Source organism: Amycolatopsis sp. M39 (assembly GCF_001651785.1).
GTDB lineage: Bacteria > Actinomycetota > Actinomycetes > Mycobacteriales > Pseudonocardiaceae > Amycolatopsis > Amycolatopsis rubida.
Map to the genome: position 1 here is coordinate 659,129 of NZ_LWSF01000004.1, position 42,612 is coordinate 701,740.

The 42,612-nt window shown below is 70.4% G+C and carries 37 protein-coding genes; 17 read left to right on the forward strand and 20 right to left on the reverse strand.

Annotated features, from left to right (window positions below):
* A partial coding sequence (locus A4R44_RS13660; protein ID WP_095213313.1) for a cyclase family protein occupies positions 1-727 on the forward strand: 727 nt, incomplete at its 5' end.
* 40 nt (positions 728-767) lie between these two features.
* Here the strand turns inward: A4R44_RS13660 and A4R44_RS13665 are convergent.
* Positions 768-1,736 (reverse strand): helix-turn-helix domain-containing protein, encoded by a 969-nt coding sequence (locus A4R44_RS13665; RefSeq protein WP_067579791.1) that lies wholly within the window; start codon positions 1,734-1,736, stop codon positions 768-770.
* 535 nt (positions 1,737-2,271) lie between these two features.
* Here A4R44_RS13665 and A4R44_RS13670 point away from each other — a divergent pair.
* The gene (locus tag A4R44_RS13670; RefSeq protein ID WP_067579793.1) at positions 2,272-2,613 is read left to right on the forward strand and encodes a hypothetical protein; all 342 of its coding nucleotides are present in this window, start codon (positions 2,272-2,274) and stop codon (positions 2,611-2,613) included.
* A 1,191-nt stretch (positions 2,614-3,804) separates the two neighbouring features.
* On the opposite strand, the gene A4R44_RS13680 is transcribed toward A4R44_RS13670, so the two are convergent.
* Positions 3,805-4,164 (reverse strand): hypothetical protein, encoded by a 360-nt coding sequence (locus A4R44_RS13680; protein ID WP_067579797.1) that lies wholly within the window; start codon positions 4,162-4,164, stop codon positions 3,805-3,807.
* Between the two features lie 184 nt (positions 4,165-4,348).
* On the opposite strand from A4R44_RS13680, the gene A4R44_RS13685 reads away from it, so the two are divergent.
* Positions 4,349-5,734 (forward strand): helix-turn-helix transcriptional regulator, encoded by a 1,386-nt coding sequence (locus A4R44_RS13685; RefSeq protein ID WP_067579799.1) that lies wholly within the window; start codon positions 4,349-4,351, stop codon positions 5,732-5,734.
* A gap of 4 nt (positions 5,735-5,738) precedes the next feature.
* Here A4R44_RS13685 and A4R44_RS13690 read toward each other — a convergent pair whose 3' ends face one another.
* The 4 genes from A4R44_RS13690 to A4R44_RS13705 form a co-directional block, all read right to left on the reverse strand.
* A complete protein-coding gene (locus tag A4R44_RS13690) occupies positions 5,739-6,554 on the reverse strand; it encodes an alpha/beta hydrolase (protein WP_067579801.1) in 816 nt (271 codons plus the stop codon).
* A gap of 139 nt (positions 6,555-6,693) precedes the next feature.
* The gene (locus A4R44_RS13695) at positions 6,694-7,260 is read right to left on the reverse strand and encodes an NUDIX domain-containing protein (protein ID WP_067579803.1); all 567 of its coding nucleotides are present in this window, start codon (positions 7,258-7,260) and stop codon (positions 6,694-6,696) included.
* A 20-nt stretch (positions 7,261-7,280) separates the two neighbouring features.
* Complete coding sequence (locus tag A4R44_RS13700) at positions 7,281-8,003, reverse strand: DsbA family protein (protein ID WP_067579805.1); 723 nt, start codon at positions 8,001-8,003, stop codon at positions 7,281-7,283.
* A gap of 52 nt (positions 8,004-8,055) precedes the next feature.
* Positions 8,056-8,415: a helix-turn-helix transcriptional regulator gene (locus A4R44_RS13705; protein WP_067579807.1), complete on the reverse strand. Its 360-nt coding sequence runs from the start codon at positions 8,413-8,415 to the stop codon at positions 8,056-8,058.
* Positions 8,416-8,663: 248 nt separating this feature from the next.
* Here A4R44_RS13705 and mgtA point away from each other — a divergent pair, with 248 nt between their 5' ends.
* From mgtA to A4R44_RS13725, 4 genes are all read left to right on the forward strand, one after another.
* The gene (mgtA, locus tag A4R44_RS13710) at positions 8,664-11,231 is read left to right on the forward strand and encodes a magnesium-translocating P-type ATPase (RefSeq protein ID WP_067579809.1); all 2,568 of its coding nucleotides are present in this window, start codon (positions 8,664-8,666) and stop codon (positions 11,229-11,231) included.
* 64 nt (positions 11,232-11,295) lie between these two features.
* On the forward strand, positions 11,296-12,015 hold the full coding sequence (locus A4R44_RS13715; protein ID WP_067579811.1) for an MgtC/SapB family protein: 720 nt from the start codon (positions 11,296-11,298) through the stop codon (positions 12,013-12,015).
* A 3-nt stretch (positions 12,016-12,018) separates the two neighbouring features.
* Positions 12,019-13,752 (forward strand): ABC transporter permease subunit, encoded by a 1,734-nt coding sequence (locus tag A4R44_RS13720; protein ID WP_067579813.1) that lies wholly within the window; start codon positions 12,019-12,021, stop codon positions 13,750-13,752.
* A gap of 11 nt (positions 13,753-13,763) precedes the next feature.
* Complete coding sequence (locus A4R44_RS13725; RefSeq protein ID WP_067579815.1) at positions 13,764-15,044, forward strand: nitrate/sulfonate/bicarbonate ABC transporter ATP-binding protein; 1,281 nt, start codon at positions 13,764-13,766, stop codon at positions 15,042-15,044.
* A gap of 1 nt (position 15,045) precedes the next feature.
* Here the strand turns inward: A4R44_RS13725 and A4R44_RS13730 are convergent, their stop codons facing one another.
* The 5 genes from A4R44_RS13730 to A4R44_RS13750 all read right to left on the reverse strand — a co-directional run bounded on the left by A4R44_RS13730 (position 15,046) and on the right by A4R44_RS13750 (position 23,564).
* Positions 15,046-16,302, reverse strand: coding sequence for an aromatic acid/H+ symport family MFS transporter (locus A4R44_RS13730; RefSeq protein ID WP_067579817.1), 1,257 nt, complete (start codon positions 16,300-16,302; stop codon positions 15,046-15,048).
* A gap of 42 nt (positions 16,303-16,344) precedes the next feature.
* A complete protein-coding gene (locus A4R44_RS13735) occupies positions 16,345-17,805 on the reverse strand; it encodes an aldehyde dehydrogenase family protein (protein WP_067579819.1) in 1,461 nt (486 codons plus the stop codon).
* The gene (locus A4R44_RS13740) at positions 17,802-19,418 is read right to left on the reverse strand and encodes a thiamine pyrophosphate-dependent enzyme (protein ID WP_067579821.1); all 1,617 of its coding nucleotides are present in this window, start codon (positions 19,416-19,418) and stop codon (positions 17,802-17,804) included. The genes A4R44_RS13735 and A4R44_RS13740 overlap by 4 nt, the downstream gene beginning before the upstream one ends.
* A 95-nt stretch (positions 19,419-19,513) precedes the next feature.
* The gene (locus A4R44_RS13745; protein WP_232791589.1) at positions 19,514-20,215 is read right to left on the reverse strand and encodes an IclR family transcriptional regulator; all 702 of its coding nucleotides are present in this window, start codon (positions 20,213-20,215) and stop codon (positions 19,514-19,516) included.
* A 568-nt stretch (positions 20,216-20,783) separates the two neighbouring features.
* Positions 20,784-23,564: a glycoside hydrolase family 2 TIM barrel-domain containing protein gene (locus A4R44_RS13750; RefSeq protein WP_067580209.1), complete on the reverse strand. Its 2,781-nt coding sequence runs from the start codon at positions 23,562-23,564 to the stop codon at positions 20,784-20,786.
* A gap of 572 nt (positions 23,565-24,136) precedes the next feature.
* Between A4R44_RS13750 and A4R44_RS13755 the strand changes: the two genes are divergently transcribed.
* Complete coding sequence (locus tag A4R44_RS13755; protein ID WP_067579825.1) at positions 24,137-24,556, forward strand: hypothetical protein; 420 nt, start codon at positions 24,137-24,139, stop codon at positions 24,554-24,556.
* A gap of 173 nt (positions 24,557-24,729) precedes the next feature.
* Here A4R44_RS13755 and A4R44_RS13760 read toward each other — a convergent pair whose 3' ends face one another.
* The 3 genes from A4R44_RS13760 to A4R44_RS13770 form a co-directional block, all read right to left on the reverse strand.
* Positions 24,730-26,775: a hypothetical protein gene (locus A4R44_RS13760; protein WP_067579827.1), complete on the reverse strand. Its 2,046-nt coding sequence runs from the start codon at positions 26,773-26,775 to the stop codon at positions 24,730-24,732.
* A gap of 37 nt (positions 26,776-26,812) precedes the next feature.
* A complete protein-coding gene (locus A4R44_RS13765) occupies positions 26,813-28,054 on the reverse strand; it encodes an acetyl-CoA carboxylase biotin carboxylase subunit family protein (protein ID WP_067579830.1) in 1,242 nt (413 codons plus the stop codon).
* Positions 28,055-28,208: 154 nt separating this feature from the next.
* On the reverse strand, positions 28,209-28,967 hold the full coding sequence (locus A4R44_RS13770; RefSeq protein WP_067579832.1) for a nucleotidyltransferase domain-containing protein: 759 nt from the start codon (positions 28,965-28,967) through the stop codon (positions 28,209-28,211).
* A 74-nt stretch (positions 28,968-29,041) separates the two neighbouring features.
* Here A4R44_RS13770 and A4R44_RS13775 point away from each other — a divergent pair, with 74 nt between their 5' ends.
* On the forward strand, positions 29,042-30,412 hold the full coding sequence (locus A4R44_RS13775; protein WP_067579834.1) for a hypothetical protein: 1,371 nt from the start codon (positions 29,042-29,044) through the stop codon (positions 30,410-30,412).
* Between the two features lie 13 nt (positions 30,413-30,425).
* Here A4R44_RS13775 and A4R44_RS13780 read toward each other — a convergent pair whose 3' ends face one another.
* Positions 30,426-30,728: a ribosomal protein L7/L12 gene (locus A4R44_RS13780; protein WP_198545269.1), complete on the reverse strand. Its 303-nt coding sequence runs from the start codon at positions 30,726-30,728 to the stop codon at positions 30,426-30,428.
* 163 nt (positions 30,729-30,891) lie between these two features.
* On the reverse strand, positions 30,892-31,161 hold the full coding sequence (locus tag A4R44_RS13785; RefSeq protein ID WP_232791590.1) for a hypothetical protein: 270 nt from the start codon (positions 31,159-31,161) through the stop codon (positions 30,892-30,894).
* On the opposite strand from A4R44_RS13785, the gene A4R44_RS13790 reads away from it, so the two are divergent.
* The 3 genes from A4R44_RS13790 to A4R44_RS13800 all read left to right on the forward strand — a co-directional run bounded on the left by A4R44_RS13790 (position 31,154) and on the right by A4R44_RS13800 (position 35,545).
* The gene (locus tag A4R44_RS13790; protein ID WP_067579839.1) at positions 31,154-32,056 is read left to right on the forward strand and encodes an NAD-dependent protein deacetylase; all 903 of its coding nucleotides are present in this window, start codon (positions 31,154-31,156) and stop codon (positions 32,054-32,056) included. The genes A4R44_RS13785 and A4R44_RS13790 overlap by 8 nt on opposite strands.
* A gap of 130 nt (positions 32,057-32,186) precedes the next feature.
* Positions 32,187-33,032, forward strand: a complete 846-nt coding sequence (locus A4R44_RS13795) for an LLM class flavin-dependent oxidoreductase (RefSeq protein WP_067579841.1) — start codon at positions 32,187-32,189, stop codon at positions 33,030-33,032.
* 110 nt (positions 33,033-33,142) lie between these two features.
* Positions 33,143-35,545, forward strand: a complete 2,403-nt coding sequence (locus A4R44_RS13800) for a glycoside hydrolase family 2 protein (protein ID WP_067579843.1) — start codon at positions 33,143-33,145, stop codon at positions 35,543-35,545.
* A gap of 42 nt (positions 35,546-35,587) precedes the next feature.
* On the opposite strand, the gene A4R44_RS13805 is transcribed toward A4R44_RS13800, so the two are convergent.
* Both A4R44_RS13805 and A4R44_RS13810 read right to left on the reverse strand, forming a co-directional pair.
* Entirely contained in the window at positions 35,588-36,778 is a 1,191-nt protein-coding gene (locus A4R44_RS13805) for a cytochrome P450 (protein WP_067579845.1), read from the reverse strand.
* A 17-nt stretch (positions 36,779-36,795) separates the two neighbouring features.
* Positions 36,796-37,305 (reverse strand): PadR family transcriptional regulator, encoded by a 510-nt coding sequence (locus tag A4R44_RS13810; protein WP_093575184.1) that lies wholly within the window; start codon positions 37,303-37,305, stop codon positions 36,796-36,798.
* A gap of 124 nt (positions 37,306-37,429) precedes the next feature.
* On the opposite strand from A4R44_RS13810, the gene A4R44_RS13815 reads away from it, so the two are divergent.
* A complete protein-coding gene (locus A4R44_RS13815; RefSeq protein WP_067579847.1) occupies positions 37,430-38,257 on the forward strand; it encodes an LLM class flavin-dependent oxidoreductase in 828 nt (275 codons plus the stop codon).
* 1,214 nt (positions 38,258-39,471) lie between these two features.
* Positions 39,472-39,888 (forward strand): STAS domain-containing protein, encoded by a 417-nt coding sequence (locus A4R44_RS13820; protein WP_232791591.1) that lies wholly within the window; start codon positions 39,472-39,474, stop codon positions 39,886-39,888.
* A gap of 55 nt (positions 39,889-39,943) precedes the next feature.
* On the opposite strand, the gene A4R44_RS13825 is transcribed toward A4R44_RS13820, so the two are convergent.
* Complete coding sequence (locus tag A4R44_RS13825) at positions 39,944-40,477, reverse strand: bifunctional nuclease family protein (RefSeq protein ID WP_067579851.1); 534 nt, start codon at positions 40,475-40,477, stop codon at positions 39,944-39,946.
* A 207-nt stretch (positions 40,478-40,684) separates the two neighbouring features.
* On the opposite strand from A4R44_RS13825, the gene A4R44_RS13830 reads away from it, so the two are divergent.
* From A4R44_RS13830 to A4R44_RS13840, 3 genes are all read left to right on the forward strand, one after another.
* Entirely contained in the window at positions 40,685-41,137 is a 453-nt protein-coding gene (locus tag A4R44_RS13830; RefSeq protein ID WP_198545270.1) for an ATP-binding protein, read from the forward strand.
* Positions 41,134-41,919, forward strand: a complete 786-nt coding sequence (locus A4R44_RS13835) for a SigB/SigF/SigG family RNA polymerase sigma factor (protein WP_067579853.1) — start codon at positions 41,134-41,136, stop codon at positions 41,917-41,919. The genes A4R44_RS13830 and A4R44_RS13835 overlap by 4 nt, the downstream gene beginning before the upstream one ends.
* Before the next feature lie 100 nt (positions 41,920-42,019).
* Positions 42,020-42,433, forward strand: a complete 414-nt coding sequence (locus A4R44_RS13840) for a VOC family protein (protein ID WP_067579855.1) — start codon at positions 42,020-42,022, stop codon at positions 42,431-42,433.
* A 9-nt stretch (positions 42,434-42,442) separates the two neighbouring features.
* On the opposite strand, the gene A4R44_RS45570 is transcribed toward A4R44_RS13840, so the two are convergent.
* A complete protein-coding gene (locus A4R44_RS45570) occupies positions 42,443-42,598 on the reverse strand; it encodes a L,D-transpeptidase (protein ID WP_232791603.1) in 156 nt (51 codons plus the stop codon).
* Positions 42,599-42,612: the final 14 nt, after the last annotated feature.

Sequence of the window (42,612 nt, forward strand, 5' to 3'; positions counted from 1 at the left end):
GCAATTCGACCACGGCATCGTCCTCGACGACGTCCTCGACGACTGCCATCCCCAAGCGGGCAGCCACTGGGACGCCCTCGGGCACGCCGGCATCCTGCCCGACCTTTTCCACGGCGGAGCGACCCGCAGCGACGTCGACGCCGGCCGGTCGGGAACCATCCGGCATTGGGCGCAGCGAGGCATCGCCGGCCGCGGCCTGGTACTCGACCTCGAGCCCGTCTGGGGCGTTGCAGGCGCCGGCTTCGACCCCACGACCTCTCGTGCGATCACCGTCGAGGACCTCGAACGCTGCCGCGCGAACACCGGGCTCGACTACGCCACCGGCGACATCCTTCTGCTGCACACAGGTTTCCTCCGCTGGTACCTCGGACAACCCGCCCGCACACGGCACGCGCTGGCGGAGTCGCCGTTCCCGCGTTGGATCGGACTCGCGCACACCGAAGACATGGCCCGCTATCTGTGGAACACCGGCTGCGCTGCAGTCGCCACCGACACCCCTGCCCTCGAGGTCTGGCCGCCCGACAAAACCCGCGCCGCCTGGCCCTGGGGCTACCTGCACCGAGTCCTGCTCGCCGGCCTCGGCATCGCCATCGGCGAACTCTGGTGGCTGGCCGACCTTGCCCCGCACTGCCGAAGCATCGACCGCCACCAGGCATTCGTCACCAGCGCGCCCTGGCACCACGGCACCACCGTCGGCTCACCCGCGAACGCCCTCGCCATCACCTAGCCACAGCCGCCGGATGCCCCGCCCCGGAACGCATTGCTCGTCATCGCTGCAGCGTGTCCGTGGGGCGTTCCCCGAAGAGCGCCCGGTACCGACCCGATGCGCGCCCGTGATGCTGCAGCCCGCACCGGGCGAAAACACTCGCGACATTCACCGAGCCCGGCGCGGAAACCCGAAGGATGTCCCGCGCTTTGCGCAGCCGCGCGTCACGGAGTTCGCCGGTGAAGGTGCTGCCAGCGTCCTGGAACGCGGACTGGAGGCTGCGCTTGCCGGTCCCGACCTCACGCGCGAGACGTTCGATCGTCCACGGTTCGTCCACACGGTGCCGGATCGCCGCGAGTGCGGCGTTGACATGGCGACGCGACGCGATCTGCGACCGAGCGGGCGACTCGGGCTCACCGAAACCGGACTGCGCCCGGAACAGACTCAGCATGAGGATCTGCTCCCAGGTACGCGCCAACAGCGTGTCGTCGAACAGGCTGGGCTCATCGTCGAGGTCGTGCGCGATGGTCAGCGCGAGGTTGGCCCACCCCGCACCGTAGCCCGAGGCAACGTCCATGTCGGGGCGGAAATCTATCGGCCTGTCGTCAAGAGCGTGGCCGAAATGCTCTCGCACGTTGGCTTCCAAGCACGAGCGCTCGATCCGCACGATCAGCTTCACGCAGTCTGCGCTCCAGCGCATGGTCAGCGGCCGGTCGGGGTGCGGAATCGTGGCGAGACCGGGATGCGATTCGATATCCTCATTGCCGGATCGCACCAGCGCGTGGCCCGTCAGCGGGATCATGATGACGAGAAAATCGTTGAGCAGCCCCGGTCCGACAAGCACCTCGCCGCCATAGCCGACGAGGTTGATGCCGATGGTGCGCAGCCACTTCGTACGCATCCGCGCGTCCAGGCGCGCGCCGTGGCCGGCCAACTCCAGGCGGTGCGGACAGAAGACACGCCCCACTTGGTCGCGCACATAGTCAAGGTCGCCCGAACGGAACAGTTCGTTTCCCCTCAGGAGCGACAACGGTTCGAGTGCAAGTCCTCTTGGTCATCGGTTTCCCTTGGCATCGCTGGCATTGAACCCTCAGCCGACCGTCCCCCGACATCGAAGCTGATCCGTTACGCCTTTGCCACATTGTCTATGTCCCCCGCGAGAGCACGATACCTCCATTCGGGGCCCGAATCCCGTGCTGCGAAATGAACATGTGAACAGCACGGCGCAGGCTGTCTCCCCGCAGGTCGCCGCGGCAGGGCCAGAGTCCGCGCGCATGGACCAGGCAGCGTTGATCGTGGCGCTCGTCTCGCTCGCCAGCGCCGGCCACGCCCGGATGGCGGCGGGCAACTACGCGCTCGGCGGTCGCCGACGAGACCACCGCCGCGCTGGAGCGCGACCGGCGGCACTTCGAACTCACCCCGCAGTTGCGGATTCGGCGCGCCCCGGCCAACGCCGGCTCCCCGGACTCCGAGTTCACGGTGGAACTCCGCGGCCAGCCCGAGCTCGGCGGACTGGACGAGCTCGGTCGTGGCCATTCGGAACGACAACCCGTGGCGAGGTCAGGGTGCTCCTCTCGCCGGCGGCCCGTCCCCCGGAGGCGGCGGCCGCGCACCTGTGGAGCCCGCTGAAGTTCGTGCGGGGCGCCGGTCCCGGAGCCGACCCAGCGTCCGGCGTGCCCTGCGCAGACGCCACCGGCCGCACCACGCCGACCAGCGGAATGCCCGTCGGCGAGATGCTGCCGTTCGTCCTTGAGCCCACAACGCCGCCGACCTGGCCGGAAGGCCAGACCAGGCACGACCGGCGACGCGCGCGCGGCACAGTCCTGCGGTTGAGTTTCCTGTGCCGCAAGGACAATGCGAAGTGGACGCTCGCCGGCGAGATCGACATTCAGACGACAACCCGGTGATCATCCCCGAACGGCGCTGACCACGCAGTCATTCCCGGACAGACTGAAACTCCTGCCGGACTCGCGTTTCCTGCCCGCGAGAACCGACCGGGTTGCCGACTTGGAACAAGCGCGAGGAGACGGCCGATGTCGGCCTCGCCCACGTGCTGCGCCGGCACGGTCCCCGATGCGACCTCGTCGAGGAAAGGCTCTGGATCGCGACGCGGACCCACGCCAGCAGCGCCGCCGCGAAGCCGGAGAACGTCGCCGCCGGAACCGACGAGTATTGGCGGGGGNAACCATTGCTCACCTGCACGCTTTCCGCGCCTGAGAAGCATTATGGATAGCACCGTCGATAATGTTAAAGCAAGAGGTAAATCTGCCCTCCTCGCCTGCTTTGCGTCCCGTCAAGAGGATTACTCCGACCAAGTGATGCTGGTGCCGCAAGTAGGTTTCGCAGTCGTAGACCGAGTCGACTGCCGCAGTGCCGGAGGGCATGGTCTGCGACTGTTTTGTTCACGGCAGCGCGCTCGCGGCCCCAGCCATTCCGACCGCATCAAGTTCAGGAGCAGCGAAGCCGCCAGTCGCCGCCTCTCTGAGTGCATATCGACACGAAACCGGTCGGCAGCTTGCACCGTATCGCCCTGCTCCCGGCCGATCTGGCAACCGAACAAGCGAACGCTCGCGGCGGAGGCGGAAGCCGCCAGGCTGGCCGAGGTCCCCGGTAACAGTGCCGGCCGCTTCGCAAAGACCTGGGATCACGTCGACGTGGCTCAACAAGGTGTCTCGGGCGATCCGGTGGTTGACCAGTGAACCAAGCTCGCAGAGTCCGTCCGCGCGAACCAGCAACCCCTTTCGGCCTGCGCGAAGCCGCGGCTCAGGCACCGTGGCCGCTGTTGTCCATCGGCTCGCGGACCAGTGCGAGAGCCTTGTCAGGCCCCTGCACCCCGACCTGACCCGCGAGGCTTTCTGGCTCCGCACGCTCAGGCATGTCCACAATCTGACAACGGCTGCCGCACCTTCGACGCGGTCTACCGTTGGTCCAGCACATCAGGCAACGGCTGCACGCGTCGTGAGACGTGCTCTTACCGGCAAACTCACGGGCTCGTCCCGATCGGGCAAGTTTGAGGCCTGCCCCAGCCCAGGGGAGGTGGCGTGCCGCGCCAGGCTGGGGCAGGCATAACGGTGCGGTGAGCGAAGGGCGGGACGCTCCTAACCGCACCGAGCCTTATCGGGCTTCTCCCCTTTTCGCGGGCTTTCGGCCTCCGGGAAGACGGTGTCCTCGACTTTCGGGAGGACTTCGGTGTCCTCGCCGGCTCGTTCGGCGGCGGCCTCCTCGGCCGTCCGGCGGAACTCGGCCAGCCGGGCTTGTTCGATCTCGGCCTGGACCTCGTAGTCCAGCCGCGCCTGGAGGTCGCGGACGGTCAGCTTTCCGCGCGGGGGCGGGATCGGCCGGCGTGCGTGCCAGAGCCACATCGAGAGCAGTACCAGCAGCAAGAGCGCGCAACACACGATGACCACTGCCGGATGGCCGGTGCGGGTCGCCTCGCCGAGCGTCGCTGCCGCCTTCATGCGATCCACCTCTCGGCTTCGGAAGTGTCTTCGCGGTGCCCCACCACCATGGGGCCGGCCAGTGGCCTGGACCAGCCAGCAAACCGGGCGAAAAGCGGGCGGCAACCGAGGGAATCGCCTTGCCTCGCACACGGTGACCTGCGGTAACCTAGTGACCCCGCGTTGTTGCGAAGGGGTGTCGCCCATGGGCGAACGGCGAGAGGGACTTGTCCGGGCACGCAAAGCGGCGAACCTGACGCAAGAAAAGCTCGCCGCGCTGCTGCCCGCCGACGAAAAAAGCATCCGCGCCTGGGAATCCGGCCGCTCCGAGCCGCGTCCGCACCGGCGCGACCGGCTCGCCCGGCTGCTGCGCATCAGCCCCGCCCGGCTCGAGGAACTGCTCCGGGAAGGCACCCCGGCGGACCTCCGCAGGCCGCCGGGAGCGCCGAGCGTCCTGCTGCCCGTCGTCGTGGACGGGCGTCCGGTCGCGCTGCCGCTGGACCGGGCGACCGTCGCGGCCAGCGTCCTCGCCCGGCTCGTGCCCGCGCTCGGCGACGCGGCCCAGCCAGCGGTTCCGACCACAGAATGGGACGCCATGAGCCCGCTCAGTCGCCGCTCACTGCTCAAAAACGGCCTGCCGGTCGCGGCTTTGCCCGCGCTGGGGATAGGCAGCGCCGAGCATGTCGCGCGAGCGCTGGAGAATCCCCGGCGGTACATGGACAAAACCGTCACGCACTATCTCCGCCGGCAGCTCGACCAGTACAAACACGAGGACGGCGAACGCGGTCCGGCCAAAACGCTTCCGATGACGCTCGGCGTGCTGGACATCATCGACCGCATCGCCCGCGACGCGGCTCCCGACGATCAGCGGGACCTGCTGCGAATCGGTTCGGAGGGCGCGGAGTTCGCCGGATGGCTTTACCGGGACCGCAGGCAGCGGGAAGACTCGCTGTACTGGCACGACCGCGCGATGGAATGGGCGCAGGCGGCCGGCGACAGCACGATGCAGGGCTACATTCTGCTCAAGAAAGCCCAGGTCGCCTACGACGAACGCGATCCGCGGCGAATGCTCGTCCTCACCCGGGCGGTGCGCAACGGCCCCTGGTCGCTCCCCCAGCGGCTCCAGGCCGAGGCCGCCCAGCAGGAAGCCCGCGCGGAGGCGATGCTCGGCGCGTCGCCCGATCAGGTCAACCGCACACTCGACGTCGCCTGGAAACTGCTGGACGACGCCGGACCGGTCGAATCGCCGCTGGGCGCGCATTTCAACGCGACTCTCCTGACCATGCAGACAGCCATCTGCTACACCGAAGCGGGCGAACCGCGCCGGTCGGTGGAGCTGTACGAGAAAACGTTGAAGGAAACCCACTTCTCCCGTCGCGACTACGGCTTCTTCTTGTCCCTCATGGCGAACTCGCTGGCCCTCTCCGGCGAACCGGACCAGGCAGCCAGAACCGGCCTCATCTCGGCCCGTCGAGCCGCGGAAACGAACTCCCGCCGCACCAACGAAGAACTCCGCCGGGTCGTCGAAGTGCTCAAGCCATGGCACAACCGCCCGGACGTCCGGGAACTGCGCGCGGCGCTGAACGGCTGACCCGTTATCGAAGCCATTCCCGGACTTCGCGGATCACCTGCTGTTGCCATGCTCGCGTCCGCGGATCGGCGTACTCGGGATCGTCGTGAACCGCGAAACCGTGCTGTGCGCCGTCGAGCTGAAGCAGCCGGTGTTCGCAGACGAGCTCCCGATCAGCCGCCTGCGACGACTCGACGGGGACGAACGTGTCCGCGCTGCCGTGCACGACAAGCGTCGGCGCGGCGATGTGCGGCAGGTTTTCGCGGGCCTCGAACCAGAACGCCTCGTTGAGCAGCGCCCGGCCGAGCCGGAAGCCCGGCCCGTGGCCGAGATAGCCCTGGCGCTTGAGGTCGGCGGCGCCCTCGTCGTCGAGGTAGCCCTCCGGCGACCACGCGGACTTCTCTTCGATGAACCGCCCGCGGTAGTCGATGAGGGGGTTGAACAGGACGAGCCGCTCGACGTCCGCCGGTCGCTTGGCCGCGTAGTACGCCGCGACGCCGCCGGAGAAACTGGCCGCCGCGAGCGACGTGCGCACGCCCGGGACAGCGCCGGACAGCTGCTCGATGCCGGCTCGGATCACGTTGAGCAGCGCGAAAAGCGTCAGATCCTCCTGACGGCCTTCGCTTTCGCCGTGACCGGGCAGGTCGGCTCTCAGCGAGGCGATGTCGGCCTCGGCCAGGCCTGCGGCGAGCCGGGTGAAGAAGCCGCCTTCCTCACGGGTGACGCTCGCCCCTTGCACGAGCAGCACCGCCCGGCGGGCTCTGCCGTCCGGCTCGGTCAGGGTGCCGGCCAGATCGAGGCCGTCCGGTGTGCGAACTGTCCGATAGCTGTCGCGCGACATGGACACTCCCGGAGTCGTCGTCAACTCCCAGTGTGTCAGGTTCGCGCGTTCGGGGGACGAAATTCTCCGACGGTGTAACGAAGTCGACAGTCACCGCGACCAGATGCGACGACCACGCGGCCGGAGCAGTTCCTCCGTTTCAGCGCGGGTCCGGTGGAAACGCGATCACATGAAGCAGACCGACCAGCGACGAAGCGCCGAGAATCTCGCCTCTCGCGATCCGCTCGCGCACAGCCGGCAACGGCACCCACGCCACCCGCTCCGCCTCGTTGATGTCGGTCTCGCCGCCGATGTACTCCGCGCCCCTGGACAGGAAAAGCAGGTTTTCGTTGTCCGCGATGCCGACGTTCGGCTGAAGCGAAGCCAACGGCTCGCTGGTGCGGGGCCGCCACCCCGTCTCCTCTTCGACCTCGCGCGCGGCCGTGATCGCCGGGTTCCCGTCCGGGTCGACGGATCCCCCGGGCAGTTCCCACACCCACCGGTCGAAGATCCAGCGATGCCGCCACAGCATCAGCACCGACCTGCCGGAATCGTCGAGGACCACCATCATCGCGGCCTTCGGCATCCGCACGACGTACTGCTCGAAGGTCACGCCATCCGGCAATTCGACCGAGGCGACGCTGAGCCGCAAGCGTCGCGTGTCGTCGACTACGCGTTCGCCGTGGATCGTCCACTTGGTGGCCTCGGGCGGCCGATCGGGATCCATGACGCGGCTCTGCCCGACTCCTACTTCTTCAGCCGCCGGCTCCCGCCGTGCCAATCCTGTTCCCGCCCAGTCTCCCCCGCCCCGACCCCGAACGACGGCAACTGCGGCATCTCCCGCACACTCCGCTTCAGCTCGGCGAATCCCGGGAACGCGGCCAACCCCGCCACGTGATCCCACAGCTCCACCGCCTCCTCGTCCGAGGGCAGCCGGCTGATCACCGGGCCGAAGAACGCGACCCCCTCCGGCGGCTGGAAGTGCAGGATCGGCGTCCCGACGTCCTTGCCGGTCAGCGAAAGGGCTTCATCAGTCTCCCGCTGGATCTCCGCGTCCCACTGAGCATCGTCGACCGCGTCGGCAAGGTCCGCCGGAAGGCCGGCGCGCGAAAGCGCCGTCGCAGCAGCCGAGCGAGTGCCCTGCGCGGCCCGAGCCTCGGCAGTGTCCTCGACCAGAGCGCTCTCGAAGTTCTGCTCCCCCAGCGCCTCGTACAGCGGGCCGACCGCCTCCCGGCCGTGTGAGGCGCGCACCGCGGCCGCCACGCGCAGCAGCCGGAGTCCGGACGTGTGCGAAGCGTCGTACTCCGGCGGGAAGTGCGCCGAGTAGTCCAGATGCGCGTTCAGCAGCCGCAGCGAGATGAACCGCCAGTCCACCTCGTACGAGCGCTGGCGGGCCACCTGGCGGACCCACTTGCTGGTCATCCACGCGAACGGGCACACCGGATCGAAGTAGAAGTTCAGCTCGGCCATGACCGCGAGCCTACGATCCACACCCCCTCCGCGTCGCGCCACGAGGCCGAGATCAAGCGCCCTTGCTGCGCCGCCCGACCTCGCCGGTCAGTTCCTGGTGATGCTGCACCGCCAGCTGGACGATGTGGCGCACGTGCGGATCGTCGAGCACGTACACCTGCCGTTTTCCCTCGCGACGGGCGCGCACCAGCCCGGCGAGTTTCAGTTTGCCCAGGTGGTGGCTGGCGGTCGGCACGGTCTGGCCGGTCTCCTCGGCGAGCGTGCCGACGTCGCGCTCCCCGTGCGACAGCAGCCAGAGCAGGTGCAGCCGCACGGTCGCGGACAGCAGGCCGAACGTCGCGGCCGCGTCCTGCAGCAGGTCGGCGGGGAGCGGTTCCGGCGGGGGCTGGGGTGGGGTGGACACGAGGGACATCCTCTCGGGTGGGCCTCCAGGGTGACTTAGCCCCCATCAGTTGCACAAGTGTTTGACTGTTTCCGTGATCTGCGCTCTACTGGTCCCCGGTCGGCGCGAACCGCCGGTCGATGAGTCTTGCGGAGGAGGTGAGCCGGGTGACCGGCGAAGGAAGTAGGTGCCGCGACCGCGCGGGAAGCCGGGCCGCCAGGTAGGGCCGGGGCCCCCGCGCGGTCCGCTGCCGCCCAGCAGACCTCGAGGGGACGACCATGACCCGCTTTCCCGCCCTGCGCGCCCACGGCGACGCGCCGGTGCTCACTCTCTTCCGGAATCTCGGCAGCTCGCCCAAAGGCCTCACCGAGAACGAGGCGGCCGAACGGTTGCGCCGCTTCGGCGACAACCGCATCGACGGAACGGACCGTGCGCCCGTCCGCGTCTGGGCCGCCGCGCGAAGCCCGTTCGTCGCGTTGCTGACCGCGCTCGGCGTGGTCTTCGCCGGCGTCGGCGACATTCGCGGCGCGGTGACCGTCGGCGTGATGGTCGCGCTCAGCATCGGCCTCCGCTTCTGGCAGCAATCCCGGTCCGAGCGCGCGATCAGCGCGGTCCGCGACCAGATCACCACCACTGTCACCGTGCGTCGGCGCGCGGCGGCGGAGTTTCCCGGCAGCGAGCGTGAAGTGCCCACGGCAGACCTCGTGCCCGGCGACGTCGTGCTGCTCGGACCCGGCGACGTCATCCCGGCTGACGTGCGCATCGTCGCCGCGAAAGACTTCGTGGTCGACCAGTCCGCGCTGTCGGGCGAGGCATTGCCGGTCGCGAAGCGCGCGCCCCAGCCCGGCAAGCACGAGGAGCACGAACTCGTCGAGACGCCCGCGCTCGGCTTCGCGGGCACCTCGGTGGTCGGCGGAACGGCTACCGCGGTAGTAGCCGCGACCGGCAGCGAGACCTACTTCGGCGCGCTGGCCAAGCAATCCGCCGAGCCGCGCGCGGAATCCAGCTTCGACGCCGGGGTACGCCGCGTCGGCTGGACGCTCGTGCGGTTCATGCTGGTGATGGTCCCGATCGTGCTCGTCGTCAACGGCACGGTCACCGGAGACTGGGCGCAAGCCGGGATGTTCGCGGTCGCCGTCGCGGTCGGTCTCACGCCGGAAATGCTGCCGGTCATCGTCACCACGAACCTCGCCCGGGGCGCGGCCGCGCTGTCCCGGCGGCAGGTGATTGTCAAGCGGCTCAACGCCATTCAGGACCTCGCCGCGATGGACGTGCTGTGCGTCGACAAGACCGGCACGCTCACCGAGGACCGGATCGCCTACGCGCACAGCGTCGACTACTCCGGCAGCCCGGACGGCGAAGCAGCCGAATACGCCGGGCTGGCGGTGCGGTTCCAGACCGACCGGCACGACCGGCTGGACGAGGCGATCGAGACCCTGTTCGACGGCGAGGACGACCTGGTCGCCGACGCGCTGTTCACCGGCGTCGCCGAGATCGGTTTCGACCACGCGCGCCGCCGGGCCAGCGTCGTGGTCCGGCGCGGGAGCGAACACCTGCTGATCAGCAAGGGCGACCCGGACGAGATCCTGCCGCGCTGCGGCCACGCGCGCCGCGACGGCGTCGTCACCGAATTCGACGACGCGGCCCGGATCGGCGCGGAAGAACTGGTGCGCGCGTACGCCGAGCACGGCATGCGGGTGCTCGCGGTAGCCGCCCGGGAAGTCAGCGCCGGGCTCGGCGGATTCGACGAAACTGACGAGAACGAGATGATCCTCGTCGGTTTCGTGGGATTCGTCGACCCGGTCCGCGACGGCGTCGTCAACGCGGTGAAAGCCCTTGGCGAGCAAGGCGTCGCGCTGAAAGTGCTGACCGGCGACAACCGGCATGTCGCCGCGCGCGTCGCGGATTCGGCGGGCATCCCGGTCGGCGAGGTCGTGCTCGGCCGCCGGGTCGAAGCGGCGGACGACGCTGAATTGCGCGAGATCGTCAAGGACACCACCGTCTTCGCGAAGCTCACACCGGCGCACAAGGCCCGCGTGGTCACCGCGTTGCGCGAGAACGGCTGTGCGGTCGGCTTTGTCGGCGACGGCGTCAACGACGTCACCGCGCTGCGCACCGCCGACGTCGGGATCGCTCCGGACACCGCCACCGACGCGGCGAAGGAGGCGGCGGACCTGGTGCTGCTGGATCGCGACCTGGGCGTGCTCGCTCGCGGCGTGGCCGAAGGACGGCGGACGCTCGGCAACACGCTGAAGTATGTCAGCATCACCGCCGCGTCGAACTTCGGCAACGTGCTGTCGGTGCTCGCGGCCAGCGCGTTTCTGCCGTTCCTGCCCATCCTGCCGATCCAGCTCGTGGTGTCGAACCTGCTCTACGACCTGGCCCAGCTCGCGCTGGCGTGGGATCGGGTGGACGACGAATACCTCAGCCGTCCGCGCCGCTGGGACGCCCGCGGGCTGACCGGTTTCATGCTCGTCTTCGGCCCGTTGTCGTCGCTGTTCGACCTCGCGACGTTCGCTGTGCTGTGGCACGTCTTCGGTGCGGGCGCGGACCCGTTGCTGTTCCAGACCGGCTGGTTCGTCGAGGGTCTGCTCTCGCAGCTGCTGGTCGTGCTCGTGCTGCGCGGGCGCGGCACTTCCCCGCGCGCCAGCCGCCCGGTCGTGCTGGCCACGGCAGCCGCCGCGCTCGTCGGTTTGCTGGTGCCGCTGTCGCCGCTCGCCGGACCGTTGCGGATGCAGGCGCTGCCCGCCGGCTACCTGCTGTGGCTGGTGCTCGTGCTGGCCGGGTACGCGCTGGCGGCCCACATAGCGAAACGCGGCTACGCACGCCGGCGGGCGTGGTGGTAACCGTCCTTTTTCCGGCTTTTCCCGACTATTTCTGAATTTTTCGCACCAATCAGTGGGAGCGCAGATGACGACTGCGGAGATGTTGCTGCGCCTTGGCGCCGGAGTGGGCCTCGGCACGGTGATCGGATTTGAACGCCAATACCGCGCCCGGATGGCAGGACTGCGCACGAACGCGCTGGTCGCGGCCGGGTCGACGCTGTTCGTGCTGCTGTCCGCGCACGGTTTCAGCGGAGCGAGCGCCGACCCCACCCGGGTCGCCGCGCAAATTGTTTCCGGAATCGGTTTCCTCGGCGCGGGCGTGATTCTGCGCGAAGGACTGACCGTGCGCGGGCTCAACACGGCGGCGACGCTGTGGTGTTCCGCCGCGGTGGGCGCGCTCGCCGGAGCCGGGCTGTACACGGCCGCGGGCGCGGGCACCGCCGTGGTGATGGCGGTGAACATCGCGCTGCGGCCGCTCGGCCGGGCGGTCGACCGCCGTCCGGCGACCGGCCGCGAAACCCCGACCTCGTACACCTTCCTGGCGGTGACCAAGGACGATTCCGAAGCACACGTGCGCGCGTTGCTCGTGCAGGCGCTGGCGCGCACCGATTTCGCCCTGCAATCGGTCACCAGCACCAATACCGACACTGACGGGCAGGTGCAGGTCCGCGCCGAACTGTGCGCCGACCAGCGCGACGACAAGCAGATGGAGTCGGCGGTGAGCCGGCTGTCCATGGAGCCGTCGGTGACCAGCGTGCGCTGGCAGGTCGAACTCTCTTACTCCGAGCGAGACAGCGAGAACTAGACCATGCTTCCCACCTTCCCCACCCGCGGCGCGCTCGTCCGGCCCCGCCGCACGGCCGCCGACGTGGCGGTGTTCCTCGGTGCCGCCGCGGCGTTGTGGCTGATCGTGCGGCTCGCGCACGGCACCGCCACGGCGTGGACTCCGGCGACCGCACCGTCCACAGTGTCCACTGATCCGGCCGAACTCCCCTACTACGCCGGACGCTCGCTGCTGCGGATGTTCGTCGCGCTCGTGCTGTCGGTCGGGTTCACCTTCGTCTACGCGACTGCGGCGGCCCGGCTGCGGCGCACCGAAAAGATCCTCTTGCCCGCGCTCGACATCCTCCAGTCGGTGCCGGTGCTCGGGTTCCTGTCGGTGACGATCACCGGGTTCATCGCGCTGTTCCCCGGCTCGCAACTCGGCCTGGAATGCGCGTCGATCTTCGCGATCTTCACCTCGCAGGCGTGGAACATGACGTTCGCGTTCCACCACTCGCTGGTGTCGCAACCGCGCGATCTCGACGAGGCGTCGCGGTTGCTGCGGCTGTCCCGCTGGCAGCGATTCTGGCGCGTCGACGTGCCGAGCGGCATGATCCCGCTGGTCTGGAACGGGATGATGAGCTTCGGCGGCGGCTGGTTCTTCCTCACCGCCTCCGAAGCGCTCAGCGTCAACAACCAGAAGTTCGCGCTGCCCGGCATCGGCGCGTACGTCGCGGCAGCTTCCGAAGAGGGCGACCTCGGCAAGGTGCTGCTGGCTGTCGGCGTGATGGTGGTCCTGGTCGTCGGAGTGAACGTGCTGTTCTGGCGTCCGCTCACCGCGTGGTCGGAGCGGTTCCGCATCGAGAACTCCGAAGCCGCCGAAGCACCCCGCAGCCTGGTGCTCGATCTGCTGCGCCGCTCGCGGATCCCGGCGCTGCTCGGCCGGGTGCTCGGCAAGCTGGTGTTCCCGCTCGACCGGGCGCTGGCGGTGTTCGGGCTCGCCGAGTACCCGCTGCGGTTCTCCCCCGCCCGCCGGCGCGCCGCGGACATCGTGTTCAGTGTCGTCGTCTTCGGGCTGATCCTCTGCGGTGCCGTGCGCATGGTGCTGTTCATCGGCGAGACCACCGGATACGGCGAGATCGGCCACGTGCTGCTGCTCGGCCTGATCACGTTCGCGCGGGTGGTGACGCTGGTGGTCGCCGGGACACTGGTGTGGGTGCCGATCGGCGTGTGGATCGGGATGAACCCGCGGGTGTCGCGGCTCGCCCAGCCGGTCGTGCAGGTGCTCGCGTCGTTCCCGGCGAACTTCCTGTTCCCGCTGATCACCGCCGTGCTCGTGGCGACCGGGATTTCCCTGGACTGGGGCGGCATCCTGCTGATGAGCCTCGGCGCGCAGTGGTACATCCTGTTCAACGTCATCGCGGGGGCCTCGGCCATCCCGCACGACCTGCGCGAGGCCGCCGCGAACCTGCGGCTGCCGCGCGCGCTGTGGTGGCGCCGCCTCGTGCTGCCCGCCATTTTCCCGGGCTACGTCACCGGCGGGATCACCGCGGCGGGCGGCGCGTGGAACGCCTCCATCGTCGCGGAAATCGTGTCCTACAACGGGGTCACGCTCACCGCGACCGGCCTCGGCGCCTACATCGCCGACGCGACCGGCTCCGGCGATTCCGGGCGGATCCTGCTCGGCGTCGCGGTGATGAGCCTGTACGTCGTCGGTCTCAACCGGCTCTTCTGGCGGCGGCTGTACCGCCTCGCCGAACGCCGGTTCTCCCTGTCCTGAAAGGTATTCTCATGTCCGAAGTCCTCGTGTCCGTCGAGCAGGTCAGCAAAAGCTTCCCCGGTTCGGCGGGCGACGAACTGCGCGTCCTCGACGACATCACCCTCGACCTGCGCGCCGGCGAGATCGTCGCGTTGCTCGGCCGGTCCGGCAGCGGGAAGTCGACGCTGCTGCGCACGATCGCCGGGCTGATCGGCCCGACCCGCGGCACCGTGCGCTACCGCGGCGACGAACTCGACGGGGCCAACCCGGGCACCGCGATGGTGTTCCAGACCTTCGCCCTGATGCCGTGGCTGACCGTGCAGGACAACGTCGAACTCGGCCTCGCCGCGCGCGGGATCCCGCCGAGAGCCCGCCGGGACCGTGCGTTGCAAGCGATCGACCTCATCGGTCTCGACGGCTTCGAATCCGCTTATCCCAAGGAACTCTCCGGCGGGATGCGGCAGCGCGTCGGTTTCGCCCGCGCGCTCGTGCTCGAACCGGACGTCCTGCTGATGGACGAACCGTTCTCCGCGCTCGACGTGCTGACCGCGGAAAACCTCCGCACCGAGCTGATGAGCCTGTGGCAGCGCGAAGATTTCCCGACCAAGGCGGTCTGCATCGTCACGCACAACATCGAGGAGGCCGTGCTGCTCGCCGACCGGGTGCTGGTCCTCGGTTCCAACCCCGGAAACCTGCGCGCGGAAGTGGAGGTCGATCTCGCCCGGCCGCGCGACCGCACATCCCCCGCGTTCGCCGCGCTGGTCGATCGCCTCTACGACCTGCTGACCGGACGCGACCCGGCCGCCGTCGAACCCGCGCAGGCCACGCCCACCGCCCGGCCGCTGCCGCCCGCGTCGGTCGGCGGGCTCGCCGGGCTGGTCGAACTCGTCTACGCCCGCGGCGGTCACGCCGACCTGCCGGATCTCGCCGCCGAGCTGAGTTTCGAGGTCGACGACCTGCTGCCGCTCGTGGACGCCGCCGCCCTGCTGGATCTTCTCTTCGTGGCGGGCGGCGACCTGCACCTGACCCCGGTCGGCACCGCCTTCACCACCGCGGACATCCAGACCAGCAAGAAGATCTTCGCCGGTCAGGTCCGCGACCGGGCGCCGCTGGTGCGCACGATCGTCAACGCGCTCACCGCCAGCTCGGACGGCACGCTGCGCGCGGAGTTCTTCCTCGACCTCCTCCGCCGCGGCTTCTCCACCACCGACGCCCGCCAGCAGCTGGACACGGCGATCGACTGGGGCCGGTACGCGGAACTGTTCGACTACGACACCGACAGCGACCGGATCGCCCAGACGACCGCCGAATGACTCAGCTCTCCGGGGCCGGAACCGCGTCCGGCACCGGGCTGTCCGCCGGAGCGTCCGGAGCCGGATCCCGGTTCACCGCCGCGATCGCGAGCGCCCCGATCACCGCCACCACCGCGAACAGATAGAACCCCCACGGATACGCCAGCCCCGCCGACAGCAGCAGCCCGGTCACCAGCGGCCCGGACATCGCGCCGAACCGGCCGATCCCGCTCGCCGCGCCCAGCCCGGTGCCGCGTGCCTCGGCGGGGTACACGCGGGCGATGTACACGTAAACCAGCACCTGCGAACTGAAGGTGAAGATCCCCGCCAGCAGCACGCCGGCGTACACGCTCGCCCCGGGCAGCTTGATGCTCAGCAGCGCCAGGAACACCGCCGCCGCGGCGAACCACAGGATGGTGGAACGGCGGTAGCCGATCTTGTCCGCGACCCGGCCGCCGGCCAGCAGGCCGAGGACCGCGCCGACGTTCAGCACCAGCAGCAGCGCCAGCGCCGCGCCGAGTTCGTAGCCCGCCGCGCGCATGATCTGCGGCAGCCAGGTGTTCAGGCCGTACACCAGCAGCAGCCCCATGAACGACGTCACCCAGAACGCGATCGTCGCGCGGCCGTAGCCGTGCCGGAACAGGACACCGAGCGGGTTGCGGTTCCGCCGCGCTTCCTTCGCCCGTTCCAGCGCCTTCGACTCGGGCAGGAACTTCAGCATGAGCGGCACCAGGATCAGCGCGGGCGCGGCCCCGATGACGAACATCCACTGCCAGCCGAACCGTTGCAGCACCAGGATTCCCAGCAGCGCGGTGAGCACCGCGCCGACGTGGTAGCCGGTCATCAGCACGGTGGTCGCGCTGCCGCCGCGGCCGATCCGCGCGTACTCGGTGATCAGCGCCAACGCCGTCGGGAGCACGCCGCCGAGCCCGAGCCCGGCCAGGAACCGCAGCACGCCGAACAGCCACGGCCCGTTCGCGAACGCGCACAGCAGCGTGCAGACCGAGAAGCTGGCCACGGTCAGCAGCATCATCCCGCGCCGGCCGAACAGGTCGCTGAGCGGGCCGATCGCGAACGCGCCGACCGCCACGCCGAGCAGCCCGACCGCGGAGATCAGCGACGCCGTGTTGGGGTCGAGCCCCCACGCTTTGTCCTTGAGCAGCGCGGGCAGCACGACGCCCAGCACCACCAGGTCGAACCCTTCGAGCGCCACCGCCGTCCAGCACAGCGGGGCCACCCAGCGGGCGTGGCGCGCCCGGGGATCAGTCGAGACCGTCATGTCATCACCTGCGTCGTCGGAGGGGACCTGGCCGAATTGCTTTCAGAACGGGTACTGCGGAAGGTCCCCGCGTACGGTGACCCACTGGGTTTCGGTGAACGCCTCCAGGTTGGCCTGCGCGCCGCCGTGCCGGGAGCCGGTTCCCGAATCCCCCACCCCGCCGAACGGCGCGAGGGCTTCGTCGTTCACCGTCTGGTCGTTGATGTGCACCAGACCGGACGGGATCCGCTCGGCCAGCGCCAGCCCCCGCGCGGCGTCCCGGGTCAGGATGCCCAGCGACAGCCCGTACTCGGTACCGGCGGCCAGGCGCACCGCTTCGTCCGCGGTGGAGAACGGCACGACCGGCGCGACCGGGCCGAACACCTCCTGGGCGTAGGCGGGCGCGGCGAGCGGGACGTCGGTGAGCACGGTCGGGCGGTAGAACAGGTCCTCGTAGGTGCCGCCGGTGGCGATCTTCGCGCCGGCCTCCGCGCTGCCGGTGACCACCGAGTGGACCCGATCGCGCTGTCCCGCGTCGATCAGCGGGCCGAGCGCGACGTCGCCGTTCGCCGGATCGCCGACGGTCAGCTTGGCCGCGTGCTCGGCGAGCGCGGCCGCGTAGTCGTCGGCGATTTCGGCCGCGACCAGGTGCCGTCCGGTCGCCATGCAGATCTGTCCGGAGTGGTTGAACGAACCGAACGCGCCGACCGACGCGGCCTGCTCGACGTCCGCGTCGGCGAGCACGACCAGCGCCGAGTTGCCGCCGAGTTCGAGATGCACGCGCTTGAGCCGCTCCCCCGCCGCGGCGGCGATTGTGCGGCCCGCGTTCGTCGAACCGGTGAACGCGATGACGCGCACCAGCGGGTCCTCGACCAGCGCCGCACCGACCTCCGCGCCGCCGGGCAAGAGGTGGAACAGTCCTTCGGGCAGACCGGCTTCCTCGAAGATCCTGGCCAGCACGACACCGCCGCACACCGCAGTGCGCGGGTCGGGCTTCGCCAGAACAGCGTTGCCGAGCGCCAAGGCGGGCGCGATCGCGCGGATGGAGAGGATCACCGGGGCGTTGAACGGCGAGATCACCCCGACCACCCCGGCCGGAACCCGGCGCGCCATCGACAGCCGGGGCTGGCTGGAACGCAACAGTTCCCCGTACGGATGGGCGGCGAGCGCCGCGGCTTCGTGGCATTCCTCGGCCGCGACCGCGCGGGTCTGGAACTGCGCGAACCCCCGCGTAGCACCGGATTCCCGGATGAGCCACTCGTCGATCTCGTCGCCGTGGTCCTCGAAAAGCCGCGCCGCGCGACGCAACACCCGCGCCCGCTGGTCGTACGGCCTCCCGGCCCATTCCCGCTGCGCTTCCCGCGCGGTCGCGGCAGCCTTGGCGACGTCCTCCGGAGCCGCCGCGCCGACCCGGGCCAGCGTGTTCCCGGTGGCGGGCTCGACCGCGTCGTATTCGCCGCCGGCGCCGGGGATCCAGCCGCCGGAGAAGATCCGGCCCTGCCATCCGGTTCCGAGCAGCGTCATGCCCTCACCGCCACTTCCAGCACCAGCGGCTCCGTGCGCGCGGCCAACGTCGGCAGCACTTCGTTCAACACCGACTCCAGTTCTTCGTAGGTTTCCGCGCGCCGCGCCGGGCAGCCGAGCGATTTCGCGAGCCCGCTCACGCTGACCTCGTCGAATCCGGGCCACGGCGCTTTCCCGCCCATGGCCGTGCGTTCGCCGTGCCGCACGGCGAGTTTGTCCATGATCGCGTAGCCGCCGTTGGACAACACGATCACGAGGACGCCGACGCTGTAATGCGCGGCGCTCCACAGCGACTGGATCGAGTACAGCGACGAGCCGTCCCCGATCACCGCCACCACCGGACGTTTGAGCCCGCCCATCCGCAACCCGATCGCCGCCGGAATGCCGAAGCCCAGCCCGCCCATGGCCGCGCTGAGGAACCCGAGCGGTTCGCGCGCCGGCACGAGCGCGTGCAGCAACGGGCGGCTCGACGGCGATTCCTCGACCAGCACCGTGTCCTTGGGCAGCTGGCGCGCGAGCAGACCGAACACATGCTCCGGCCCGAGCGGCGCGCCCTCCTCCGGCGCCGCGGGCAACTCGACCGTCCGGCCGATCTTTTTCCCGCCCGGCTCCAGCGCCGGAATCAGCTCCGCCAGCGGACCGCACACCGCCGACGGCTTCGCCAGCACCGCGAGATCGGCCGGGCTGCGGTGCGCCTCGTCCGGATCGTCGGTGACCACCGCGACGCGCGTGCCGGGCTCGGTCAGCTGCCCAGGTTCCCGCGGGTACTGGCGGAAAACCGGTGCGCCGACCGAGAGCACCGCGTCGTGCCCGGACAACGCTTTCCGCAGCTCTTCCCGGCCCGGCGGCAGATGTCCGGCGAACTGCGGGTGGTCCTGCGGGAATCCGGCGCGGGCGCCGAACGCCTCCTGCCACACCGGGCACGCGAGCGTCTCGGCCAGCGCGGTCAGCCCGCGCCACGATTCGGCGTCGTCGGCCCCGGCGCCCACCACCAGCACCGGATTGCTTGCCGTGCCCAGGAATTTCGCCAGCTCGACCAGCACCGCGGGCTCGGCGGCGTTCGCGCGGAGCAGCGCGGCCGGGGCGGGCAGCGGCTCGTCCGTGCCCGCCGGCTCCGACCAGTCGTCCATCGGCACGATCACCAGCGCCGGGCCGCGGTGTTCGCGGGCCTCGTGCCAGGCGCGGGCGAGCGCGCCCGGAACGTCCTGCGGACGCGGCGGTTCCGCGATCCACACCGGCGTGGGCCGGGCGAGGTCGTCGAGCCGGTGGCCGGTGAGGAACGGCTCCAGCGCGAGGTGGCGGCGGTCCTGCTGCCCGACGAGCACGACCAGCGGCGCGCGGTTCACCCGCGCGGTCGCGAGCGCGCCGACCGCGTTCCCGAGCCCCGCGGTGGTGTGCAGGATCGCGACCGCGGGCCGGTCGTTCGCGAGTGCCCAGCCGGTCGCCATGCCGACCACCGAACCCTCGTGCAGCGCCAGCACGAACTCGAGGTCGTCGGGCAGGTCGGTGAGCAGCGCGATCTCGGTCGACCCGGGATTGGCGAACACCGTCGTGGCGCCGAACCGGCGCAGCACGTCGAACGCGGCGTCGCGAACGGTCGGGGCAGGACTCACGGACTTCTCCTCGGCAGCGCGGCAACGGGCGGTCCGGAGTCTCCCTCCCCGATCCCTGGCCGCCCAGCCCCTCTTCCACTCAGCGGAAAAGTTCCTCAGCCTTGCAATGCCCGCGTGACCCCCAGCGCGGCCATCCGCACCACCGGCACGAGCGGAGACAGATTCGGCGTGCAACTGGGCACCACCACGGAAATCGCCGCCACGACCTGATCGCCGGGCCCGCGCACCGGAGCCGCGACCGACGACGCGCCCTCGGTCATCTCGTTGCGGGAGATGCAGAACCCTTGCAGCCGGACCTCCGCCAGCACCTGCCGCAGCCGCGCCGGATCCGTGATCGTCCCGCTGGCCCTGCGCTCCAGCCCGCCGGACAGAATCTTCTCAAGGCATTCCGGCGGCGCGTGCGCGAGCAGCACCTTGCCCGGTCCCGCCGCGTGCAGCGGAAGCCGCAGTCCGACCCGCGAGGTCACCACGACATCCGGATGCGCCTCAAGCTTTTCCAGATACAGCGCCCGGTCCCCGTCCAGCACGACCAGGTGGACGACCTCGTGCGTCACCTGCAGCAGATCCTGCAGAAACGGCAACGCGACGTCCCGCAGCTCGCGCCCGCCCGGCGCCTGCGCCCCGAGCTGCCACAGCCGGAGCCCGATCCGGTACCGGCCTCTGCCGGTGCGCTCCAACGCGCCCCAGCCGGTCAGTTCGGCCAGCAGCCGATGCACCGTGGCAGGCGCGAGCCCGGTCGCCCGGGTGATCTCGCCGTGAGTCTGCTCGGGCCGGCCGGACAGGAAGGAATCCAGCACCGCGAACGCGCGGCTCAGGACCGTGCGCCCGGGTTCGGCGGCGTTGCCGGCGATCGCGTGCCTCCGGGGCTGCGGTGGAACAGGACGGGGACTGGCCGCCCATCATCCGCCAGTCCCGCGAACACGGCAACCCGCCCTCCCCCCGACCGTCCACACTGGACGATCACCCACCGCCCCGCCCCCGCCCGAGGTCCGTGAGGGCCACCCTCATTGACTCTGATTCCCTCAGTTCCCCTCACGACCCTCGACCGGTCCGCCGCAGCCCGCGATACGCCCCAATGTCGCATCGGGGCACCACCCGCACCCCGCGAATCCCCACCGCCACCAGCACGCTCCGCGCACGAGAACCCCCGCACACCCACCGCAGCCAACGCACCCACCCATCGAGGCGCCCAGCCCTCCCCCAACCCCGATACGAAGCCTCCCTGCGGTTCGGGGGTGCTTGTCAAGGCATCTTTCCCGCCTTGACAAGCACCCCCGNACCCCCGAACCGTCAGCACACTCAAGCTTCGGGGTGCCCCACGCAACCACCCGGGCGCAATGTCGCCCCCAGGCGACGAGCCACCCCTCACCCCCCAAACGTCCGAACCGCCGGACGCACATCCAGCGCGTCCCGATTGAACGTCACCTCCACCCCCCGCCCCCGCACCCGGGACGCCCCCTGATCAAGCTTCCACCCATCCACCCGAACCCCGACCCGCGGATGCCGCCGAACCTGCCCCTCGTCCAGCCGAACCCGGACACTCGTCCCTTCCCCGCCGACCAGATTCAGATAATTGTCACTGAACGTCGCGGGAAGAACCCGCTCCCCCGTCCGCACGTCATACACCTGCAAGTGCAGCATCAACGCCACGGACTCGCCGATATTCCGCACGTCCACCGCCACCTCGGCCCCGTCCCGCCCCCGCGAAACTCCGGCGATCACCGAAACGGCCGCCCCGGGCATCCCGTCCAAACCGGAGAACCCAGCCTCCCGGCCAGGACTCTCCACCCAGTAAAAACTCCGCACCACCTCCGAGCCACGCGAATCCCTGAGCACCAGCCGGACAAAAGCGATCTCCGACGGCGCGCCACCGACCTGCGAAGCGACACTCCCGGCCACAGCACGATCAGAACCGGGCACTCCGCCCACCCGCATCGAGGCACTGGCGAATTCCGCACCGTCCAGCCCGTAGAACGCGGCTTCAACGCTCCCCCGCACCATCGCCCGCGAATGATTCGCCACAATCACCTCGAAACTCCGCGCATCCAGCACCACATTCACCCGCCGGCAAGCATGCTGAACCGCGTAGAACGACGAATGCGCCTCCAAATCATGGCTGTACATCTGCCACACAAAACTAGGCTGCGCGGGATTGGTCATCCACATGATGACCCCCGTGCGCGGATAAGGCCCCGCACTCCGCATATGAGCCGCCGGAGCCTCGTAAATCGCCCTGATGCACTCGTAATTCATCAACTGCGACTTACGTGCGAAATCCGCGAGATTCCGCACCTCGCCGTACCGCTCGCCCGTCAGCCGAAGATACCCCGCACCACCCCCGTTGCCGCCGTTGCCGTTCACGTCCCGATCAGCCCAGAAATCATCCGGCCGCTCCCACGAAGCCTCCGGAAGCATCTTCCGCATGAACTCCAGCGTAGGAATCGAATAGGATCCGACCTCGTTATGGAACGGCGGCCACTGCGTACCGTCATTCAGAGAGAAATGCTGAGCGGGCGGCACCCAGTGATACGGCCCGCCGGACCGGTACCCGTCGACCGGATTCGCCCCGGTGTCCCCGGCGGAACTGGTCAGCACCACCCGCTGCGGATCCAGTTCGGCGACCAGCGCGTCCAGCCCGTCGATCAACGGCTGCGGCGGCGGCCCCTCGTTCCCGCCGCACCACAGCAAGATCGACGGATGATTGCGGAACCGCACGATGCAATCGCGGATGTTGGCGAGATCCCGCGCGATGTTCTCCGCGGGCGGTCCTTCGGTCGAGCAGAAGAAGTCCTGCCAGACCAGGATGCCGTACTCGTCGCAGGCGGCGAAGAAGTCCTCGGTACTGCTCTGCCCGTTCCAATTGCGGATCACATTGAGATTGGCGTCCCGGTGCAACCGGACCTGCGCCCGCAACCGCTCCCGGGGAATCCGCTTCAGCGCCTCGTCCAGCCCCCAGTTCCCGCCCATCACCAGAATCGGCTGATTGTTGACGGTAATGGCCAGGCACTGGCTCACCGCCCCGGACGGCGACCGCATCGGCGTCGTGTACTCGATCCGCCGGATCCCGAAGTCCACCGTCCGCTCGTCGTGGACCTGGCCGCCGGTCCCGGCCCCGACAGCCAGCCGATACCGGTACGGCTCCCCATACCCGTTGGGCCACCACAGCTTCGGCCGGTCCACCCGCAGACAGGCGATCTCCTTCGACGTCAACTTCACCGACGACACCCCAGCGGGAACACCGACCGTCCGCCGGAACGGCCGCCCGTCGAGGGACCCCGTCACCACGACGGATTCCGCGGCAGCACTGTCCAGGGCGAGCGTGACCGAGACCTCGGCGGTCCGCAAATCCTGCGACAGCGTCGAAGTGACCTGCACGTCAGCCACCCGGACCGGCCCCGTGGTACGCCAGGTGACCGGCTGCCAGATCCCCAGATCCCGGTCCGGAACGGTAGGCAGCCAGTCCCACCCAGCGGTGCAGAAGAACGTCGGCCCGTTCTTCAGCGTGATCCCGGTCGGACCGCCGTTGCGCCCGCCCCGCGTCACCCCGCTGGCGTAACTCGGCAACGCGGGCGGATCGGTGTAATCGAGTTTCCCGACCAGCACCGCCAGCCAAGCCACCCCGTCCGCCTTGGCCACGATGTCGGTGACCTCGAAGACCGCGCGCTTGAACGCGCCCTCGACCGTGCCGGCCCTGGTCCCGTTGAGCCACACGGTCCCGAGGTAGTTGATCCCGTCGAACTGCAGCCAGAACCGCTGCCCCGGAACCAGCCTCGGCACCCGGAACGCGACCCGGTACCAGTAGCCGGTGTCCTTGAGGCTGTCCGGAACGGTGTCCGTCACGATGTGGCCGTACAACGGATCGGGATACTCGCCGTTGGCGATCATGCTCGTCAGCGGCGTCCCCGGGACCACGGCGGGCTTGAGCCCAGCGACGTTCTCCGCGCTGGCCAGCACACTCCCGTCCGCAGCCGTGCCGTCGGCCGCGACAAAGGTCCAGCCGCTGCCGATCTCGCCGCCGCCGACCTGAGTCGGACGTGCGCCGGGGGCTGCCTCGGCGGTGCCGGAAACCCCGAACGCACCGAGCACACCACCGCCCGCGACCGCAATACCGCCGGACAGAAACCGCCTGCGATTCACCTGGGTCACGTCGCCCCCCATAGCCTCTGACATCGTTGTCAACTGAGCCTGAACCCTATTATTCGGCCGCCCGCGGTCCCGATGTCAAGCGGCGTCCGGAGGTTTCCGCGCCCCCGCAAGGTTTCTGTCGGGCGGACAACCGGCGTCCGGCTCCCCGGGGCGATCACTCGCTGCGCCATCGGAAGGAATCTTTACAAACTGAGCGGGAACTCGGCGCGCCTCTGGCGACCGGCCGCCTTTGCGCGTTGAGGGTCACGGCGGTCGGGGCGGGAAGACTGCCCCGCTCACCGGTGCGCCACCCGAGGAAAGCGAGTTNAGCGAGTTCCCCATGCCCGAACCCGTCGAGATGTGGACCGCGCCCGGCTTCGTCGAGTACGAAACGCCGAGGAATGACCCGCCGGACCGGGCCGGTCCGCCGCGGTCCCGTCCGTTCCCGAAAACGGTATCGCTGAGCGAGAATCCCGGAGTACGCGACTGTCCACTGTACACCCGATGAGCCGGGTGGAATTCACCAGGGCCTCGCGCACCGGCATGGGGGCAGCCATCCGTTCCACCAGAGACGTCCCTGCTCACCGACGCCGATGGACCACACCCTCGGCCTGCTCATGCTCCGCGAGGCGACGGCGCTCACCGTCCACGCCCCGGCTGCCGCTCTGCACGCGCTGACCGACCACTTCCCCGCCCGCTCCATCATCGGCGAGTACCACGGCTGGACCTGGCACCCCTCCACCGAAACCACTCTCGACGGCCTGGTGATCACTTCCCTCCCCATCCACGACCCCCGGCGGCACGCTCGCCTAGGCGCCTGCCTGCGCACCTGGCCGCCCGCCTTCGACGAGTTCGCGGGCGGCGCGAGCCTCGTCCTGCTGGACGGCACCTTCTACCACGGCAGCGAATTCACGACCGCGACCGGCAGGCGATGGGCCACACGCCGATCACCACGACGCTGCCGACACTCACCAACCACCCAGGCACCACCCGCTGGGCCCACACACACCTGAACAACACGAACCCCGTCATGGACCCCACTGGCCCGGAACACGCCGCAGCGCTGCAGGCCGGAGCGGAACTGCCGCCGCTCGGAACGGAATTCGCCCTCCAACCCGAGACCGCACGCTCCGCGTGCGAGCCGTGAGGGGAACCCTGGGGGAATCTGATTCCCCCAGGGTTCCCCTCACGGCTGTTCGGGTTCGGCCATGGCGACCGGCGGCACCGCCTGCAACGTTCCGGCAGGCAGCCGGTCCGCGCCCCAGCTCCGCTCGAGGTAGCCGATGATCCGCGCGACGTCCTCGGCGGGCACCTTCTCCGGCTCGCCGTGCTCGTTCGGGTCGACGTGGAAGATGTAGAGCCGGGACGCGAACTGGTCGAACGGCAGCGAGGCCTCGCCGAACCGCTCGCCGTTGCCCGCGGTGGAGACCACGACGCCGTCGCCCCAGTCCTGGCCGCTGTCGTTGTTCGGGTTGTAGAAGTACACCCGCATGACGTCGTCGGGATCCGGGGCGGTGCGCAGGATCGTGATCGCGTGCCAGCCGACGTAGCGGGCGGCGCTGTCGGTGACCGCGATCCCGGCCGGCTGCGGGTGGATCAGCGGCTGCTCGCCGTTGTAGGACGGGTGGTAGCTCGCGTGGAACTGCCGCAGGAAATCGTCGAGGTCGATCAGCTTCCCGGTGGCGACGTCCACGTTGATCCGGAAACCCCGCGAGGCCCACCAGCCGTGGAACTCGGGGTTGACCCAGCGGTGCGGGTCGCCCGGCCGGTCGGCGCAGCGGCGGCCCATCTCGGCGTAGATCCGGTCGAGATGGGGCACGACGAGCGACGACACCGGGTCCAGGTCGACGGGCAACTGGGCGGACAGCCCGGCGCCGACCTCCTTCGACGAGACCGGCTGTCCTTCGAAGTGCATGACGACCTCGTCGTCGCGGGCCGCCCAGACCACGACCTGCAGCAGGTAGTCCGGGTCGTTGTAGGCCCACATCGACAGCGCCCGCGCCGACTGGCAGGTCGGGTTGTCGCCCTGCCCGACGCCGAGCGGCTGGCCCAGCATCGACAGCACGCCCGCGAGCAGCCGCGCCTCGGGCCGCGGCTGGTCGCCGAACACGAGCGCGAGCCGTTCCCGGGAGGCGGTGGACAGCTCCAGCGCCAGCTGCCGCCACAGCGCGGGCACGACCGGCGGTTCGTACAGGATGCCGCGGTCGAGCAGCAGCGCCAGCCCGTAGACGCACTGCGCGGTCTGCGGATGCACGGCCTCTTCGATCAGCCGGTGGACCAGGTCGTGGTAGCGCATGAGGCAGTTCCGGCCCACGTCGGACAGGCCGAGCGCCTCGCCGAGGAGGTAGTCGCTCTCGTGCGCGAGGTACCGCAGCAATTCGGCGTGGTACGGCGACACCAGGCCGGTGTCGTGCATGGCCCGGGCGAACCCGGCCGCCTCGTACTGCAGGCTCGCCGGGTCCATCGCCTCGAGCCGGGCCCGGAAGACGTCGACGCCCGGGTCCTCGCGGCAGGCCTCGGTGGTCCCGAACAGGCTGGTGATCAGCCGGTCCAGCCCCTGCACCGACGAACCGCCCAGGTCGACGTCCGGGTCGCCGCGGTAGATCGAGATCCGGGTGATCAGCGATTTGACCTGGTCGACCTGGATCGGGCGCTGGCGCAGGATCCGCCAGATCTCCTCGACCACCTTGTCCAGGATGCTGTCGTAGCCGATCTGGTCGGCGAGGTACCGCAGGAGGTCCCGGATCAGCTGCGCGGTGCGGCCCTGCCTCGTCCGCTCGGCCTCGCTGGGCGGCGTGAACAGCAGCTCCAGGTTCGCCCCGAGCACCTGCGACAGGAACTCGCGGGCGTCCTCGGCGGGCAGCGTCGGATGCTCGTAGTCGCCGCACGCGACCGCGAGCATCCGCAGTTCGCTGGTCGCCTCGATCACCACGGTGTCGGAGTTCCCGCTGTGCAGACCGGGGCCGACCAGCGCGGGGATCAGGATCTCCGGGGAGTCCCAGTCGGTGCCCTGGAAGACCCCGGCCTCCTCCAGCGCCCGCGCCCTGGCCCGGACCGCGGCCGCGCCGTCCGGCTGGAGCAGCACCCGCCGCAGTGCCTCCAGCACCCGCCGCAGCTTCGCGTGCTTGCCGAAGTCGCGGGCTTCGGCCATGGCCCGGACGGCATCGTCTAGCGAGGCCACGCGTTTGGCCAGCGTCGTGGTCGCGCCTGTGACGTCGGCGTTCGGCTGCAAGTGCGTCCTTCGGTCGGGGTGGCGGACACGTCCGTGCTCAGACGTAGAAATCCAGTTGTTCCTGTTCCTTCAGCAGGTCACGCATCCGGTAGGGGTCGTCCCCGAAGAAGTACAGCAGACCCCAGTGCGTGCCGAACGCGGTCCTCTTCGTCACCGTCTCTTCCAGCGGCGCGCTCAGGTCGTGTGACTCGTAGTAGTCGTCGTCCTCGGTCTGCTGCGGGATCTGAAGTTCGCTGACCACCCGGCGTCGAGGATAGACGCCGAAGCAGCCGGCGACCCCGTTCGCGTCCACGACCTCCCTCGGGAAGAACGCGTCGATCTCCTCCTCGGTCGTCTTCGGGTCGAAGGACAGCACCAGCGCCTGGTAGGCGTTGAAGCCGTAGGCCCGTTCGAGCAGTTCGAAGACCTTGAAGCCCGGCGGGCGGTAGGCGACCTCGCCGAAGTACATCTCGCCGTCGCTGGTGACGAAGTACTCCGGGTGCACGAAGCCGAACTCGATGTCGAAGGTCTTGACGAGCTTTTCGATCTGCGCGGTGATCTGCGGCCGGTACCGCTCCAGTTCGGGGGTGGCCGGGACGAACACCGAGTACCCGAGCGTGACGTACTCCGAGATGTTCAGGAACTTGACCTTGCCGCCGTGGATCCACGCCTCGACGGCGAACTCCCAGCCGTCGAGATGCGATTCCATCAGGACCGGGAACTCCTCGTCCGGGATCGAGTCGATCTCGTCCGGGGTGCGGATGACGCGGTGGCCGAGGCAGCCGGCCTTGTCGAACGCCTTGAGGTGGATGGGATCGTTCGGGTCGCCGTCGAGCTTGAGCAGCGTCTGGTTGACCCGCTTGAGGAACCGGACGACGTCGTCGCGGTCGTGCGCCTCCTCGAAGATCCCGACCCGGATGCCGCCGAGCTGCGCGCGCCGCTTCATCAGCGCCTTGTCCCGCAGCAGCATCGCCTGGCCGAACAGGCGCGGGTTGTCCATCAGCACCGAGTTGATCGCCCCGGCCCACTCGACGGTCTCCTCGAACAGCGGGATGGCGACGTCGACGCCTTCCTCGTGCAGCATCTCGGCGATCTCCATCGACCGGTCGTTGAGCCGCTCGAAGTTCCACGACACGTAAGGGATGTCGTGCTCGACGCAGTACTTCTCCGCCCAATCCGGGGCGACCACGACGTAGCGCCGGTCGAACCGGTCGAGCGCCTCGACCGCGTTGAGCGACCAGCCGAGCAGCGCTACGTATCCCTTGTCCGGATCCTTCGCGACCGGCTCGGACTGTGGCATAGGGCGTTCCTCCGTTCAGCACGTGCGGCTCGCCACGGCGCGGCGGCCACAGCCGTGCCGAGGTCATATACCCGAAACCGGCGAAATGAAACGGATCCGTGCCCTCCGATGAGGTTTGACGAGCGGAAACCGTTGCGCCGTCGGAGATTCCGGGTTACTCGGATCCGGCCGCCCGGCCGATCAGCGCGCACGCCATGGCGAACGCCCCCGGCAGATCGTGCCCCATCCCCGCCACCACGTCGTCCAGCCCGCGCAACCCCGCCCGTTCCAGCAGGGTTTTCTCGTTCGTCACCCACTCCCCCCGCGCGGCCAGCACCGCGTGCCCGGCCTGCATCGCCGCCACCCCGGCCGAAGCCGCGCTCTCCGCGACCCGCCCGTGCCGCACATACGCCGACTTCGCGTAGTGCATCGTCCGCGCCGCCGAAGAGCGCCAGAACCTGGGCGCGTTCTCCCGCAACAGCTCCGGATACTCCGGCCGCGGCAGCTCCCCGCGCAGCACCCGGTTCACCGCCAGCTCCGCCACCACCAGGTAGCTCGGGATCCCGGCCAGGTGGAACGCCAGCGGCTCCCAATGGAACCGGCCCTTCTCCGCCTCGGCCAGCTCGTGCTCGACCACGTCCAGATCCCGGTAGTGCACGTCCACCGGCTGTCCCTCGACGGTCAGCCACGCACCTCCGTTGAAGACCCCGCCGCCCCACTCCCCCAGCCCGGAGACCTCGCCCGGCAGGTTGAGCGCGCGCAGGTCGTCCGGGTCGAACGCGCCGCGGTAGTACACCGCGTAGTCCCAGTCGCTGTCCGGACGGTGGGTGCCGCGCGCCCGCGAACCGCCCAGCGCCACCGCCTCGACTCCCGGCAAACCGGACAGCAGCTCGGCGACGTGCCCGGCGAACGTTTCCTCGTCGTTTTCCCGCATCAGGAGAACATGCCATGAATCTCTGCCAAGATCGCCAGTATTTCGCCGGTTGTCCAGCCGACCTGGGGGTCCGAATGCACCGATTCCGCACCATCGCGCTCGCTGCCGCTGCCGTCACCGCGCTCGGCGTCGCGCCCGCGAACGCCGCGCAGCCCTTCTCCGGCACCGTCTTCGCCGCGACGCACAACAGTTACTCCGGCAACGTCGACGGAGCGAAGGGGTCCATCCCCTACCAGCTCGACCACGGTGTCCGGTTCATCGAATTCGACATCCACGACAACGGTTACGCCACCCGCCACGACTACGGAATCGGCCACAGCTCGCCCGGCGACCTGGTCGACCACGCGGGCAACCCCGCGTCCGACAGCCTCCGCGACTGGCTCGCCGCGGTGAACACCTGGTCGGCCGCGCACCCGGACGCGGCGCCGATCGTCGTCATGCTCGATCTGAAGGACGACCTCGCCGACAACGACTCGTTCGCCGCCGGAAACCTGGCCGCGGTCAACGCCGAGCTGAGCGCCGCGTTCGGGCCGCGGCTGCTCTCCCCCGCCGCCTACCGCACCGGCGCGACCACGGATTCCCTGCGCGGCAAGGTCCTCCCGCTGCTGTCGGGCGACGGCGGCACACGCGCCGCGTACCGCCGGGACGTCGGGTACCACCCGGCGGTCGCGGTCAACAGCCGCGGCCAGGTCGTGGAGGTGCACGACTCCGGCGGCGGCGCGCTCTGGTACTGGACCGGGCAGCTCGGTGCCGACGGACGCGTCGCCTGGCAGCGCCACGGCCGTTACGACAGCGGCCAGACCCCGGCGGTCGCGCTCGACGACTCCGGCCGGATCGTCGAGGTGCACCAGTCGCCGAGCGCCGCCACGCTCTGGTACCGCACCGGACAGTGGGGCGCGGACGGCGAAATCGCCTGGTCGGCAAGCCATCAGTACGACAACGGCGTGCTGCCGACGGTCGCGTTCACCAGTTCCGGGCTCCGCGAAATCCACCGCAGCCAGTCGAGCGACCAGAACTGGCAGTGGCGCGGCACGCTCTCCGGCGAGGCAGTGACCTGGACCGGAAACGCGAAGACGTCCGATCCGCGTTACGACAAGGCAAACGCGGGGCGAATCTCCGTCGCCACCGGCGCCGACGGGTCCACGCCGGTGCAAACCCTGCGGTACTCCACGGATCTCGTCACCGGCGGCCGCGTGCAGTACCAGCAGGTCGCGTTCGACGAATACCAGCAGGGCGATCCGGCTGAACTGAAGGACGGGCTGTTCTACGGTGCTCCGGCGAAGGATTCAGCGTTTTTGGTCGCTGCGCGCAAGAGCGGACACGTGGTCCGCGGCTGGGACTTCGACAACGCCGGGCTGGCCACCGATCCGCTGGTCAACTACCCGGCGACCAACCATCCCTACGACGACTGGTACCGGCAGCTCACCACGGACGCCGCGCGCTAGGTCCGGCGGCGGCTCACCGGATGCTGTCGCTCATCCGGTCCACCGCGTCTTTGGCTTCCTTCAAACCGGCCGCGGTGACTTCCCGGTAGCGTTTGACCGCGGCGATCTTCTTGCCCTGCCGCAGCAACGGCTCCAGTTCCGCGACGAGAGCGCCGTCCGGCTCCCGGACGCCGAGATGGCCGAGCACCAGATCCAGCTTGCGCTCCACCCGGCCCAGCCTGCGCTCGAGCGATCGGGTGCTCGAACCCCAGCCGGTGCTCATCAGGATTCCCAGGAGCAGCAGCGCGACGATCACCCACAACAGTTCGATGTTCACCCGTCCAGCCTAGGCATCGGGGCGGTGCCGCGGGATCCACGGGGCCAGGCCGGAAAAAGGGCCCGCGCCCTCCCACCCCGACGGGGAGAGCGCGGGCCTCGCCCGCAGGCTGGAGGGTCGGTGTTCCTCCCAAGAACACCGGCCCCTCCGGCCCGTGGGCGCCTCAGGCGGTCCGCCGCCTGAGCCGAGCCGCCCCGACGGCTACGACCGGCATCGCCGCTTCCCGCAGCGCCGCCCGTTCGACCGGCCGCCGGACCGTCCCGTTCGGACTCCGCAGGCAATACCGCTCCACGGATTCCATCAGCACGGCGGCGACCATCACGACCAAGGGCGTAGCCAGCGCGAACCACATGTGGCCTTTGGTACCCAGCCGCCCGGAAAACCAATCGCCCGGTTTCCCGGCGGGTGGCCGGTAGACTGGCGGCGTGCGCACGCGACCGACGCTGACCTGGGCCGGACCCGGCGAACCGCTGCCGCGCACCGGCACGGTCTCCGACGTGGCCGAGATCGTCGCCGGGCGGCGGGTGCTCGTGCTCAGCGGCGCGGGCCTCTCCACCGAATCCGGCATACCCGATTACCGAGGCGAAACCGGCAGCCTCCGCGCCCGCCAGCCCATGACGTACGGCGAATTCGTCGCCAGCGAGGCGGGCCGCCAGCGCTACTGGGCCCGCAGCCACCTCGGCTGGCGCACCATCGCGCGGGCCGCGCCGAACGACGGGCACCGCGCCGTTTCCGCGCTGCGCGCGGGCGGCTGGGTCTCCGGCGTGATCACCCAGAACGTCGACGGCCTGCACCGCGCGGCCGGCACTCCCGGCGTGGTCGAACTGCACGGCAACCTCGACCGCGTCGTCTGCCTCGGCTGCCGCCGCACCACCGCGCGCGAGGACCTCGACGCCCGGCTGCGCGCGGCCAACCCGGATTTCGCCGCCGTGGCAACGCGGATCAACCCGGACGGCGACGTCGAACTGGCCGGGGACGTCGTGCGGACCTTCCGCACCGTGCCCTGCACGAGCTGCTCCGGCGTGCTGAAACCGGATGTGGTGTTCTTCGGCGAGAACGTGCCGCGCTCCCGCGTGCAGCGGTGCTACCGGATGGTCGACGAGGCTTCCGCGGTGCTGGTGCTGGGATCTTCGCTCACCGTCATGTCCGGCCTGCGGTTCGTCCGGCGGGCCGCGAAATCCGGCAAGCCCGTGGCGATCGTCAACCGCGGCCAGACCCGCGGCGACGAGCACGCGGCCGTCCGCGCCGACCTGCCGCTCGGCCCCGCGCTCACCGAACTGCTGGCTGTGCTGGAAAACGCGTTGCTCAGCCCGAGCACCGCCGGATAGGCTGCGGGCACTCCGATGGAACGGTCCCCGGAAACACGCCGCAGAGCGGACCGGCCAGCCTGACGACATCCAGGCCCAGGAGCGGGCGGCAACCCCGTAGTTGCCGACCCCTTTTCCCGGAGGTTCTCCGATGTCCATCGGCATTGGCCTGCCCATCAGCGACCCCGCCGCCCTGCTCGGCTGGGCACGGCGCGCGGACGCCGGCCCGTTCAGCACGCTCGGGCTGCTCGACCGCCTCGTCTACGACAATCCCGAACCGCTCACCGCGCTCGCCGTCCTGGCCGGCGCGACCACCCGCGTCCGGCTGCAGACCGAGGTCCTGCTCGCTCCGCTGCGCGAGACCGCGCTGCTCGCCAAGCAGGCCGCCACCCTCGACCGGATGAGCGGCGGCCGGTTCGTGCTCGGCGTCGGCGTCGGCGGCCGCGAGGACGACCACCACGTCGCCGGAACCCCGCTGCGCGAGCGCGGCCGCCGTCTCGACCAGCAGCTCGCCGACCTGTGCCGGCTCTGGTCCGGCGAGCCCTACAGCGCCGAAGCCGGTCCGATCGGCCCGGCGCCGGCCCGCGAAGGCGGTCCGGAGCTGCTGATCGGCGCGTTCAAACCCAAGGCGCTGGCCCGCGTCGCCCGCTGGGGCGACGGGCTGCTCGCCGCCGCTCCCCCGTCCTGGGTCGGCGGGCTGTTCGACACCGTGCGCCGCGACTGGCGGGAACACGGCCGCAAGGGCGAGCCGCGGCTCGTCGCGCAGGTGAACGTCGCGCTCGGCCCGGATTCCGTCGCGCACGAAGCGAAAGCGGCCATGCGCGCGTACTACGCGTTCACCGATATGGCGGAGCACATGGTGCGCGGAATGCTCACCACGCCCGGCGACATCCGCGCCGCGATTCGCGCGTACCGCGATCTCGGCGCGGACGAGGTGATGCTCTACTGCTGGGGCAGCGATCCCGGGCAGGTCGACCGGCTCGCCGACCTCTGCTGATTCAGCTGACCTCTGCTGAACAACGCTGGAAGTAAGCTCTCGCTCATGCAGTCCTCGACGCTTTCCGGCGGATCTTCCGCGCCCCGTCCCGGAACCGCCCGCCGGCGAGGATGACGGGCGAGCCTTCCGAGCGGGTCCGCTGGCTCGCCGCGCAGCCCCGCCGAGGTTTCCTGCTCGGCGCCGGCGCGGTGCTCGCCGGTTCGGGCGCGCTCGCGGCCGCGCTTTCCCGTCCCGCGCCCCCGGCGGCGCGGGACGGGTTCGGCGCGGACTGGCTTTTCGGGCCGTTCGTCCCGGGCAGCACCGATCCGGACTTCGACGACAGCGGGATGGCGCTGGTCTCGGTGCCGCACTGCGTCGTCCCGCTGTCCTGGCGGGACTGGGACCCGTCGGACTGGCAGCGCGTCTGGGTGTACCGGCAGCACTTCCTCGCGCCCGCGCAGCTGCGCCGGAACCGGGCGTTCCTCCAGTTCGACGGGGTGCTCAGCGCCGCGACCGTGTATCTCAACGGCCGCCGCGTCGCCCTGCGCAGCGGCGGTTACCTGCCGCTGCGCTGCGAGGTCACCGGTCTGCTGACCGGCAAGGACAACGTGCTCGCGGTGGTCGTCGACGGCCGCTGGCAGCAGAACACGCCGCCGGACCTGCCGGAATTCCCCAACCCGACGGCCATCGACTTCTACCAGCCCGCCGGGATGTACCGCGAAGTCCGGCTGACTGGCGTGCCCCAGACGTATCTGTCCGATGTGTACGCGCAGCAGATCGCCGTGCTGACGCCGAACCGCGAGGTGCTGCTGCATTGCACAGTGGACTCGGCGAAGGCCGTGAAAGGCCCTGTTCGGCTCACCGCCACGCTCAGCCAGCACGATGCGGAGGTCGCGTCCTCCTCCACCGATCTCACCGGCCTGCCGAAGGGCGGCACCCAGGCCACGGTGTCGTTGCAGGGCCTCGACACGGTGCAGCTGTGGGACCTGGACGACCCGGCCTTGTGCGACATCCTAGTCACCCTCGCGGTCGACGGCCGCAAAGTGCACACCTACCCGCTGCGCACCGGACTGCGCGACGCCCAGTTCACTGTGGACGGTTTCCGGCTGAACGGGCGGCCGCTCAAGCTGTTCGGGCTCAACCGCCACCAGTGGTACCCGTTCGTCGGCGGCGCGATGCCGGACCGGGTGCAGCGCCGGGACGCTCAGCTGCTGAAAGAAGAGCTGAACTGCACGATGGTGCGCTGCTCGCACTATCCGCAGGCGACGGCGTTCCTCGACGCCTGCGACGAACTCGGCGTCCTGGTGTGGGAGGAGCTGCCGGGCTGGGACCACGTCGGCGACACCGCGTGGCAGGAGCTGGCGGTGCGAGACGTGCACGACATGATCGTGCGCGACCGCAACCATCCGTCGATCGTCGTGTGGGGCACCCGGGTGAACGAGACGCTCGGCCAATACACGCTGTACGGGCGAACCGACCAGCTCGCCGAGGAACTCGACCCGATGCGGCCGTGCACCGGCGCCGTCGCGGGCGAACGCGGTTACGTTTCCCCGCTGTACCCGGTGAAAGCGGGCGGCGGAGTGTTCTCGTTCAACGACTACAGCCGCCCGCGTCCGCCCGGCTCGCCGCCTCCGCTGCGCCCGCCGCGGCGCGGAGTTCCGTACCTGGTCAGCGAAGCGATCGGCACGCTTGTCGGCTCCCCGTATTTCCGGCGGACGGATTCCCTAGCGGTGCAGCGGGAACAGAGCATGCTGCACGCCTGGGTGCACGACCGCGCCGCGTCCGATCCGCGCTACAGCGGCCTGCTCGGCTGGTGCGGTTTCGACTATCCCTCCGGCTGGTATCACCACTATCGCGGCGTGAAATACCCCGGCGTGATGGATTTCTTCCGCATCCCCAAACTGGGCGCGGCGTTCTACCGGGCGCAGCGCGATCCGTCCCGCGGCGCGGTGATCGAACCGGCTTTCTACTGGGATTTCGGCCCCGGCTCCCCGCCGGGCGGGCCGGGTCGCGACGCGATCATCTGGTCGAACTGCGAGGTGCTGGTGGTGACTGTCGCGGGCAAGCACCCGGTCACCGTGCGCCCTGATCGCGCACGGTTTCCGCACCTGGCGTATCCGCCGTTCCCGGTGGATCTGCGGGTGAACGGCCGAGCGCGCCCGGAGCTGAGCATCGAAGGCCGGATCGGCGGGCAAACCGTGCTGCGCAGGCGATTCAGCGCGGATCCGGCCTACGACACGATCGCGGTGACCGCCGACGACGACCAGATCATCGCCGACGGCGCGGACACCACCCGGGTCGCGCTGCGCTTGCTCGACCGGTACGGCGCTCCGCGGCCGCATGCCCGCGGGGTGCTGGCCGTCTCGGCGAAGGGGCCCGGCGTGCTGATCGGCGATCCCTACCTGGATTTCGGCGCGCTCGGCGGCGCGGCCGCGGTGTGGGTCCGCTCGATGCGCGGCGCTCCCGGCACGATCACCGTGAGTGCCACGCATCCGTTCGTCAACACCGGAACCGCCACGATCGAGTCCTCGTGAGTGCCGCGCCGGTTCTCCCCGGCAACGCCGCTCACGACCCCCTCACCACACGACCGGCACCCGCGACACCCCGCCCGTCAGCCGATTCGCCCGCACTTCCAGCTCGTCGGCGGGCACGGCCAGCCGGAGGTCCGGGAAGCGGCGGAACAACGTCGTGAACACCACGCGCAGCTCCGTCCGCGCCAGGCTGGCTCCGATGCAGAAGTAGCCGCCGTAGCCGAAAGCGAGGTGGGAGTTGGGTTTGCGGTCCGCGTCGAACTCGTGCGCGCCGGCGAACACCGACGGATCGCGGTTGGCCGAGGCGGTCGAGATCATCACCGCGTCGCCGCGCGGGATCCGGACGCCGCCGATCTCCACGTCCTCGTGCGCGTACCGGAGCAGCCCGAGCCCGCCGGGCGCGGACATCCGCAGGATCTCCTCGACAGCGGCGTGCACGCGCCCTTCCGGGTCGGCGGCCAGCGCGTCGCGGCGGGCGAGGTCGGCGAGCAGGAACAGCACGCCGAGGTCGATCCGGTTCGACGTGGTCTCGTGGCCGGCGAACAGCAGTCCGGCGGCGAGCCTGCCGAGGTCGTCGTCGGTGAAGGTCGGGTCCTCGGCCTGCGCGGCGACCAGGTCCGAGACCACGTCCTGGCCCGGGGTCGCGCGTTTCGCGTCGGCGAGGCCGGACATGTAGGCGGTGAACTCGGTCATCGCCACCTCGGCGTCGCCGCCGCTGTCGAGCACGCCGATGCGGTCGGAAAGGCCGCGGAACTTCTCGCGGTCCTCGTACGGGACGCCGAGGAGTTCGCAGATCACCAGCACGGGCAGGGGAAACGACAGGTGCTCGTGCAGATTCGCCGGCGAGCCCGCGGCTTCCATCCCGTCGAGGCACCGGTCGGCGAGTTCCTGGATCCGGCTGCCGAGGCGGCGCATCCGGTTCGCCGAGAACGCCGGGACCAGCAGGCGGCGCAGCCGGGCGTGCTCCTGCTGCTCGGTCTCGAAATCGCCCTGCGGCCCGTTCAGCACCGCGGCGTCGGAGACCGTCGAGGCGTCCTCGGGGTGCGGATGGGAACGGCCGAACCGGGTGTCCGCGAACACCTCCCGCGCCTGCTCGTGCGCGGTGACGAGCCAGGCCGGGTCGCCCGCCGGGGTCGTCACCGGGACGATCGGGCCTTCGCGGCGCAGCACTTCGTACAGCGGCGCGATGTCCAGCACGTTCGGCCTCGCGAACGGCAGCTGGGTGGGGGTCGGCATTCCGGGTCCTCCTCGGGTCAGCCCGCCCGCGTGCGCAACGACGCGAGCCAGTCCTGTTCGTTCTCCGCGCGGCGCTGGACCTCGGCCAGCACGAGCCTGCTCCACGGGTCGGCCTGCCCGGCGCCGAGCTTGGCCAGCCGGTCCCGCTGCGCCGCGACGGCGGTCTGGCGGGCGTCCAGCACGCGCAGCCGTTCCTCCGGGGTGAGCCTGCCGAACCCCGCCAGCCGCGCCAGGAACTCGGCCGGATCCCCGGCCAGTTCCGGCGGCAGGTCGGCGAGCAGATCGTGCAGCAGCTCCCGCCCGACGTCGGTGATCGTGTACACGTGCCGCGGCGGGCGGCCTTCCTGCGGCTCGGCGGTCCGGGTCACCGCGCCCGCCTCGGCGAACCGCCGCAGCGCCGGGTAGAGCGAGTTGTTCGACAGCGCGCGGCCGCTGGACTCCTCGACCTGCTTGCGCAGCTCGTAGCCGTGCCACGGCCGCTCGGCGAGCTTGGCGAGCAGGAGCACGTCGGTCCACACATAGGTCACCGTAACCTAGGGTCCGGTGAGGGGGCAACGTCCGGACGGCGGATGCCGGGAAAAGATCTCGGGCCCGTTTTTGTCGGTCCCTCCCGATACGGTTCCGTTCGACCGATCCGGAGGGGGTTCCCGCATGACCGGCCACGTTCGCTACGGCCTCTACCTGCCGCCGTTCGGCCCGTTCGGCGATCCAGCCGCCCTGGCCGACCTGGCAGTCCGAGCCGAAGCCGCCGGCTGGGACGGCGTGTTCCTGTGGGACCACGTGGTGCCCGCGATGCCGCCGATCGCCGACACCTGGACCACGCTGGCCGCCATCGCACAGGCGACCAGCACGGTGCTGCTGGGCCCGATGGTCACGCCGCCGAGCCGCCGCCGTCCGTGGCTCCTGGCCCGGCAAGCCGCGACGCTCTCCCGCCTGTCCCGCGGCCGGTTGATCCTGGGAACCGGCATCGGCTCCGACGAAACCGGCGATTTCAGCCGGTTCGGCGATCCGTCCTCGCCTGCCGAACTGTCGTCGCGGACCGACGAGGCGCTGGAGATCGTCCGCGCGATGTGGGCCGGGGAGGCGGTGCGGCACGAGGGGCCGCACTATCGGGTGAGCCTGGACGCGGCCGGCCCGGAGCCGTATCCCCTTCCGGTGTGGACGGCCAGCACGACCCGGCATGAACGGGTTCTCCGGCGGGCCGCGGCGAGCGACGGGATTTTCCCGCTGCCCGGGCCTCGGCCGTTGCCGCCCGCGGAGCTGGCCAGCCTGGTTGCTCGCGTGCGGCCGCCGGATCGCCCGTACGAGGTCGCGGTGTCGGGCAACGCGAGCCCGGCGTGGGACGACCCGGGCACGGTGGATCTCGCGGCGCTCGCCGAGGCGGGGATGACGTGGTGGATGGAATCGCTGATCCACTTCGATCCGCTGGACCTTTCGCTGACGGTCGTGGACGCCGGACCGCCTCGGATCGGGGGCTAGCCGCCTCGTCGGGGGGTGGTTGCAGCAGAGTCCGTGTTGTCCGGGACGCCTGCGTAGGCCGCCTCGGATCGAGGCACAGCCGAACCCAGCGGGAGGAGATTGCTTGCGCGGCAGGGTTCCCGCTGCCGGGGACGACTGCGCGAGCCGCACGCCGAGGCGTAGCCGAGCCAGGAGGGGGCTTGCGCACGACGGCAGGACCCACGCAGCCCGAGCACGACTGTCGGATCGAGGCGCGGCCGAGCTAGCTGGCAGTTTGCGTGCGGCGGCGGAATCCCCGCTGGCCGGAACACCTCCGCAGGCCACCGCGAATCGAGGCGCGGCCGAGCCAGCTGGCAGTTTGCGCACGACGGCAGAATCCCCGCTGGCCCGAACACCTCCGCGGACCGCCGCCGATCGAGGCATGACCGACTCATGGGGGCAGCTTGCGTGCGGCGGCAGAGTCCCCGCTGGCCCGAACACCTCCGCAGGCCACCGCGAATCGAGGCATGACCGAGTCATGGTGGGGGCATTGCGTGCCCGGCATCCTCCACCCTGCCGGAGACAACTTGCCCAGACCCCGCCGGGTCGAGGCATCGCCGACCCGGCGGCGGCTTGTGCGCAACAGCAGCATCGCCGCCGGTCCACAGCTGCCGGATCGAGGCGTGGCCGGGCCGACCGGGCTGGCGCGCGGCAGGCGAATCCGTGCCGCCTGGGAATGCCCGGGCCCGCCGCGCCAGTTCGGGGCCACCGAGCCATTCGGCACCACCGCGCCAGCGGGGCCACCGAGCCAGCGGGGACGCGGCAGCGGGGACGCGGCAGCGGTCGCCACCCTGCCGAGGCGCAACTCCACCTGCCCCACCGGATCAGGGCAGGTCCGAGTCCGGCAGCGAGAGTCCTCGCCTGCGGCAACGAAATCCGCTCACCCCGCCGTCACGCGCACCCGAACTCCGCCACCGCCAGCGGGAAACTCTCCCTCGGCCACCGGATTGTCTTTCCCGCCACCGTTTCCGGCGCGCGCGGCGGCGATCTCCCCGCGGTCGCCTGATCGTTCAACAACCACCCGGTCGCCGTTCGTCCCCCTTCGGCGGCTTCCCTGGGCGGCTCGGGAGAGCTACGGTGGAGAGCGGTTGAGCCTCCAGCCACCGTGTGATTCGTCCCGCGCGCCGGGATGCCCGGTGCCCGGCCGGGCCGGCATTCCGCCGCAGCCCTGTGCGCGGCTCAGAGAAAGTGCCGTGATGACCGCCCCGCACAGTGCCCGACTGCCCGCACTGCCGTCGCCGGACCCGGCGGGGATGCTCCGGCTGCGCGTCCGCCACCCCGCCCCGGGCACCGCCGTCGTCGAGGTCTCCGGGGAGGTCGACCTGGCCACCGCGCCCCGGCTGGCCGAGGTCGTCGAGGCGCGGCTGCGCAGCACCGTCAGCCTGGTGATCGTCGACCTGCGCCGGACGACCTTCCTCGGCGTCGCGGGGCTGCGCGTCCTGATCCGGTTGAAGCTGCTGGCCGCCGGAGCGGACACGGATTTCTACGTCGACCCGGGCGCCGCGCCCGCGATCCGGCGGCTGTTCTCGCTCTTCCCCCTGGACTGCGTACGGTCCGGCGCCGCCGAGGGGCTCACCGAGATCCCGCTGCCCCGGCCCGCGGAACAGGCTTGATCCTCCACTGAGGACACTGAGAACGCTGCGACCGGAAAGCGAACCGGCACGAGGCTCACGCGTCCGGGTCGCGGAAATCCTCCGGGCTCACGTCGTCCAGCAGATCCCGGAACCGGCGGATCTCGTCCTCGGCCGCCTCGGCCGGTTCCTCCAGGTCGGCAGCGGCGTCGAGAGCGGTTTCGTCGCCCGCCGCCACCGTCACGTCGACCGCCGCCTCGTCGAGCACCGCCTCCGCGACTTCCAGCGGGGCCTGCGTGCGCAGCCCGATCGCGATCGCGTCGCTCGGGCGGGCCGACACGCGCTCGCCGCCGGACAGGACGAGGTCCGCGTGGAAGATGCTGTCCAGCAGCTGGGTGATCTCGACCCGTTCCACGCGCTGGCCCAGCGCCGCCAGCACCTCGATGATCAGCTCGACCGTCCCCGGCCGCGCGGACACGACGTGTTCCTGCGCGGCGGCCAGTTCCTGCGCCTCCGGCGCGCCGATGGTGATGGCGAGCCACCGGCGCGAGCCGGACTCCTCGCGCAGCAGCACGACCGGCGCCGACTCCTGCGCCACCACGGCCAGCCCCTGCACTCGCACCTGCACCATGGGGGTCACCCCGCTTCCGAAAAGGTTCTCCCTGCTGACTACCCAACCTCCGGCGATTTGTCACGCGAAATCGCCGCCCGCCGCCCGCCGGATTCACCCGGGATGCCGCCGCGAACCGGCCCGGGCCCGCGGTAAACGTGCCGCTGCGCACAAACCGGGATCCCGGCCGCACGTGTCGATCGGGCCCCGCCTGGGTATGCGGGAGCCATGAACGACGAGGGCCCCGGCAGCCGCGCCAGCGGCGGCATGCCAGCCGTGGACCGTTCGCTCGACGAGGTGATCGAGCTGCGGCTTCCGGCGGAGACTTACCAGATCCCGCTTGTCCGCATGCTCGCGCAGGCTGTCGCCGCGCGGGCCGATTACGGGCTCGACGCGATCGCCGACGCCAAGATGGCCGTCGACGAGGCGTGCGCCCAGGTCGTCTCGACGGCCGCCCCCGGGGCGGCGATGACCTGCCAGTTCACCGTCTCGCCCGAGGGGATCCGGTTCACCGTCAAAACCCGCACCGGGCAGCCGGAACCGCCGAGCGAGCGAAGTTTCGGCTGGCACGTGCTGACCACGCTGGCCGCGAACGTGTCCGCGCGCAGCGTGCCGGACCCCGCCGAAGACGGGTACGCGCTGACCCTCGACCTCGACCTGCACCGGGAGGCGAGCGGGTGAACCAGCAGCCCGTCACCCGCCACCGTGACGAATACGCGCACACCGCGCCGCTGTTCGAAGAGCTCGCCGCGCTGCCCGCAGGCGACGGGCAGCGGCCACGGCTGCGCGAACAGCTCGTCACCGAATTCCTGCCGGTCGCCGAGCACATCGCGACCCGGTTCACCGGACGCGGCGAACCCCGCGAGGACCTCGTCCAGGTCGCCCGGATCGGCCTGATCAACGCGATCGACCGGTTCACCCCCGACCGCGGCCCGGACTTCCTGTCCTTCGCCGTGCCCACGATCATGGGCGAGATCCGCCGGTACTTCCGCGACACCGGCTGGTCGGTCCGCGTGCCGCGGCGGCTCAAGGAACTGCATCTCGCGCTCAGCCGCGGTTCGGCCACCCTGTCGCAGACGCTCGGCCGCGCGCCGACGCCCACCGAGCTCGCCGAGCACCTCGGGCTCGAACTCTCCGAGGTCCACGAAGGGCTGGTCGCGGGCCACGCGTACCAGACCTTGTCGGTGGACAAGCCGGTGCACGACGACGCCGAACCGCTGCTGCTCGCCGACACGCTCGGCAGCGACGACCCGGAGATCAAGCACATCGAGAACCACGAGGCCCTGCAGCCACTGCTGCGCGAACTGCCCAAACGGGAGCGCGCGATCCTGGTGATGCGGTTCTTCGGCGGTCTCACCCAGACCCAGATCGCCGAGCAGGTCGGCATCTCGCAGATGCACGTGTCCCGGCTGCTGTCGCAGACCCTCGAACAACTGCGCGGCAAACTCACCGGCGACCCCTGAGCAGGCCCGCGACGGGGGTCGCCCGACCGGGCTCGATCCCGTTGTCGCACCCCGCGGATCTGCGACGATTCGGGCCCGTCCATCAGCTGAGGAGGGCCCGATGGCCTCGAAACTCAACCCGTACATCAGCTTCGCGGGCAACGCCCGGGAGGCGATGGAGTACTACCACGACCTGTTCGGCGGGGACCTCGCGCTGAACACCTACGGGGAGGCAGGCGCACCCGCGGAGGCAGGCAACGCGGACAACGTCATGCACGCGATGCTGGAGGGCGAGAACGGCTTCACGCTCATGGCCTCCGACGTGCCGCCCGGCATGGAGCACAACCCGGGCACGACCATCTCGGTCAGCCTCAGCGGCGACGACGGCGACCTGCTGCGCCGCTGCTGGGAAAAGCTGTCCGACGGCGGAACGGTGGCGGTTCCGCTGGAAAAGCAGATGTGGGGCGACGAATTCGGCGCCTGCACCGACCGGTTCGGCGTCTCCTGGATGGTCAACATCGGCCGGCCCGGCTGAGCCGGTCCGTCAGCGGTCCACCTCGACCTCGGCCCCCACCGGCAGCCGGTCGAACACCAGCGCCGAATCCTCCTCGGTCAGGTGGATGCAGCCGTGCGACGGACGGTCGAGCGGCCCGGCGTGGAACGCGATGCCGCCCGGGGCGAAGAACACCGAGTTCGGCATCTCGTCGCCGTACT

Bases quoted from the DNA above. Each gene is read 5' to 3' on its own strand.
- A4R44_RS13680 (WP_067579797.1), bottom strand. From the start codon at position 4,164: ATGAAGGCGGCAGCGACGCTCGGCGAGGCGACCCGCACCGGCCATCCG.
- A4R44_RS13685 (WP_067579799.1), top strand. From the start codon at position 4,349: ATGGGCGAACGGCGAGAGGGACTTGTCCGGGCACGCAAAGCGGCGAAC.
- A4R44_RS13690 (WP_067579801.1), bottom strand. From the start codon at position 6,554: ATGTCGCGCGACAGCTATCGGACAGTTCGCACACCGGACGGCCTCGAT.
- A4R44_RS13695 (WP_067579803.1), bottom strand. From the start codon at position 7,260: ATGGATCCCGATCGGCCGCCCGAGGCCACCAAGTGGACGATCCACGGC.
- A4R44_RS13700 (WP_067579805.1), bottom strand. From the start codon at position 8,003: ATGGCCGAGCTGAACTTCTACTTCGATCCGGTGTGCCCGTTCGCGTGG.
- A4R44_RS13705 (WP_067579807.1), bottom strand. From the start codon at position 8,415: ATGTCCCTCGTGTCCACCCCACCCCAGCCCCCGCCGGAACCGCTCCCC.
- mgtA (WP_067579809.1), top strand. From the start codon at position 8,664: ATGACCCGCTTTCCCGCCCTGCGCGCCCACGGCGACGCGCCGGTGCTC.
- A4R44_RS13715 (WP_067579811.1), top strand. From the start codon at position 11,296: ATGACGACTGCGGAGATGTTGCTGCGCCTTGGCGCCGGAGTGGGCCTC.
- A4R44_RS13720 (WP_067579813.1), top strand. From the start codon at position 12,019: ATGCTTCCCACCTTCCCCACCCGCGGCGCGCTCGTCCGGCCCCGCCGC.
- A4R44_RS13725 (WP_067579815.1), top strand. From the start codon at position 13,764: ATGTCCGAAGTCCTCGTGTCCGTCGAGCAGGTCAGCAAAAGCTTCCCC.
- A4R44_RS13730 (WP_067579817.1), bottom strand. From the start codon at position 16,302: ATGACGGTCTCGACTGATCCCCGGGCGCGCCACGCCCGCTGGGTGGCC.
- A4R44_RS13735 (WP_067579819.1), bottom strand. From the start codon at position 17,805: ATGACGCTGCTCGGAACCGGATGGCAGGGCCGGATCTTCTCCGGCGGC.
- A4R44_RS13755 (WP_067579825.1), top strand. From the start codon at position 24,137: ATGGACCACACCCTCGGCCTGCTCATGCTCCGCGAGGCGACGGCGCTC.
- A4R44_RS13765 (WP_067579830.1), bottom strand. From the start codon at position 28,054: ATGCCACAGTCCGAGCCGGTCGCGAAGGATCCGGACAAGGGATACGTA.
- A4R44_RS13770 (WP_067579832.1), bottom strand. From the start codon at position 28,967: ATGCGGGAAAACGACGAGGAAACGTTCGCCGGGCACGTCGCCGAGCTG.
- A4R44_RS13775 (WP_067579834.1), top strand. From the start codon at position 29,042: ATGCACCGATTCCGCACCATCGCGCTCGCTGCCGCTGCCGTCACCGCG.
- A4R44_RS13795 (WP_067579841.1), top strand. From the start codon at position 32,187: ATGTCCATCGGCATTGGCCTGCCCATCAGCGACCCCGCCGCCCTGCTC.
- A4R44_RS13800 (WP_067579843.1), top strand. From the start codon at position 33,143: ATGACGGGCGAGCCTTCCGAGCGGGTCCGCTGGCTCGCCGCGCAGCCC.
- A4R44_RS13805 (WP_067579845.1), bottom strand. From the start codon at position 36,778: ATGCCGACCCCCACCCAGCTGCCGTTCGCGAGGCCGAACGTGCTGGAC.
- A4R44_RS13815 (WP_067579847.1), top strand. From the start codon at position 37,430: ATGACCGGCCACGTTCGCTACGGCCTCTACCTGCCGCCGTTCGGCCCG.
- A4R44_RS13820 (WP_232791591.1), top strand. From the start codon at position 39,472: ATGACCGCCCCGCACAGTGCCCGACTGCCCGCACTGCCGTCGCCGGAC.
- A4R44_RS13825 (WP_067579851.1), bottom strand. From the start codon at position 40,477: ATGGTGCAGGTGCGAGTGCAGGGGCTGGCCGTGGTGGCGCAGGAGTCG.
- A4R44_RS13830 (WP_198545270.1), top strand. From the start codon at position 40,685: ATGAACGACGAGGGCCCCGGCAGCCGCGCCAGCGGCGGCATGCCAGCC.
- A4R44_RS13840 (WP_067579855.1), top strand. From the start codon at position 42,020: ATGGCCTCGAAACTCAACCCGTACATCAGCTTCGCGGGCAACGCCCGG.
- A4R44_RS45570 (WP_232791603.1), bottom strand. From the start codon at position 42,598: ATGCCGAACTCGGTGTTCTTCGCCCCGGGCGGCATCGCGTTCCACGCC.